Annotated in this window: 48 protein-coding genes and 2 pseudogenes (1 of these 50 running past the window's edge); 28 read left to right on the forward strand and 22 right to left on the reverse strand. The window is 56.8% G+C overall.

Features of this window, described 5'->3' with window-relative positions:
* From DK871_RS08645 to DK871_RS08655, 3 genes and pseudogenes are all read left to right on the forward strand, one after another.
* A pseudogene (locus DK871_RS08645) lies at nucleotides 1-210 on the forward strand (hypothetical protein); the annotation flags it as partial.
* A 140-nt stretch (nucleotides 211-350) separates the two neighbouring features.
* Nucleotides 351-962, forward strand: coding sequence for an FMN-dependent NADH-azoreductase (locus DK871_RS08650; protein ID WP_034127345.1), 612 nt, complete (start codon nucleotides 351-353; stop codon nucleotides 960-962).
* A gap of 191 nt (nucleotides 963-1,153) precedes the next feature.
* On the forward strand, nucleotides 1,154-2,191 hold the full coding sequence (locus DK871_RS08655; protein ID WP_161904698.1) for a dienelactone hydrolase: 1,038 nt from the start codon (nucleotides 1,154-1,156) through the stop codon (nucleotides 2,189-2,191).
* Here the strand turns inward: DK871_RS08655 and DK871_RS08660 are convergent.
* The 3 genes and pseudogenes from DK871_RS08660 to DK871_RS08670 form a co-directional block, all read right to left on the reverse strand.
* Complete coding sequence (locus tag DK871_RS08660) at nucleotides 2,185-3,357, reverse strand: MFS transporter (protein ID WP_161904699.1); 1,173 nt, start codon at nucleotides 3,355-3,357, stop codon at nucleotides 2,185-2,187. The two genes, DK871_RS08655 and DK871_RS08660, sit on opposite strands and share 7 nt — an antisense overlap.
* A gap of 273 nt (nucleotides 3,358-3,630) precedes the next feature.
* A complete protein-coding gene (locus tag DK871_RS08665; protein WP_003191057.1) occupies nucleotides 3,631-5,217 on the reverse strand; it encodes an ABC-F family ATPase in 1,587 nt (528 codons plus the stop codon).
* A gap of 20 nt (nucleotides 5,218-5,237) precedes the next feature.
* Nucleotides 5,238-5,480: pseudogene (locus DK871_RS08670) on the reverse strand (hypothetical protein); the annotation flags it as partial.
* Between the two features lie 235 nt (nucleotides 5,481-5,715).
* Here DK871_RS08670 and DK871_RS08675 point away from each other — a divergent pair.
* From DK871_RS08675 to DK871_RS08760, 18 genes are all read left to right on the forward strand, one after another.
* The gene (locus DK871_RS08675; protein WP_161904700.1) at nucleotides 5,716-6,369 is read left to right on the forward strand and encodes an HAD family hydrolase; all 654 of its coding nucleotides are present in this window, start codon (nucleotides 5,716-5,718) and stop codon (nucleotides 6,367-6,369) included.
* A 469-nt stretch (nucleotides 6,370-6,838) separates the two neighbouring features.
* A complete protein-coding gene (locus DK871_RS08680) occupies nucleotides 6,839-7,642 on the forward strand; it encodes a hypothetical protein (RefSeq protein WP_161904701.1) in 804 nt (267 codons plus the stop codon).
* On the forward strand, nucleotides 7,642-8,517 hold the full coding sequence (locus DK871_RS08685; protein ID WP_161904702.1) for a hypothetical protein: 876 nt from the start codon (nucleotides 7,642-7,644) through the stop codon (nucleotides 8,515-8,517). Before DK871_RS08680 ends, DK871_RS08685 begins: the two co-directional genes overlap by 1 nt.
* Before the next feature lie 3 nt (nucleotides 8,518-8,520).
* Nucleotides 8,521-9,360, forward strand: coding sequence for a sugar phosphate isomerase/epimerase (locus DK871_RS08690; protein ID WP_161904703.1), 840 nt, complete (start codon nucleotides 8,521-8,523; stop codon nucleotides 9,358-9,360).
* Nucleotides 9,357-10,451 carry a hypothetical protein gene (locus DK871_RS08695; protein ID WP_161904704.1) on the forward strand — a complete coding sequence of 365 codons (1,095 nt, stop codon included), beginning with the start codon at nucleotides 9,357-9,359 and terminating at the stop codon, nucleotides 10,449-10,451. The genes DK871_RS08690 and DK871_RS08695 overlap by 4 nt, the downstream gene beginning before the upstream one ends.
* 21 nt (nucleotides 10,452-10,472) lie before the next feature.
* Nucleotides 10,473-11,513, forward strand: a complete 1,041-nt coding sequence (locus tag DK871_RS08700; protein WP_161904705.1) for a glycosyltransferase family 4 protein — start codon at nucleotides 10,473-10,475, stop codon at nucleotides 11,511-11,513.
* Nucleotides 11,510-12,565 (forward strand): phosphotransferase enzyme family protein, encoded by a 1,056-nt coding sequence (locus DK871_RS08705; protein WP_161904706.1) that lies wholly within the window; start codon nucleotides 11,510-11,512, stop codon nucleotides 12,563-12,565. The genes DK871_RS08700 and DK871_RS08705 overlap by 4 nt, the downstream gene beginning before the upstream one ends.
* A complete protein-coding gene (locus tag DK871_RS08710) occupies nucleotides 12,562-13,446 on the forward strand; it encodes a hypothetical protein (protein WP_161904707.1) in 885 nt (294 codons plus the stop codon). The genes DK871_RS08705 and DK871_RS08710 overlap by 4 nt, the downstream gene beginning before the upstream one ends.
* Nucleotides 13,418-14,455 carry a hypothetical protein gene (locus DK871_RS08715; RefSeq protein WP_161904708.1) on the forward strand — a complete coding sequence of 346 codons (1,038 nt, stop codon included), beginning with the start codon at nucleotides 13,418-13,420 and terminating at the stop codon, nucleotides 14,453-14,455. The genes DK871_RS08710 and DK871_RS08715 overlap by 29 nt, the downstream gene beginning before the upstream one ends.
* A gap of 23 nt (nucleotides 14,456-14,478) precedes the next feature.
* On the forward strand, nucleotides 14,479-15,633 hold the full coding sequence (locus tag DK871_RS08720; RefSeq protein ID WP_161904709.1) for a Gfo/Idh/MocA family protein: 1,155 nt from the start codon (nucleotides 14,479-14,481) through the stop codon (nucleotides 15,631-15,633).
* A 258-nt stretch (nucleotides 15,634-15,891) separates the two neighbouring features.
* Complete coding sequence (locus DK871_RS08725; RefSeq protein WP_161904710.1) at nucleotides 15,892-16,095, forward strand: hypothetical protein; 204 nt, start codon at nucleotides 15,892-15,894, stop codon at nucleotides 16,093-16,095.
* A 242-nt stretch (nucleotides 16,096-16,337) separates the two neighbouring features.
* Nucleotides 16,338-17,486, forward strand: a complete 1,149-nt coding sequence (locus DK871_RS08730) for a JmjC domain-containing protein (RefSeq protein WP_161904711.1) — start codon at nucleotides 16,338-16,340, stop codon at nucleotides 17,484-17,486.
* Between the two features lie 78 nt (nucleotides 17,487-17,564).
* Entirely contained in the window at nucleotides 17,565-18,704 is a 1,140-nt protein-coding gene (locus tag DK871_RS08735) for a hypothetical protein (RefSeq protein WP_161904712.1), read from the forward strand.
* 5 nt (nucleotides 18,705-18,709) lie between these two features.
* Nucleotides 18,710-19,975: an HlyD family secretion protein gene (locus tag DK871_RS08740; RefSeq protein WP_161904713.1), complete on the forward strand. Its 1,266-nt coding sequence runs from the start codon at nucleotides 18,710-18,712 to the stop codon at nucleotides 19,973-19,975.
* 8 nt (nucleotides 19,976-19,983) lie between these two features.
* Complete coding sequence (locus DK871_RS08745; RefSeq protein ID WP_161904714.1) at nucleotides 19,984-22,131, forward strand: peptidase domain-containing ABC transporter; 2,148 nt, start codon at nucleotides 19,984-19,986, stop codon at nucleotides 22,129-22,131.
* 27 nt (nucleotides 22,132-22,158) lie between these two features.
* On the forward strand, nucleotides 22,159-23,736 hold the full coding sequence (locus DK871_RS08750) for a hypothetical protein (protein WP_161904715.1): 1,578 nt from the start codon (nucleotides 22,159-22,161) through the stop codon (nucleotides 23,734-23,736).
* The gene (locus DK871_RS08755) at nucleotides 23,733-24,473 is read left to right on the forward strand and encodes an HAD family hydrolase (RefSeq protein ID WP_161904716.1); all 741 of its coding nucleotides are present in this window, start codon (nucleotides 23,733-23,735) and stop codon (nucleotides 24,471-24,473) included. Before DK871_RS08750 ends, DK871_RS08755 begins: the two co-directional genes overlap by 4 nt.
* 122 nt (nucleotides 24,474-24,595) lie before the next feature.
* Entirely contained in the window at nucleotides 24,596-25,954 is a 1,359-nt protein-coding gene (locus DK871_RS08760) for an efflux transporter outer membrane subunit (protein ID WP_218581367.1), read from the forward strand.
* A gap of 260 nt (nucleotides 25,955-26,214) precedes the next feature.
* On the opposite strand, the gene DK871_RS08765 is transcribed toward DK871_RS08760, so the two are convergent.
* A complete protein-coding gene (locus DK871_RS08765; protein ID WP_161904717.1) occupies nucleotides 26,215-27,453 on the reverse strand; it encodes an MFS transporter in 1,239 nt (412 codons plus the stop codon).
* Between the two features lie 154 nt (nucleotides 27,454-27,607).
* Between DK871_RS08765 and DK871_RS08770 the strand changes: the two genes are divergently transcribed.
* Nucleotides 27,608-28,420, forward strand: a complete 813-nt coding sequence (locus DK871_RS08770) for a bifunctional 2-polyprenyl-6-hydroxyphenol methylase/3-demethylubiquinol 3-O-methyltransferase UbiG (RefSeq protein WP_161904718.1) — start codon at nucleotides 27,608-27,610, stop codon at nucleotides 28,418-28,420.
* Nucleotides 28,421-28,662: 242 nt separating this feature from the next.
* On the opposite strand, the gene DK871_RS08775 is transcribed toward DK871_RS08770, so the two are convergent.
* Nucleotides 28,663-29,049: a TIGR03067 domain-containing protein gene (locus DK871_RS08775; protein ID WP_161904719.1), complete on the reverse strand. Its 387-nt coding sequence runs from the start codon at nucleotides 29,047-29,049 to the stop codon at nucleotides 28,663-28,665.
* A 340-nt stretch (nucleotides 29,050-29,389) separates the two neighbouring features.
* On the opposite strand from DK871_RS08775, the gene DK871_RS08780 reads away from it, so the two are divergent.
* The gene (locus DK871_RS08780; RefSeq protein WP_054895931.1) at nucleotides 29,390-30,715 is read left to right on the forward strand and encodes a Wzz/FepE/Etk N-terminal domain-containing protein; all 1,326 of its coding nucleotides are present in this window, start codon (nucleotides 29,390-29,392) and stop codon (nucleotides 30,713-30,715) included.
* Between the two features lie 264 nt (nucleotides 30,716-30,979).
* A complete protein-coding gene (gene lpxO / locus DK871_RS08785) occupies nucleotides 30,980-31,879 on the forward strand; it encodes a lipid A hydroxylase LpxO (RefSeq protein WP_161904720.1) in 900 nt (299 codons plus the stop codon).
* Between the two features lie 18 nt (nucleotides 31,880-31,897).
* On the opposite strand, the gene ligD is transcribed toward lpxO, so the two are convergent.
* Nucleotides 31,898-34,408, reverse strand: a complete 2,511-nt coding sequence (gene ligD / locus DK871_RS08790; RefSeq protein WP_161904721.1) for a DNA ligase D — start codon at nucleotides 34,406-34,408, stop codon at nucleotides 31,898-31,900.
* Between the two features lie 24 nt (nucleotides 34,409-34,432).
* Complete coding sequence (locus tag DK871_RS08795; protein ID WP_161904722.1) at nucleotides 34,433-35,272, reverse strand: Ku protein; 840 nt, start codon at nucleotides 35,270-35,272, stop codon at nucleotides 34,433-34,435.
* Nucleotides 35,273-35,457: 185 nt separating this feature from the next.
* Between DK871_RS08795 and DK871_RS08800 the strand changes: the two genes are divergently transcribed.
* Complete coding sequence (locus DK871_RS08800) at nucleotides 35,458-35,769, forward strand: hypothetical protein (protein ID WP_161904723.1); 312 nt, start codon at nucleotides 35,458-35,460, stop codon at nucleotides 35,767-35,769.
* Between the two features lie 12 nt (nucleotides 35,770-35,781).
* A complete protein-coding gene (locus DK871_RS08805; protein WP_161904724.1) occupies nucleotides 35,782-36,939 on the forward strand; it encodes a PQQ-dependent sugar dehydrogenase in 1,158 nt (385 codons plus the stop codon).
* A gap of 89 nt (nucleotides 36,940-37,028) precedes the next feature.
* On the opposite strand, the gene DK871_RS08810 is transcribed toward DK871_RS08805, so the two are convergent.
* Both DK871_RS08810 and DK871_RS08815 read right to left on the reverse strand, forming a co-directional pair.
* Entirely contained in the window at nucleotides 37,029-37,508 is a 480-nt protein-coding gene (locus DK871_RS08810) for a nuclear transport factor 2 family protein (protein WP_161904725.1), read from the reverse strand.
* 56 nt (nucleotides 37,509-37,564) lie between these two features.
* A complete protein-coding gene (locus tag DK871_RS08815) occupies nucleotides 37,565-38,128 on the reverse strand; it encodes a TetR/AcrR family transcriptional regulator (protein WP_161904726.1) in 564 nt (187 codons plus the stop codon).
* Nucleotides 38,129-38,253: 125 nt separating this feature from the next.
* Here DK871_RS08815 and pssA point away from each other — a divergent pair, with 125 nt between their 5' ends.
* Nucleotides 38,254-39,597: a CDP-diacylglycerol--serine O-phosphatidyltransferase gene (pssA, locus tag DK871_RS08820; RefSeq protein ID WP_161904727.1), complete on the forward strand. Its 1,344-nt coding sequence runs from the start codon at nucleotides 38,254-38,256 to the stop codon at nucleotides 39,595-39,597.
* A 71-nt stretch (nucleotides 39,598-39,668) separates the two neighbouring features.
* On the opposite strand, the gene efeO (DK871_RS08825) is transcribed toward pssA, so the two are convergent.
* From efeO (DK871_RS08825) to efeU, 4 genes are read right to left on the reverse strand one after another with little or no spacing between them, the layout of a single operon-like run.
* Nucleotides 39,669-40,484: an iron uptake system protein EfeO gene (efeO, locus tag DK871_RS08825; protein ID WP_161904728.1), complete on the reverse strand. Its 816-nt coding sequence runs from the start codon at nucleotides 40,482-40,484 to the stop codon at nucleotides 39,669-39,671.
* A 25-nt stretch (nucleotides 40,485-40,509) separates the two neighbouring features.
* A complete protein-coding gene (gene efeB, locus DK871_RS08830; RefSeq protein WP_161904729.1) occupies nucleotides 40,510-41,814 on the reverse strand; it encodes an iron uptake transporter deferrochelatase/peroxidase subunit in 1,305 nt (434 codons plus the stop codon).
* 14 nt (nucleotides 41,815-41,828) lie between these two features.
* A complete protein-coding gene (gene efeO / locus DK871_RS08835) occupies nucleotides 41,829-43,031 on the reverse strand; it encodes an iron uptake system protein EfeO (protein WP_161904730.1) in 1,203 nt (400 codons plus the stop codon).
* Nucleotides 43,032-43,041: 10 nt separating this feature from the next.
* Nucleotides 43,042-43,887 (reverse strand): iron uptake transporter permease EfeU, encoded by an 846-nt coding sequence (gene efeU / locus DK871_RS08840; protein WP_161904731.1) that lies wholly within the window; start codon nucleotides 43,885-43,887, stop codon nucleotides 43,042-43,044.
* 168 nt (nucleotides 43,888-44,055) lie between these two features.
* Here efeU and DK871_RS08845 point away from each other — a divergent pair, with 168 nt between their 5' ends.
* Nucleotides 44,056-45,078 (forward strand): AraC family transcriptional regulator, encoded by a 1,023-nt coding sequence (locus tag DK871_RS08845; RefSeq protein WP_161904732.1) that lies wholly within the window; start codon nucleotides 44,056-44,058, stop codon nucleotides 45,076-45,078.
* Nucleotides 45,079-45,799: 721 nt separating this feature from the next.
* Here DK871_RS08845 and DK871_RS08850 read toward each other — a convergent pair.
* From DK871_RS08850 to DK871_RS08890, 9 genes are all read right to left on the reverse strand, one after another.
* Entirely contained in the window at nucleotides 45,800-46,324 is a 525-nt protein-coding gene (locus DK871_RS08850) for a hypothetical protein (RefSeq protein ID WP_161904733.1), read from the reverse strand.
* A 211-nt stretch (nucleotides 46,325-46,535) separates the two neighbouring features.
* Entirely contained in the window at nucleotides 46,536-47,951 is a 1,416-nt protein-coding gene (locus DK871_RS08855) for an efflux transporter outer membrane subunit (protein ID WP_161904734.1), read from the reverse strand.
* The gene (locus DK871_RS08860) at nucleotides 47,948-51,127 is read right to left on the reverse strand and encodes an efflux RND transporter permease subunit (RefSeq protein WP_161904735.1); all 3,180 of its coding nucleotides are present in this window, start codon (nucleotides 51,125-51,127) and stop codon (nucleotides 47,948-47,950) included. The genes DK871_RS08855 and DK871_RS08860 overlap by 4 nt, the downstream gene beginning before the upstream one ends.
* A 12-nt stretch (nucleotides 51,128-51,139) precedes the next feature.
* Nucleotides 51,140-52,381, reverse strand: a complete 1,242-nt coding sequence (mexE, locus tag DK871_RS08865) for a multidrug efflux RND transporter periplasmic adaptor subunit MexE (RefSeq protein ID WP_161904736.1) — start codon at nucleotides 52,379-52,381, stop codon at nucleotides 51,140-51,142.
* A 178-nt stretch (nucleotides 52,382-52,559) separates the two neighbouring features.
* Nucleotides 52,560-53,456 (reverse strand): LysR substrate-binding domain-containing protein, encoded by an 897-nt coding sequence (locus DK871_RS08870; RefSeq protein WP_161904737.1) that lies wholly within the window; start codon nucleotides 53,454-53,456, stop codon nucleotides 52,560-52,562.
* An 84-nt stretch (nucleotides 53,457-53,540) separates the two neighbouring features.
* Nucleotides 53,541-54,884, reverse strand: a complete 1,344-nt coding sequence (locus DK871_RS08875) for a TolC family outer membrane protein (RefSeq protein ID WP_161904738.1) — start codon at nucleotides 54,882-54,884, stop codon at nucleotides 53,541-53,543.
* 22 nt (nucleotides 54,885-54,906) lie between these two features.
* Complete coding sequence (locus DK871_RS08880) at nucleotides 54,907-56,424, reverse strand: DHA2 family efflux MFS transporter permease subunit (protein WP_014718379.1); 1,518 nt, start codon at nucleotides 56,422-56,424, stop codon at nucleotides 54,907-54,909.
* Nucleotides 56,421-57,488 carry an HlyD family secretion protein gene (locus DK871_RS08885; protein WP_161904739.1) on the reverse strand — a complete coding sequence of 356 codons (1,068 nt, stop codon included), beginning with the start codon at nucleotides 57,486-57,488 and terminating at the stop codon, nucleotides 56,421-56,423. The genes DK871_RS08880 and DK871_RS08885 overlap by 4 nt, the downstream gene beginning before the upstream one ends.
* 29 nt (nucleotides 57,489-57,517) lie before the next feature.
* Nucleotides 57,518-57,671 carry the 3' end of a DUF3050 domain-containing protein gene (locus DK871_RS08890; protein WP_161904740.1) on the reverse strand. It continues 662 nt past the right edge of the window, so the window shows 154 of its 816 coding nt (coding positions 663-816); the start codon falls outside the window, past its right edge; it ends in the stop codon at nucleotides 57,518-57,520.

The following is a 57,671-nucleotide window of genomic DNA, read 5'->3' on the forward strand; positions in this document are numbered from 1 at the left end:
AAGGCCACGCTCACACCGCTGGACGACGGCGACAGCCGCTTTCGCATGGTGCTCAAGGCCCCGGATGGCCTGGACCTGACCTGGAACTTGCGCACCGAAATGAGCACCGGGCCGCTGGCGTTGCTGGCGCTGCGCAACTTCACCTTGCCGCAGCAGATTTTTCTCGCTGAGGGCACCACGGCTACTGCGCAAAACGGTGGCCTTGAATGAACGATGAGAACCACGCGACTGTGTTCGTCCCATAGGTAGGACGAATAATCATATTCTAACCGTCTAATCGAGCATTGGTTCTGTCTGTAGGATCAACCCCACTTGATCGCCCGGTGGCGATCCTCACTTGGAGATCCCCCATGAAACTCTTGCACATCGATTCCAGCATCCTCGGCGACAACTCGGCCTCCCGTCAGCTCAGCGCGGGTGTGGTCAAGGCATGGCAAGCCGCTCAGCCGGGCGTGGAAGTGACTTACCGTGACCTCGCCAGCGAAGGCATCAACCATTTCTCCGGCGCGACCCTGGGCGCCTTGGGCACTGCCGCTGAACTGCGCGATGCGGCGCAAAAGCACGAGGCTGAACTGAGTGCATCGTCACTGGCTGAATTCCTCGCCGCCGATGCCGTGGTAGTCGGTGCGCCGATGTACAACTTCACCATCCCCACCCAGTTGAAAGCCTGGATCGATCGTATCGCGGTGGCCGGCCAGACCTTCCGTTACTCCGAAGCCGGCCCTGAAGGCCTGTGCGGCAACAAGAAAGTCATTATTGTCTCCACCGCCGGCGGCCTGCATGCCGACCAGGCCTCGGGCGCTGCCCACGAAGGCTATTTGAAGCTGCTGTTCGGTTTCCTCGGCATCACTGACATCGAGATCGTCCGCGCCGAAGGCCTGGCCTACGGTGATGAAGTGCGCAGCAAAGCCATGAGCGACGCCAACGTGCGCATCAACGAGCAACTGTTCGCCGCTGCGTAAGGCTTATGTAAATTTGGCCTGTCCTCGGTTTCATTCTGAAACCGAGCGCCTAAACTCTGTATTCTGGTCGCTTGAACGCGAGTGGAGTACGGAGTTTTTTCGTTGTGGCCCAGGTTATGCAGACATTCATTCGATACCCTGGACTTTTTATTCGACAGGCCGGTTCTTGTGCAGCAAAGGTGGACATCCCCATGATGCGTCTTTGTGCTGTTTTGGTTCTTTCCCTGATTGGCGGCCTGGTTTCAGTGCACGCCGCGCCGGCACCGCACCCCCATTGGAGTGTGGGGTTTCATCGCATGAGTTTTCTCGACCCGCTGGATGCGCAGCCGATGAAAGCCATCGCGTTCTACCCCTCTACCGATGCCGAGCGCACCACCGCGCTGGGCGCCTACCATGTGGCGGCCGGCGAAGATGCCAAGGTGGCGATCGGGCGATTCCCGATGCTGATGCTGTCTCACGGTAATACCGGCACGCCGCTGGCCCTGCATGACCTGGCCACCGCTTTGGCGCGCAAGGGCTTTGTGGTGGTGGCGGTGCTGCATCCCGGGGACAACTACAAGGACCACAGCCGCCTGGGCACGGTAAGTAATTTGTATGGGCGGCCGATCCAGATTTCCCAGGCGATCACCGCCGCCTTGGCCGAGCCGATGCTGTCGCCCTTTGTTGATATCGATCAGATCGGCGTCATCGGTTATTCCGCCGGTGGCGAGACGGCATTGATCCTGGCGGGCGCCAAGCCTGATTTCGAACGTCTGCGTCGCTACTGCCTGGAACGCCCCGAAGACCGCGACGCGTGCACCACCAAGGGCGAGTTGGTGGTCGATCGCGACGATTTGCAACCCCAGGCCGACCCGCGCATCCATGCCTTGATGCTGATGGCGCCGCTGAGCTTGATGTTCGGCCGCCACACCCTGGCGGACGTGCATGTGCCGGTGCTGCTCTACAGTGGCGATGGCGACCAGCTGGTGGCCGTGGACAAAAACGCCGCCGCCCTGGCGCGCAAGTTGCCGCAGCCACCGGATTTCAAACTGTTGGCCGGGGCCGGGCACTTCGTGTTCATGGCGCCGTGTGACAGCGATCAACTGGCGAGCATGCCAGCCATTTGCACGGATGCCGATGGCGTTGATCGCGAAGGCATCCACCGCGATCTGGTCTCCGAAGCCGGGCGCTTTTTCAGCCATACCCTGGGCGAGGCCACCCGTGCCGGCTTGCAGACCGCTGATCAGTAGGCGCGGCGCCTGAGCAGTACGGTCAGGCCGAGCGCGCTGACCGACAGCAACGCCGCGCAGAAGAATATCCAGCCGTAGCCGAGGTTCAACGCCACGGCGCCCATCAACGGCCCGGCAATCGCCAGGGCCAGGTCGAAAAACACCGCATAGGCACTCAGCCCCGCGCCGCGGCTGCTGTCCGGCACTTGCTTGATGGCTTCCACGCCAAGCGCCGGGTAAACCAGCGACAAACCAAAACCGGTCAACCCTGCGCCGATCAAGGCCACGCCGGTAGACGGCGCCAGCCACAACAGCGTCAGGCCGAGGGTTTCGATCAGCATGCAGGCGATGGCGGCGGTGAACCCGCCAAACCGGCTGATCGCAGAAATAAACACCAGGCGCGAGAGAATAAAACACACACCAAATACCGTCAGGCAATACGCTGCGCCGGCCCAGCCACGATTGAGGTAATACAGGGTGATGAAGGTCGTCAGCGTGCCGTAGCCAATCGACGCCAGGCACAGGCTGGCGCCGAATGGCGCGATACGCCCGAACACCGCCCAGAACGGCAGCCGCTCGCCACGCACCACTGGCACCGAGGGTTTATTGCGGATCAGCACCAGGCCCAACGCCGCCAGCACCGCCAGGGCAATACCCAGGCTGGTGTAGCCGTAGTCAGCCACCATCACCACACCCAGTGGCGCACCAATGGCAATGGCGCCATAGGAGGCGATGCCATTCCAGGAAATCGAACGTGCGGTGTGCTCAGCGCCCACGGCGCCCATGCACCAACTGATGGTCCCCACGCCAATCAGGCCCTGGGCCACGCCGAGCAGCAGGCGACCGGCGATCAGAATGCCCAGGCTCAAGCTCGGCAGGCTTTCCAGCAGCGTGGCGATAAAGGTCAGTACACCGCTGATCAGAATACCGGCCAGGCCCAGCACGATCGCGCGTTTGGTACCGACGTTATCCGACATTCGCCCAGCCATCGGGCGGCTGAGCAGCGTGGCGAGGTACTGCGAACCGATGGTCACCCCGGCAATCACGGCGCTGAAGCCCAATTGCTCGTGCACATAGCCTGGAATCACCGCGATCGGCAGGCCGATGCAGATAAAGGCAATGAAGGTGTAGAAGACGATGGAAACGATCTGCAGGGTGATCGACAGGGAGGAGGGGGCGGCAGGCATGACTACTCAATCGCTGGCGGGCGGTGAAGCATCATGGCATATCCCGCATCCCTGTAGGAGCGAGGGACGCCTACAGTAGATCCCTGTGGGAGCGGGCTTGCCCGCGAAGGCGGTGTATCAGTCGGTGAATCTATAGCTGAACCACCGCTATCGCAGGCAAGCCAGCTCCCACATTGGTTATGCATGGTCCACAGAATCAGCGCCCGGCACAGTGCGGATGCAAAAAAGCCCCGTCACAGGGACAGGGCTTTTGCTTGCAGCTAAGTGCTGTTCTTAGAACACCACGCCCTGGCTGCGCAGGTAGTCGTCATAGGTGCCGCTGAAGTCGATCACGCCGCTAGGGCTCAACTCGATAATGCGGGTGGCCAGGGACGATACGAACTCACGGTCGTGGCTGACGAAAATCAGCGTGCCCGGGTAGTTTTCCAGCGCCAGGTTCAGCGCTTCGATGGATTCCATGTCCAAGTGGTTGGTCGGTTCGTCCATGATCAGCACGTTGGGCTTTTGCAGGATCAGCTTGCCGAACAGCATGCGCCCTTGTTCACCACCGGAGATTACTTTGACCGACTTCTGGATCTCGTCGTTGGAGAACAACATACGGCCCAGGGTGCCGCGAATCATTTGTTCGCCTTGGGTCCATTGGCCCATCCAGTCGAACAGGCTCACGTCGTCTTCGAAGTCGTGGGCGTGGTCCTGGGCGTAGTAGCCCAGCTCGGCGGCGTCGGTCCACTTGATGCTACCGGCGTCCGGGGTCAGTTCGTTGACCAGGGTGCGCAGCAGGGTGGTCTTGCCGATACCGTTCGGGCCGATGATCGCCACGCGCTCGCCAGCTTCAACCTGGAAGCTGAAGTCCTTGAACAGCGGCTTGCCGTCGAAGCCCTTGGCCATCTTCTCGACCATGACCGCCTGGCGGTGCAGCTTTTTGTTCTGCTCGAAACGGATGAACGGGCTCACACGGCTCGACGGCTTGACTTCGGCCAGCTGGATCTTGTCGATCGCCTTGGCACGGGAGGTGGCCTGCTTGGCTTTCGAGGCGTTGGCCGAGAAGCGGCTGACGAAGGATTGCAGTTCGGAGATCTGCGCTTTCTTCTTGGCGTTGTCCGACAGCAGTTGCTCGCGGGACTGGGTCGCCACGGTCATGTACTCGTCGTAGTTGCCCGGGAACAGGCGCAGCTCGCCGTAGTCCAGGTCAGCCATGTGGGTGCACACGCTGTTCAGGAAGTGACGGTCGTGAGAGATGATGATCATCAGGCTGGAGCGCTGGGTCAGGATGTTTTCCAGCCAGCGGATGGTATTGATGTCCAAGTGGTTGGTCGGTTCGTCGAGCAACAGCACTTCCGGGTCGGAGAACAGCGCCTGGGCCAGCAATACGCGCAGTTTCCAGCCTGGGGACACTTCGCTCATCGGGCCGAAATGCTGTTCCAGGGGAATGCCCAGGCCCAGCAGCAGCTCACCGGCGCGGGATTCGGCGGTGTAGCCGTCCATCTCGGCGAACTCGGTTTCCAGCTCGGCCACGGCCATGCCGTCTTCTTCGCTCATTTCCGGCAGCGAGTAGATGCGGTCGCGCTCGGCCTTGACCTTCCACAGCTCCTCGTGGCCCATGATCACGGTGTCGAGCACGGTGAATTCTTCGTAGGCGAACTGGTCCTGGCGCAGTTTACCCAGGCGTACATTCGGCTCGAGCATGACCTGGCCGCCGGACGGGTCGAGGTCGCCACCGAGGATTTTCATGAAGGTCGACTTGCCGCAACCGTTGGCACCGATCAAACCATAGCGGTTGCCGGCGCCGAACTTGACCGAGACGTTCTCGAAGAGCGGCTTGGCGCCGAACTGCATGGTGATGTTAGCTGTGGAGATCAATTACTTTACCTATCAATAGCTTAGGGTGCGCTTGTTTGAGCTGGGACCAATTTGGGACCAATCTGGAGCTTTTGCATTTCGCTCCAATCCGAGCTTGAGTTGATCCGACGCGCATAAGTCGAGAGCAGCATCTGCACACTATGGCCGAGCTGCTGGGAGATGAAGGCGGGGTTCATGCCAGACATAACGCATATTGTCGCACAGGTGTGACGACAGTTGTACGGTGGACGACGACGGATGTTCAGCGCCTCCAGAGTCACGACTTTTGGAGAGCCGGTGACCAGCGCGGCAACCATTGCACTGTAAGTAAAGGTGCCACCCTCAGCCACCGTTTCGGAAACGGTCAGCTTCATGATGATTGTGTCGAGGGTATCGGTAACGTTGGTCACTGCCGGAACAGTGCTGGCATCAGGGCTTTTTTTGCGCAGCTGTTGCGTAACGCGGTAGCCAGACAGCACACTATGTCGAGGAAGTGTGTGAGATTTCAGGGAGAGATAGGTGCCACGGTTCAGTTTTTCGACGGTCGTTGTTTTTGATTGGGATGGGACTATTTTCGATACGGATTTTCTCATCGATCTGGCGATAGAAACCGTGCTTGCACGACACGATCCGGAAGAGCTTCAGCGGCTGATGCCTGTTTTCTACACAAGTCATCGTCATACCTCCCCACTGAAGTCACTACGCTTGCAGCCTCACGGGCGGGAAGCCATCATCAAGGAAATAGCCGCGCAATTACATGCTCTAGAGCGCCGTGCTTGTGCTTTTGAAGGGGGGCGTGAACTAGTTCAGCATCTAAAAGAGCTTGGTGTACCTCTTGCTATTCTGACTCGACGAGATCGAGTCTCGCTTTGCGCTCAGTTGAAGCGTGCCGGATTGCACGATGTTTTTGATGTATTGCTCTGTCGTGGTGAAGTGGCTTCCAAGCCTGACCCGGCAGGCCTTCTGCTGATTCGGCGAACGCTGGCTGTAGCTCACGTCGTGATGGTAGGCAACTCTATGGATGACCTCCTGTGTGCGCAAAGATCAGGAGCAGAGTTTGTTGCGGTCAATCTGTGTAAGCGAGTGAGGGAACCTCAGATCGACGAACAATCCAGCTGTGTTCTGTCGGACTATGATGCAGTAAGACGCGCGGTACTGGAACGACTGCATTAATATGGGCTACAACCGTTTTGCCAGGACTGTTGCTCATTTTTTAGGCGATTTTAGATAAAAAGAACTCGTTGGTTTAGAAAAATTGAGCTTTTACACTCTTTTCTGACATAGCAATTAAATCTTACACACCTTATACTGCGCCGCCCGAATACGCATCCCCCGGGGTGTAGAAAACCGCCAATGAATATTTTCGAAAACTTCTGAGTAGGCTCGACAAGCGCCGATATTCGGGAGTGGCTGGGCGCGGCATGTTTCGTGTTTGCAGCAAATTTTTCAGCAACTCATTTAGACCCAGAGTTTACCTTTCCCGAAAGGCAGTGCTTGCGGGGAAGATGTGCGTTGATTGCATCAACGTTACCCATCTAGTGCTAATGCATGTGCTGGCGCAAGGAAGCGTTAAGGGAGAGTCAGCGGCTCAACGGCAGGCTGTTTCTCTCTCGTAAATGTTCGGTTTACAGGGAGTTCGGCCATGGAAGTGAAGTGTGCATACAGCGTAGTCAGTCGCGGAACCGAGCGACGCCGTACACGCCTGCACGGTGGTGCCGACGGGCGCTTCGGTTACATCAATATCGCTCATTCTGCGGATCAATACTGGATACGCCCCCTGGCTCACGGGGTAGCCGGCTCCCTTGAAGGCGCGTTGTGTTGCAAGTTTTCGGCGCTGGCAACAGTGGCCATCGCTCGCATTCAACTGGTAGCTGCCTCCGCTCTCCATTCCAGCCTGGGCGCCCTTGGCCTGCACGAACCAGTTCTTGTGATAGGGACAGGTGCGATAGCGTTAGGTGCGGTACTTGAGCTCAAGCGGCTTGGCTGCCCCAATGTTGTTATCCACGCTCCTCTATTAAAGACTGAAATGCCGACGCTAGGCATTGAAGGTGTATCGGTCATTCAAAGTCTTGCGCAAGATTTGAAGTTTGGCTTGGTCATCGATGCCGTATCCACCTCCGAAAGCATTGCGCTTGCGCTGGCCCACAGCAAGACAAAAGGAGTCATCGGTCTTTTAGGCAGTCCGGACGGTTTTGCCTCGATAGACCTCTACAAAGTACATCGGAACAACCTGAACTTGATTGGCCTTCATGAACTCAATGAAAGTGACGAACAACGGCAGGTGCTACTTGAAGAAGTGCATTGTTGGCTTGAGAGCAAACATGCGTCTTTCGCCGAGTCGGTTTGCCGGATACACCCGGCGAAAGACTTCAATTCAATATATCCAGCCCTATTGGCGCAGACGCAACCCTTCTTGATTCACTGCTTTGACTGGAGCGAAGCATAATGATCGGCAGGGACGCCGGGATTACACAAAACCTGACGCTTGTGATTCGCGACGATGATATCTGTCACGCCACTCCCATCTGGGCGATGGCGTTTCTCCGCGAGCAGGTCTGGGCGGCACGCCCAATCAACTTTTCAGTGATTCCCTATACTCGACCTGACTACTTTCTGAAATCAGCCTCAGCGTTCTGTACAGATGAAGCTGACTTTGTTTGGAATAATCAACCGCTCAGCGCCTATCTCGAAAGCGTGCATCGCGATGGTCTGCTTGGACTGGCCATGCATGGCTGGACGCATCAGTCTCAAGTCGGAAGGCTCGATACCCGAGAGTTCAGCACGCTGAATGTGCCGTTGCTGGAAACCGTGGTGTCCGGTTTTGACTGGTTCGACTCTGTGGTTGGTTACAGAATGTTCGTGCCTCCGCACAATGACATTCATTGCGCTGCGGAGGCGTACCTGCACGCACACAATATAAGTATTTGCAGGTCCATTCGCGATGACGAGGTAACGCGTCTTGCTGATAAAAGAGGTGCAACCGTAAATCGCTCCGAGGCAAAACGTATATTAGGTATCCAGCCGCACGGCTGGCCATTCACGCTGTTTCAGTCGTTGATTTTTAACAAGCAAAAACTTCGCTCGGACCAAGCTGACCCCGTTGAGCTCAGCCGTTGCGTGCTGGCAGTTTCCGGGCTGCACGGGCTGGGTGTACTGACTTTTCATTGGTGGGATTTTTTCTTCGCCGATGGAAAGCCGGACTTCGAATTCATTCAATTTGTACAGCGTTTTTTCTGCGCTATCGAAGATTGCGTAGCGGTTACCTATGCCCATTATGGCGATCTTATTGATCAACTCCCCGCGCATCCGTCCACGGAATAGTCTATGAATCTAGATCAGATCCCATTTAACTTTTCGCTCATTGCAGACGAGTTTTCGCCGAGCATCGAGGGGCAGGTTGCAGCCGCGAAACGCATTGGAGCGCGGGCTATTGATTTGAGAAGTATTGGTGTAAGGAATGTAGCAGAGCTATCCGTTCAGGAACTGGATGATGCGGTAGGCCAGATTCATGATGCCGGTCTGGTGGTTGCCGGTCTGGCAAGTTCGCTCGGAAAACACTTCGGCGAATCACAAGCGATGACCAGTGACCTTTTGCGTCTGCATGAAGTCGCTGAACGTCATCGTATTCCAACCATACGGATATTTGGGCGGCTTTGCGCGCCGTCCGGTTCGCCAGGCAATCGGCAGGCCCTGGATTGGCTTGAGCCCCTTCGTACATCCATTGATCGTTCGTCCGTGGGCCTGGTGATCGAGCCGGAAATCGGCACTGGAATTCCTTATGCCATGGAGGGGCTTGCACGGGTGCGGGAGTTTGAGAGCGAGCATTTAAAGTTGGTATGGGATTCGGGGAACTTCGTAAAACAAGGCTGTTGCGCGCCGGTATCGGAGTTCTATGACGCACTCAAAGTTGCGATTGGGCATGTTCACATTAAAGACTTCGACACCGAACGGCAGCGTCCTTGTCCGGCGGGAGAGGGGGCGGGGCAGATTGCGCAACTTCTGCATCGACTGTGGGTGGATCGCTATAGCGGGTGGGTTGCGCTTGAGCCGCAGCTGGTTCGAGATACTCGTCGTTTCCCGAGCAGCGATTGCGCGCTTGAGGCGGCAGCAATGGGTGTTGTGCATTGCTGGACAACAGCACAGATGTTACAGGAGGCCTCATGATTCGACTTGAGTCCTGTGATCGTTCCTTGTACCTCATTTCCGAACTGCCCACGCTATTCGATATGCTCGAGCGAATCCTCAGCCCTGGTATTGCAGTAACCCGGTGCTATGAGCATCCAATGGACGCCCGGACAATCACCGTTGGCAGCGACCCACAATTGAAGGATTGGACTGCATGCGGCGATATGCCGGCTTATGTGATCGATAAGGGCAAGATCGAGTTTTCGCTGGAAGACATACAGCAGAACAGTGCGGTGTTTATCAAGCACGCCGACGAAGGTGCAGATCCAGTCAGGTTAAGCGCTTCAGACGACAAACACTGGCGGGTCGATATTGCAAGTGCCGAGATCGGGAATCTCAGGGGGCTCACCCGACTTGTTCGTTATGTTTTCGGCTGCTTCCTTTTCCGTAGCGGCGTTCGTTTTCTTCATGCGGCTTCCGTAGCGGTTGACGGGCGCGCGTACGTTTTTGCCGGTGATTCTGGAAGCGGCAAGTCATCCCTTATGTTCAAGTGTTGCGCCGAGCTGGGTGGCGAATTCATCTCCGATGACCTCATTGGCCTATGGGTGAGTCCAGACGGCAAGGTAATGGTTTCCGGTTGGCCTAAACGCGTCGCCGTTGGTACCAATCTGATTGAACCGGGATCGCTACTTGAAAAACGCATGATTCAAAGTCGTGCAGTTGAATCGCGTCACTATCAGGACGACGCTCCTACATCGTCCTGGTCGGCGTCCGAACGTAGTCGACTTCGGTTCGATTCGGCTCAGTTTCTGAACGCTTTCGGGTTCTGTGGTGTTCGTTCCGCCCCACTTGGGGCGGTTTTACTGCCGCATGCAGACTCGTCGATGTTGGGGTGGCATGCCCGCAGGTTGCCAGCCTTTGCTTCACGGCAATCCTTGAGAAATAGCGATAGTGCACAGATTCGCTATGTCACTGATGCGCTAGGGCTGTTCAAGGGAGCCAAGCTTGAGTTGATGAACCTTCCAGATGGGATCGACGTGCCCGCTGTTGAAGCCCATTACGGGCCACAAATCAACAGTCGGTTCATTGAGTTCTGGAGCGACGTGAACACCCGGATAGCCAGCACCTGACCGACTTGCGAGTAATGAAACATGTGGAACGTCATTTCCAATTATCCGCATCACCGAAGCCCATATTTTTCGGCGCTGGATCGTGCGTTTGCAGTTGAAAATATCGAGAGCCGACATTTCCCTGAACTGAAGTCGGCCCTGGACTCAAATGGCGTTATCAGTTTGCATCGGCTGCAGCGTCTCTACCGTGATGAAAATGGTCCGAATCCCGCGCTGCTGAATAACAGCCTGCAGTTGCTGTCCCTTGCCAGGCAGCGGGGACTCAAACTTGCCTGGACTGTCCATAATCTTCTGCCTATTTATGGCGAAGAACCGACGAGTCTGGATCGTCAATGCATGCAACATGTCCTTGATCTGTCCGACATGGTGATCTGTCATACGCACGCCGACGCTGACAGCATCCGGCAACTTGCACCGCGGGCCAACGTGTCAGTAAGCGGCTCTGCTGGCCTCTGGATGGAAGAAACCGAGCACGACACCAGTCTGGAACCGTTGCTTTGTGCCATGGACGATTGCGAGCAGGCGTTTCTCGCGTTCGGACACATCACTGCCTATAAAGACCTCCTGCGGGTAGGGCGAGCCTTTCTGCAATGTACTAATAACGCGACTCTTTTTATCGTAGGAGAAGCTCGCGACAGCAGTCTTTTGGGTAGCCTGCGAGACCTCCAGGCCGCGAGCGGTGGAAGACTCATGCTATGGCCATTGCGCGTCGATCCTTCAGAGGCCCATCGGCTATATCGACGTGCAGCTGTTGCAGTTTGCAGTTACCTGACCACGGGTCGCTATGCCTATTTTCGTGATGTTCTTCATCCCTCATCGATTTCGACGGCGAGGGGCTTCAATGTCCCGGTAATAACACCAGATCTTCCCGCCACTCGAGAGTTGGCTGTCGGCGTCGCAGCCGTTTTCTATGCAAGTGATGTTGAGAGTTCTGTCGATCTCGGCGCTGCCCTTCGTCTAGCGGAAACACGCTTCAGAGAACCATCTTATTCATCAGGAACGGCACGCGATGAATGGATTCAAATCGCACGGTTTTATAAAGAAATTGAGCCACTATTATGACAATTGACAAGACAGCAGATGTTCAAGATTCGAACCCGGAACTGATCAAAGAAGGCCAGCGGGTCCTTGGCCTGATTCGTCAGCACTATGCTATTGAAGCGCTGTGTATCAAGCGGATTTATGCCGGTCTTGGATCAAGAAATTGGGCGATTGAAACGGCTGGTGAATCTTTTTTTGTAAAGGAATTCTTGTCTGTCGAAGACACCGAACGAGGAAAAATTTCAATCGAAGTGACGACTCATTGCATCGAAAATGGGATTATTTCACCCGCGATTAAAACCAATATTGACGATGAGAAAGTGACGGAGCTGGAAGAGGGCGGGCTCGCGGTCTTTAGCTTCATTCGCGCAAATGAACAAGTCGACAAGTTCTCTGAAGACCTTATGGGCGCAGAGGGCCTCAATCTCGCCGACACACATTTGGCTTTATCGAGCTTTCCGCGCCCCGGCGAAGATGAAACCGGCGAGTGGCTTGAGACAAGCGTCGCTGAAATTATAGAGACCGTTGAAGACCTCCTGGGTGAAATTCGCCAGCTCGAGAAAAGATCCGAGTTTGATGACATCAGTTACGACCTGCTCGAGGATCGCAAAGCCCAACTGCAACAGTATTCGGTTCTGATTGAGCCAATCAAAAGCCTCTCGAAAGGTGTTATTCACGGGGATTACGGGCAAAAGAACATCATTGTCGACGAGGCGGGTCAATTGTGGGTCATCGACTTTGGCGATGCCGGCGTATTTTTCCCCTCTTACGAATTGGGGCGTGCCGCTTTTCCACCCGAAAACTTTGATCATGACGACTGGCTGGCGCGCGGCCTGGCAATGATTAAAAGCTACGCTTCCCGTGGTTTTCTGCAGCGTAACGATTTGATTTTCTGCGCGAGAGCGTGGTTGGTTCAACTTCTGCAAAGTGTATATGGCGTCAAGCAACACTATCTAAAACCACATGAGTTGCAGCACGACCTTGACCTGTTCTGGTTAAGGAGAGGGAAAGCAACTGCGGCGTTATTCAAGTCGCTTGAGGAAGTCGAAGCGTCCATTGCGCGAATCGTATGATTTTGAGTTTCTCCGGCGGCCGCATCGAAGTTACGGGCATTAGATCAGCCGCAGAACAGCGTCATGCGTTGGCGGCAGCCGAACGCGTATTGCCATTTCAACAAAAAGAATCAGGCAGTCATGCCATTTGGCGAATTGAGTTATGCGTCAGCAATCGTTCGCACATTGAGGATTTTCCAGGTCAGCGCAGGACTGTAATCCAAAGCTGTTTTGAACTGACCGAGCATGAGTGGCGACGCTTGTTGCGAGCTACCTGTCAACGAGTCCTGATCGTGTGCGGGTTGTTTGGTTTACACGCGGTAGTCGCCAGTCTTGACGACAAGCTGGTTGCCATCACTGGAACATACGGTACGGGAAAAACGTCGGTTGGCGAGGTGCTTTTTGCTCAAGGTGCGAGACTTCTGTCCAGTGATTACACGGTGATCGGATGGCAAGGAGCAGAAGCGAAGGCGATGGTTATAGGGGGCACACGCCCAACGTTATCGAGAGCTCAGGCTGAGGGAGCTGATACCAGCGCTTCAGGTCGCTACCTGACTGGCATGACTTCATTGATCGATGCTTCTGAAGTGCTGACGGCGATTGTCTATCTGGAATCCAATCAGCGAGGCAAGCACTTTGCGCACGAGGAGCATCCAGAGGTCAGCCGACGAACCCTCACCGATCTGTATTTGAACGCCTCGACCGGCTTTGACCAAGTGTTGGAAAGATTTCATTTTCCTCTTTCCATTCTGAATTCGTCGGCGGACCAAATGGCCAGGTTCACATTGGTTGAGAGGCTGGTCGCTCAAGTGCAAGTAACGAGAGCGCGCGGTAACAGTCAATTTTTAGCAGATCTGATATCAGGAGTCGCAAATGCTTCCAAGCTCTGTCCGCAAGCGTGATATCGAGACCATCGAGCACACTGTAAAAGATGCCCTCACTTTAGTCCCGGCCAGCCACAGCCTTTGTGTGCTGCTCATTGGTTCTTGGAGTCAGGGGCTTGGCACGCCGACATCCGACATCGATCTGGTGGTGATATCCGAGGTGCGTCTGTCTGGCGATTGGTGGCAGAATTTTCAACGCCAAATCGCGCTATCCCTCGGCTGGACGCAAGTCGAAAACATTACACGTGATGAGTTCAAGCGCCTCATTGGGAAAACGCAGATTCCTGTCTACAGTCCGCTATCATCACGCACCCTCGAACTGGCTTACAAATACGCAAATTGCCTCGTCTTGCATGGGCATGACGACTTCGTCGAACTCAAGTCAGATTTCTCGCTAAGCGAATTCTCTGTGAAAATGGCGGACTACTACATTTCCAAATCCATGAATATCTATCAGGACATTCTTGGTGCGCGCTTGACGGAAGACTACCGGAGCGCGGTGATTGCTGTTCGCGAGTTAGTCGGGTTAGGTGTCGATGCTGTTTTAGCTCTTGAAGGGGATGCCTATCCGAAAGCGAAATGGCGCGTGAAAAGAGCCAGACGCCTGCCACTGGAGCAAGCATTACTTGATTCAATCGACCGTTTCTTGATTGGCGGCCCGTCGGGCGATTACTTGGCGCAATGGCAGTGGGTAGAGGCTGCTCTGATGTTTTTCCGCCAACTGCACTTTTATGTAGCTTTCCCCGGCGCGGCCAAGGCTATTGCATTTCCGACGTTGAGCGCGCCCTGCCAGGGAAATCCATGGGCATTTGCGTTGAGGGCGAATGAGAAGTGGCGGATAACTCGCGATGACCGAATTTATGAGGCGTCGCAGCAAAGTGTGCTCGTGTGGTTTGTGCTGGCAATGGGCGTGTCCTGCGAACAATTGAGCCTCTTGTTTGAGGTCGGAAGTGGACCCTTCAGCGAAGAGTGCGGTTCGACGCTGGAACAGCATCAGCAATTTCTCAAGGCGCTGGGCGCACTATAAAACCTAAAAATAAGGAGCTGAATGTGGAAGGACGCGGACTCAATTTCGCCTTGGTCGGCTGTGGACGGATATCCAGAAAATATGCGGAGGCATTCACTTCCAATAAACTGCCTGGAAGCCGATTGATTGCGGTATGTGACGTAAAGTACGAACGAGCGAAAGCGCTCGGTTTGCGCCTGGAGATTCCTTACTATCGCTGCCAGCACGAAATGCTGCAGTCGCATCCCGAAATCGATGTAGTTAACATCCTTTCTGAAAGTGGGTTGCATGCCGAGCACTGTCTGGACTTGGTCAAGTATAAGAAGCACATGGTGGTAGAAAAGCCCATGGCGCTGACCATGCAGGATGCCGATGCCATGATTCAAGCCTGCGCGAACGCGAACATCAGACTCTTTGTTGTCAAGCAAAACCGATACAACAGGCCGGTAAAATTGCTGATGCGCGCTCTGGAAGAGGGACGATTCGGCCGGGTTTTCATGGTCACTGCTCGCGTAAGGTGGGCACGGCATAATGAATATTACGAACAGGATCAATGGCGTGGCACCTACAAATACGATGGTGGTGTATTCGCTAACCAGGCATGCCATTACATCGACCTGATCCAATCGATCATGGGCGTTCCCGATTATGTCTTTGCGAGAGGTACTCGAGTAGGCGCGCCGATCGAAGCAGAAGACCTTGGTGTGGCCGTATTTACGAACGGACCTGTGATTGGAGTGCTGGAAGCTACAACCGCTACAAGGCCAGGCGACCTTGAAGGTTCGCTTTCCGTCCTGGGAGAATTTGGCTCTGTGGAACTGTCCGGTGTCGCACTTAACGAAGTGAGGACCTGGAAGTTTCAATCAGCGACTCCCTACGATCAACAGGTTCTGACAAGTTCCTGTGAACTCACTGACTCGGTATACGGTTTTGGTCACACGGCTTATTTGGCCGATGTGGTGCGTGCTCTTAGAACCGGTGAGAAGGGGGCTGTTGACGGCGTGGAAGGACGCAAGACGGTAGACATTCTTTCTGCTATCTATGAATCCATGGCCACCGGGAAAGAGGTTTCCGTAGATGGAAATTACAAAAATAGCCTGCTTGGCCGCGAATCGGACTTCGGCGTGCCGCGTTTTTCTCCGGGCGGCGGGGAGTTGCAGAAGCCCCTTTTCGTTACACCGCACTCCTTGGTGGGCTAAAACAACAAAATATTGAATAGATGTACACTATATGTGTAATGCACTGTTGCAGTTACAGCGAAAATTCAATAGCATTCCACGTGGCGGTAAAACAATAAATCTGACAACCATTTCGACAGCGCGGCGCGGGCTACAGCGGTCTCTCTGTCGTAAAAAAGTGCCCGTCGCACTAGCGAAAAGGATGGCTAGGTTTCCGCTGGTAAAACTATAAGATATCGAGTTTTACCTATCGAAAATAAAGGAAAGGAGAACCTGTTTATGTCTAACACCCAACACCTGGCCTCTAAGCTCATGATCGAGCCCGCCGGCAACCAACTCAATCTAGAACGTCTGAACAGCAACCATGCTACCTATGGTGATGTTGTTGACGCTTTTGCGCGAGAACTGACTTCGGAGGAGATCCTGCTTATTTCGGGGGCCGCCAAAGCCGGTGGTTCCTACTGCGGCACTGCTTATAGCTGACGGTTAGTTTAAGGCTGGCTGCCAGTAATTCTGGCAGTCGGTTTTTAGTCGGAATACCCATAAAAGCGATGTTCGCAGTATTTTCATGCGGCCTATTTTCGCTTGGGCTGAGTTTGTAATAAAACTATCATTGACTCGCCGACATCAGGGGGTTGGGGAAGACTAATTTCGGATTCGCCGAAATGGGAATAGGCTTCTTGCGGCTCAATAAAATTAGAAAAATACTCAGTTAGCCGTGAAAAATGACAATCGATTTCAAGATTAGCGCTGAAAGCTTCAAGAAAGAATATCAGGAGCGTTTGCCGTTTGTTATAAAGAAAGCGGTAGATACCTACAATGTGCAGTGGTCTGATATCAATGACATCATTTCCAGGTGTGATCCACAGTCGGAAAATTTTCGTGTTTCTTTCCCTCATGGAAATATGGCGAAGGATAAGTATGTCCACACCTATTTTCATGTCGGTGATGTACGAAGAAAGCTGAACAAGCCTGCGCTCTATGATTTTCTTCGTCAAGGCGGCACGGTTGTAGCTAATAATATCTACGATGAGCCGGCTTTTAACGATTATGCCAAAGACATTGCTCAATTTACGGGTAGACAGACAGTCACCTCTGCTTACATCGCGTTTGGTGAAACTGACGCCTACCGCGAGCACTGGGACTCACGAGATGTTTTTGCGGTACAGTTGAAGGGGCGAAAGCGCTGGGTTATTTACGAGCCCACGTTTGACGCGCCACTCTATATGCATCAGAGCAAATATCTGGAGCATAAGCACCCGTGCCCAGAAAAGCCTTATCTTGATTTCATTCTTGAAGAGGGCGATATTCTTTATATCCCTCGTGGCTGGTGGCATAACGTCACCCCCTTGGGCGAGCCAACGGTTCATCTGGCGATAGGTACCTTTCCTGCCTTCGGTGTCGATTATGTGCGATGGGTATTTCGTCAACTCCCAGATTGCGTTCATGCTCGAATCGCCTTGGAAAGTCATGAGCAGGATCATCAAACGATCCGTGCATTGAGCGAACACATCGGGCAACTCATGAACGATCCGGCTTGCTACCAGCGGTTCATGGAAGAACATGTCGGCGAACAGGTTCTCGAAACACGCTTAAGTCTGGAGACGCTAGGCGATTTGAGTATCAAGACCCTTGCTGGTCATACAGGCATCCGCTATAACATATTGCGCTCTGATCTTGCTCAGGACTATGTCATCAATCACAATGGAAAGTTTTCTTTCAAAGATGAGCTCCAGAGCTTAAAGATCTTCCTCACTAAGCATCCGACGACAACCGTTGCTGAAATTGAAATAGGCTTTCCAGATTTTCCCAAAGCACAACTTTCAGAATTGCTTTACCTCTTGGCAACGCATGGCGTTATAGAGCTTCTTTAATACGCCCGATTTATTTACGGACGGGTGTTTTTATCCGTCCTTTCCTGCCATGCGTCCAAGGTTCTGCGGATTCCACGAATGACTTTTTCATTGCCGTACCCTTTTGACGTCGATTACATGAGGCGTAATAAGGTATTTCTGCTTTTCTGCCCCACTGACAGGTTGGATGATGAACAGCGTCCTGTTCTTGAGGGCCGATCTTTGTTGTACAAACTTGATAGTACCGCGTATCAAGTGTGTCCTTACTCAGATTCACGGGGCAAGGTAGACAAGCCCATCAATGTGGAGTCGTTAAAGTCGCTTTCGCGTCATCAAGATACCGTTACGGATTTGATAAGGGGGATGGGGAAGTACCTGGTTGATCAGCATGACGGTGGAGGATCTGGGCCAGATATGGCTCAGTTGTACGCACTTTCCTACATGGGTTACAAATCTCCCAGTTTGTTTTTCTGCAGAATGCTGCTCAATGAGAGTGCGTCCATTCCGGCGGTATGCTCGGTTGCCTCACGATTCTTTCATGGTTTGATGAATCTGTTGTCATTGGTAGCCCTGGAATACAATGGCACGTTGGCGGGAGTCAGAATGACGCCTGGAGAACTCTACGAGTACGCGGATACTCGCGGACATCTGGTGGGTGCAAAGGAGTCTTGTGCAGCCTCGAAGACAACGATAATCAGGTATCTTTCATTAATTACTGAGTCGTGTGACGGGGCTGCGCAGGCTGATGAGTACTTGATGAGTTCGGTAGACGAGCTTGAAATCATATGTGACTCGGCACAAATGATCGAAGAGCTTGAATTCGCCTGTCTCATATACGAAACCATGCGCTGCTGGCTCTGGCGTCAAACACCCGGGTATGAAGCAAAAGCGGATATACAAAAATTCGCAACACCGCATTGCTTGGTGGCTAAAAAAATTTCTCGTATGAAGAACCCATTTGAGCACCTATTATTTAAGCGTGCCAGAAACCTGTCACGCGCTTTAGGCGGTGAGCGTGTAGCCACTACCCGCTTCATAGAATTAGCGAGTTGGTCCGTTACTGCGGCTCAGGAAAACAGCGTGAGTTTCGTGGAAATCCATCAAGGGTTGAAGTCCGAACTGCTCTGCTTCATTTATCAATATGCTGAATTTATAGAACAACATGTGGTCGAAGGTGAGTTTCTCTCTGCCGACCTGGATGTCTTCTTCGGCACGTGGCCAGATCAAAGGCCTGAGTAGCCAATATGGAAAAGAAAGAACTATTCAGACAGAAAGCTTTGGACGCGAGGAAGGACTCGAAAACGCTCTATGGCGAAGTATTGCTGTTTTTACCCGACTCTTATCGTGCCATTCTGATTATTGTCACTTTGACGCTGGCGTTATTGATTGCTTTCTTCGTTTTTGGTTCGTATACAAAAAGAGTTAATGTCAAGGGTGAGTTGTTCTCTACTCAGGGCGCTTTTCCTGTATATCTGCCTAAATCAGGTGTTATAAAAAGATACTATGTGTCCGAAGACCAAGTCGTCAAACAGGACGACCCTCTGTTCGTAGTCTCCACTGAGGTGTTTGGCGCGGAGAGCCGTGGAACATCGACTGAAACCATTGGCCTGCTGATCGAACGCAAGGAACTGTTGCAGCGTCAGTTGGAAAGTGAAGAAATAGCCAATGCCGAGTATCTACGTAGCCTGACAAGTCAGATTGAGTCGAAACAAAGTGAGAAGTTGCTGATTGCTGCACAGCTCAACGACGTTAAAAAGAAGAATGTGCTTTTATCCACCAGTCTTAAAAAGTACGAAGAAGCGCGCCTGCAGGAGGCGATTTCCGATGACTCAATGACTGAGAAGACTATTACTGCCTTGAACAGTCAAATCGATTATCGCGAGCGGCAAAGGCAACTTGAAGCCGTAGTTCGAGATATCGCGAGTTTCTCGTTCGATAGAAAAAAGGCCACTTCTGAATTTGGTAATCGACAGTTGCAGATCAAAGGTGACCTGTTGGCACTTGAGGAGCAGATCCTCGCTGCGGAGTATCAAAAAGGTATCGTCGTGAAGTCCCCCGTCGCTGGTGTAGTTACCGCCATTCAGGGATCAAATGGCTCCTACTATGAAAACACCAAGCCCGTGTCGTTCATTTTACCTTCTGGGTCTGAACTGGAGGCTCGTCTCCTTGTGCCGGCGGCTGCCATTGGATTTATCAAGAAAGGAGATGCGGTCTATCTCCGCTATTCGGCTTATCCCTACCAACAATTTGGCCAAGGTAAGGGCATTGTCTATTCGATCTCTGGTACTTCATTGCTACCGGACGAAATAGCCTTGGGCTCAAAGCTTTCCATTACCGAGCCCATGTATCTGGTCAAGGCAAGAATCGAGTCACAGACCATCAACGGGAGTGGATCGACGTATAACCTCAAACCAGGGCTTATCATTGACGCAGACATCATGTTGGAGCAGCACAAAATCTACCAATGGCTCCTTCGTCCTTTTTTTTCACTCTCTGAAAAACTTAAATAGTCACCATTATGAAAAACAGGTCGTACTTTTCTCGGTTGTTTGAGTCGCGATTTCAAACTGTCTTGCAAACCGAATCTACTGAATGCGGTCTGGCGTGCGTGGCGATGCTGGCTAACTATTACGGCCACCATGTAACCTTGCGCGACTTGCGTCTCAGGTTTGCGGTTTCGCTGAAAGGAATTTCTCTTGGTTCGCTGTTAAGGGTGTGCAAACACAACGGCCTTTCCAGCCGCCCCATTCGTACCGGCCTTACTGGGCTGCGGCAAATGAAACTGCCATGCATTCTGCATTGGAATTTCAATCATTTCGTGGTGCTAAAAAGTATCGGTACAGACCACGCCATTGTTGTTGATCCGGCGCATGGTGAACGGCGGCTTCCGCTTGAGCAACTATCCCAATCATTCACGGGTGTCGCCGTTGAAATCTGGCCAAACCCGGACTTCGTGCCTGAGAAGCCTAAAAGGAATGTTCCGCTTGCACAATTGATGGGCAAGCTACGCAGACGAAAACGGGCGATTGCTTCTGTACTTTTGCTCGCATTTGCCTTGGAGTTTTTTACTGCCCTTGCGCCGTTTTACATCCAAATGGTAGTTGATAACGCGATCGGTGCGAATGATCGATATATTTTTGCAGTGTTAGCTGCTGGCTTTGCCGTGGTTTATTTGCTTAGGAATCTCATTGGCTCGGTCCGAAGTTGGTTTCTTATGTATTTGGGAACCAGCCTTAATGTGCAATGGAAAGACAATATCCTTGAACACATGTTGTCGTTGCCGCTTGAGTATTTTGAGAAAAGACACGTGGGAGACGTAACGTCGAGGTTCGGAGGTATAGATGCTATTCAACGGATGCTGACAACCTCTTTTATCGAATCCGTTCTGGATGGGATTTTTTCAGTAGTTGTCATTGTGATCATGTTGTTCTACCAGCCATTGTTGGGAGGGATCGTCCTGCTGAGTACACTGCTTTATTTTATGGTTCGTTGGTTAATGAACGCTGCGCTACTGGACTCATCCAGAAATGAAATCATTCACAGTGCCAAACAGAATTCGTATTTGCTCGAAACCATTCGCGGTATCCGTCAGATTAAACTCTACGGTCAGCAGCGTGATCGTAGACTCGCCTGGATGTCCCTATTCGTCAAACAAACCAACGCCAAACTCAATACTCAAAAGATGGAGATCTGGTTTAAGTTTGCCCGCGCGTTGATCTTTGATGTTCAGAATATTGTAGTGATCTGGTGTGGGGCGCTGTTGGTGATTGACAAAGAGTATACGGTTGGCGCACTGATCGCGTTTCTGGGATATAAAATGCTATTTGAAACCAGAGTGGCGGCGTTGATCGATAATTTGTTTATAATTCAGAATATCCAACTGCAGGCAGATCGTTTGAGTGACATCGTATTGTCAACACCTGAAAGTGTCGGTGATACGGTTGACGTTGAACCGAATCGGTTACCTGCGACGTTGGAGTGCCGGAATGTTTTCTTTCAATACTCGCTCTTCGAGAAGAACGTAATTGATGACCTGGATTTCAAAGTAGAGGCCGGCGAGTCGGTTGCCATTATCGGTCCGTCGGGTTGTGGTAAATCGACAATATTCAATGTCATTCTCGGTATTTATCAGGGCGCAAAGGGACGAATTCTCATCGGTGGAGAAGATATCGCCAGCATGGGTGTCGAGAACGTCAGAAAGATGCTGGGTACCGTCTTGCAAGATGACATGCTCTTCGGCGGTTCAATTGTTGAAAATATCGCTGGTTTTGATAGCGAAATCGACTTCGAATGGGTTACGAAGTGCGCGGAACTGGCGAACATTTCCGCAGAGATCGAAGCGATGCCCATGCAGTACTACACATTGGTAGGGGACATGGGGGCGGTACTCTCCGGCGGTCAAAAGCAACGAATCCTTCTGGCGAGGGCGCTATATAAACGCCCTCGCATTTTGCTGCTTGATGAGGCCACCAGTCACCTTGATGTCACCAATGAAAGAGCGGTCAGTCGGGCGATCAAATCACTGAAGATCACCCGCATCATTATCGCGCATCGACCAGAAACCGTACTGTCGGTCGATCGAATCCTATTGATGAGCGAAGGACGCATCGCGTCAGTCCTTTCGCCTGCGGAAGCCGCAGTGCTTCTGAAAACGATGAATAATTAATAAGTCTGTCGCAGGTCAAAGGGAATTATGGAAAGTATCGTTCAGTTGGACCAACACATCGCTTCGGATATTGAACGCGGGACCTTTGAGGCCTTTCAGTGTCAGGGTGAGCCCGAGCAATTGATTGAAGCAATCGTTCAAACCCTGGATATATTTTTTACGGCGTCCGACTGGGAGGTCAGTCGAGGTCTGTCGCATGTCGTTTTTTCACATAAATCCTGCGAGATAACAATTGCAGCCAAGTCTGCCGATGCGAAAAGAACGGCAGTGTCATCGCCCTTTGCAGCCCGTCATCAGATGACGGATATCATGATTATTTCTCGGAATTCGGATGCGATATCGAATCAAGCCTATCTGCTTGCCGTTGATTTTTTGCGCGTTTACTGTTCATCGTACTCCAGTGACGAAGTGGATCTTATCCGCGGTGGGTTTCCACTTTTAGCGAGCGTGAGTGCGCAGCATAATTTTGAGAGCGATAACGTTGCGCTGATATTTCGCGATCACTTTCTGGAAGATAACCTGGGATTTCTTCTGTCATGCAAAGACTCCGGTATCAATCCTCGCTGGATATTTGCCTTGTCCAAGGGGGACCGTACGCTGAAGCGCGACAGGATTGCATCTTACCTCAAGAGCCTGCATTTCAATGTTGGCTTGTTTGACAACGCCGCGTTTGACTCAAAAGCCTTCGATGAAAACACTTCATCGGTTTATGGATTGATTGAGCAGTTTGTGCTCCAGGCCAAGGCTGCGGGACGCCGAGTTATCCTGATCGACGACGGCGCGTTGATGCCAATGGTGTTCGGGCAGCGACAGCATCTGATCGATTTCACGATCGAACTGACAATCATCGGTATCAAGCGCTTGAGCAAGCTGGCTTCGCTCTCCATGCCGATATTGGACCTGGCGCGATCGAAACTCAAAACAGCGTTGGTTTATCCCGAAATATCCGATGCCTGTTTCAGAAGAGTCAGGCACATGCTAGGTGACGAAAAATTTTCCGGTAGAACGGTGATTATTGCCGGTTACGGGAATGCCGGACGGCCATTGGCTCAGAAGTTTCGATCTATTGGCTGTCAGGTTGTAGTCGTCGATGTACATAAAATTCCGCTTATCTGTGCAGCTGAAGAAGGTTTCCGTACATTCTCCTCGTTGAGAGCCGCTCTTGAACAGCATAAGCCAATGTTGGTGGTGGGTTGTTCCGGCGAAGTTTCTATAGGCGCAGAGGATCTAGACCTGATTCCAAACGGTTGCTATTTGACCGGTATTGCGACTCGGGATCTGTCCGAAATAAATAAGAATCTTGGTAAACAGCAGATTGTCAATATTCCCGGATTCGGTAACGAATATCGATTGGCCGGTGGACGAGTATTTTATCAATTGGGGGATGGTCGATCGGTCAACTTGTTTGAGTCTGATTCGATTCCCAATAAAGCCGGTGATATTTTCCGCTCCGCAGTGCTGATTCTGTTGGCGAGTGGCATTAGAACGCCGGAGAAGTTCTGCACCGGTATTAACTTGAATCAAGTGGATGACGTGCTGCTGGAGTCGGGCATTTATGACGCTTATTACGAAACCTATCTTGAACAGGCTGGAAGTCCAAAATGAGCATCGAAGAAAAATGGGTGATATTTGATTACGGCGGAACGCTCGCTTTACCCAGTCCACGGGTAACCTGCAACAACCTGGGTGCGTATTTTTCACGTGTGCTGCCCCCACAACAGCGCGAGCAATTTCTTCACATATTGCAGCGAAGTTGGGAAGGGGCCGATGAGCGTGGTAGAGCGTTGGGGCTGGACGTCAGTCTGTGCACGATCCTTCACGATGTGTTACGTGAACTCAATATCCCGTTTGTGGGTACACAGCATGTTGTTGACTCTTTTCTCCGACAGCTCGGCGACGGTGAAGTAACTCCCGCTGCAGCGGCGGCAGTGCGTGAAATCAAGAGCCAAGGTTACAAGATCGGCCTGGCTTCCAATACTTTACGTTCCTCTAAAGTCAGAATCGAGTCTCTCCAGCGAGCAGCCATTGCCGATGAGTTCTCTGCCGTTATCATCTCCAGCGAGATTGGTTTCAGGAAGCCTCACCCTGTATTTTTCGAAATACTGCTCAGGCGCATAGGCGCGGTCCCGGAGCAGGTCGTGTTTGTCGGCGACACGTGGCATAAAGACGTATTGGCGCCTATCGAGTCAGGTATGCGTGCAGTTTGGATAGCGGAAGGAAACAAGGCTGCCCCTGTTTCTGTTCGACACTCGGTGCCGCTTATCAACGATATATCGCAATTGCCGTCGCTGCTTGCGCAAATGTCGATGGCAGTTTCTGCCTCCAGAGACGTTCAATACTGATCATGCATATTTTGGCGAAATGCATCAGTGCGCACGTGTCTTCCCGACAGGATACTGAGGCTGGAGTGGCTGCTGTCGGCGTGCATGGCGTGAGGTTGTGCCTGATAACTGGCGCAACGCTCATGTTGATCGCGTGCTCGGGTGGACCTTCCGAAAAGAAGACACCGGGAGTGCCCGACCAGTGGGCTTATGCCGGCGGGAAACAAGCAGGAGCACTTGGGGGCGCGAGTGGCTCGCCCTGGTGGCAACGTTTTTATGACCCGAAGCTCAATCGGCTTATTGACTCGGCTTTGGCACGCAATAACGATTTGGCCAAAGCCGCGTTAAATGTGCGAGAGGCTCAATTAGTGGCTGCGCTGGCCGGTGATCCACTGCAGTTTGGTCCTCAAGGAAACGTAAACGCCGCAAATGGGCGTCGACTCGACGGTGACCGGTATCCAAATACCCGCTCCAGCTCGATGAGAGTTGGGGTGAGTTACACGGTCGACCTCTGGGGGCGCCTCTCTCGCGAGCGAGATATCGCTCGTTGGGCATTGGAAGCATCCCAGTCGGATCGCGAAACTGTACGCCTCAACGTCGTGGGTACGACGGCCGATCTCTATTGGAGGCTGGCGTATTTCAACCAGCGCGTCGCCTCGGCCGAAAAAAGTTTATCGACCGCACAGCGGACGCAACAACTCGTACAGGCTCAATCAGTTGCGGGCGCAGTTTCGGCGCTGGAAAGACGTGAGGCGGAGCAAACGGTGCTGACCCAGCGAAGCAGCCTTTCTCAACTGCGACAAGCGCAAGTCGAGACGCGCAACGCGCTGGCGATACTGTTCAACACGGCACCTGCGACCAATATTCTGGAGGAAGTGCTGGGCCAGGAGCCTCAGGCGTTACCCATGGGGGCACTACCTGCCGTAGAGGAGGGATTACCTGCGGCGCTCTTGAGCCGTCGCCCGGACCTGCGCTCAGCAGAGCTCAATTTGCGGCAGAGTCTGACAAACGTAGATGTTGTGCGCACCAGTTATTATCCGACTTTGACGCTGACAGGTGCCATGGGCTCCACCAGTGACACGCTGAGTAGCGTGTTGGCCAATCCAGTGGCTACGCTGGGCGCGGGTCTGGCGCTACCATTTCTCGACCTCAAGGCCTTGCGTTTCAATACTGAAATTGCGCAGGTCCAATATGAAAGTGCGGTCATAGAGTTTCGCCAGACGCTTTATCAGGCCTTTGCAGATGTCGAGAATTCGTTGTCTGCACGTAGCCATCTGGCTGAGCAGGCTGAGCTTCAGGCGCTGAACGTAGTCGCTGCGGGTGAGGCGGAACGCTTGTATGAGATCCGCTATCGCGCCGGCGCAGTTGCTTTGCGATTTTGGCTTGATGCTCAGGAGTCGCACCGAAATGCTGAGCTGCAACTTGCGCAAGCGAGGTTGAGCCAGTTGCAGAATCTGAACACCTTGTATCAGTCACTGGGCGGAGATGCGTCTTTGCCCTAAAAGTCCGGCTATGGCAGAAGAGACGAGCGATTTCCTCCTCTGTACTCAGCCAGGCGACCACTCGAAGATGATCAGGAGGATCTTGCGGCCACCGAATCCGGGCTGAAGGCAGCCAACGGTCGAACTCGCTTCAGTTGCTGGACGAACTGTTTTCAATATCCGCGCCGGGATCGTTACTGACTAACCAGTATTGAGGACGCCCGGTCGCCGAACACAAAATTGGGGGGTTGTGTTGGAGTTTGACGCGCATTGCGCATATGTCAGGCGACAGTTGTATGGCGAGCGAAGGATGGTTTTGCCAAGGTCTCCGGCATGGCCAGCCACAACAGCATCAAGGCAACGGCGGCAACCGCCGCCAACGTCAGGAAGGCCGCGTTGTAGCCAGCCTGCTGCACCACGAAACCGGCCAGGCTGCTACTGAGTGCCGCGCCCAGGCCAAATACCGTGGAGAGGGCGCCCAGGCTGACGTTGAAGCGCCCGGTGCCTTGGGTCAGGTCCTTGACGATCACCGGGAACAGGGCACCGAAAATGCCGGCGCCGATACCGTCGAGCATCTGCACGGCCACCAGCCAGTAGGGGTCGCTGGACAAGGTATAGAGCACGCCACGCAGCGGCAGTATCAGGAAACCGGCAAGCAGCAAAGGCTTTCTCCCCCAGATATCGGCCTTGAGCCCGACCAGCCAGGCCATCGGCACCATCACCAACTGTGCGGCGACAATGCAGGCTGAAGTCAGCGGGGTGGCCATCTGCAGATTGATTTGCGCCAGTTTCTGGCTGACCAGCGGCAGCATTGCGGCATTGGCCAGGTGAAACAGTGCGCAGCAGATGGCGAACAGTAGCAGCGGTTGGTTGGCCAGCAACGCGTTCAGGCCCAAGGGTTGTTCATGGTCGGTGTGATGGGCCGGATCGAAACCACGGGCGACCTCATGGTCAATCGCCTTGGCCGGCACGCAACTGACCGCAATAACACTGGCGACCGCCATAAAGGCCATCAGGTAGAACACCGCCACCGGCCCGAACAGGTAGGCCAGACCGCCGGCCAGTAAAGCGGCCACGGCATTGCCGGCGTGGTTGAAGGTTTCGTTGCGCCCGGTACGCCGGGTGAAGGCGCGCGGCCCGGTGATCCCCAGCGAGATGGCGGAAATTGCCGGGGCAAAGACAGAGGCAGCTACGGCGCTGGCGGCCTGGGTCAACGCCACCCAGCCAAATGAACTGACGAAGGGCAGCATCAGGCAACTGCCCGTCACCAGCAGCGCGGCGATGGCAACCACCGCGCGTTTGCTGCGGGTGCGGTCGATCAGCGCACCCGCAGGGCCTTGGGTCAGCAAGGCAGCGATGCCTGCCAGGGTCATGACCACACCAATACTGGCCGGCTCCCATTGATGCACGGCCAACAGGTAGATCGCCAGGTACGGTCCGAGACCGTCGCGCACATCGGCGAGAAAGAAGTTCAGGCTGTCCAGGGATAAAGCGATGCGCAGGTCTGAATGACGGGCCACGGTGCGACCTTCAAGAGCGGCGTTCAGGGGCTGAACGCGCGTTGGGTTAGTGACCTGTGGGCTGGGTGATAAGTTTCGCGGTCGGGGAGGCTTTCCTCCTGCGCGCATTTAACTTACTTTCCAAAGCCCACAGTAATGAATTTCTGGAGAAGCAATGGACATGCCCTCAGCGCAAGAGGCGATCGCCAGCAATAGAAATGCCTGGGACGAATCCGCCGGGTTGCACAAAAATACCGCGACCTGGGCGGCACTGCTGGCCTCGGTAGCCAAGCCTGATTTTTCCTGCCTTGACCCGACCCTCACCACCTTGCTGCAAGAAGCGGGCGTGGTGGGCAAGGACGTGGTGCAGTTGTGCTGCAACAACGGGCGCGAAAGCCTTTCGTTGTATGGCTTGGGGGCGCGTTCGGTGGTGGGGGTTGATCAGTCCGGGGCGTTTCTTGAACAGGCGCGGGAATTGGCCGAGGTCTCGCCACACAGCCCTGAGTTCATTGAGACCGATATCCACCATTTGCCCGAGCGTTTGCAGGCACGGTTCGATATTGCCCTGGTGACCATTGGCGTGCTGGGTTGGATGCCGGATGTGGCGCTGTTCATGCGCCAGGTTGCCAGTGTGCTGAAGCCCGGCGGCACGTTGGTCATGTACGAAACCCATCCCTTTCTTGAGGTGTTTGACCCCTGTGGGGCCAACCCGATGTTGCCTGCCAGTTCTTACTTCCAGCGTGAACCCTGTGTGCTGCAGGAGGCAATTGTCTATGAAGGGAAGGAGGAGCGGCCCGGGCCGACGTCCTATTGGTATGTGCATACCCTGGGCAGTGTGGTCAGCGGAGCTATCGCAGCGCAGTTGCAGATCGCTCATTTGCAGGAATATCCGCATTGCAACCGGGAAGAACTCTACGATCAATATGAGCATCAGGCCGCGCAACTGCCCCTGTGCTTTACCCTGACAGCAACCAGGCGTGATGGCTGATCACGGTTTGCGCACGCAAAAAAAGGCCCGCGAGGAGAAGGCGGGCCAAGGGATTCACTGGAGTAGGTAGGCCTGACCTTATAGATCGAAAAGTGAAGGCCTTGTGAAAATGCCGTGATCAAATCGGATGACGTGTAGGAGCGAGCTTGCTCGCGAAAAACGTTAACGGTAACGCGTGTTGCCTGAATGAACGCGGCGTCTGTGGGTTTTTCGCGAGCAAGCTCGCTCCTACAGAGGGGCATTCATGAGCGCCGCACGAAAGTGCGCATGGTTTGCCCCGGGCCGGTGCTGAACACGGTGGGCCTGGGCATGCCTTCATCCGCTGCGATAAATACGAAATCATCGCCGTCGAGCCGGTAACTGGCGGGGAGCTGCTTGCCTGCGTCATCACCTATGTCGTCTGTCCAGGTAATGCTTTTGGGCGTGGTACTGGCGTCCAGTACGAACCGACCCGCCAATAATATTTCGCCACTGACCGTCGTCACTTCGAAGCGATCCCCTGCAATTGTCGTGATCGCTCCTGGCGCGCTGTGGGCATCCACGGGGTTGAGCACGCCACTGTCTTCAAGGGCTGTTTGTTCCCAAGTGCCTTGCAGTGCGTGAAAGTCGGAGGCTGAAAGCGGTGACATGCAAACTCCTTATTGCTGTTCAAAAAAATGTTCAATTGTATTGAGGCTGACACTGTTCCACCTGTAGGCGAAATTTTTTTCTTTATAAGACAGGTATTTGACAGCTTTTTCATGTTGTATTGACTACGCTTGCAACCAGATCAGTCTGACATGGCTGTGTCATTTGGCTTACTCACCGAAATGAAACCGAAATAATCCCTAAGTTTGTGGGATATTTCAGGGGACTGAGTGGTCACATCGCCATTGGTCTGCCGTATCCAGGGCGTTGTCCCTGATTTTTGAAGTCATTCAGACTTCTGAGAATGATGGCCTTTTAGTATTATTTTAAGGTGTTCTTATTTTGAATCGTACTTCCCCGCTTCCGCCTTCCGCAGCGTCTGATGAAATTGATTTATTTGAATTGTTTCACGCCATCTGGCGACAAAAAAAGCTGGTGGTCGGGTGTACGCTTCTGGCCGGGGTATTAGGCGCAGGTTATGCCTTCCTGGCACCCAAGACCTATGAAGTCAGCAGTGTGTTGCGGCCTGCTGCAATCAACGAGCTAGACGCCTTGAACCGTTCGGAAGTGTATAAGTTGCCGCCTGCCGATGCGTTGCTCAAAGTGGGTGCACAGCTGGACTCTTATGATGCGCGCCTGGGGTTCTTCAAGGACCATGAGGAGTTGTTCAAGGCATTCAAGAAACCGGGGCAAACCCTTGAGCAGAGCTTTGAGGCGTTCAACCGCAATTCGGTCAATCTGATTTTGCCCGATCCCAAGAAGTCCGATTCGTTGAGTAGCTATATCCGTCTGGAGTTGCAATACCCGACCGACGTCGATGGTGTCGCGATCCTCAACGGTTTTGTGGACTACGCCATTGCCGCCGAGCGTCAGCAGGTGGGTGCTGACCTTAAGGTTATCGTCAATAACCGTTTGAGCGAGCTCAAGGGCAAGATCGACGCCGCCCGCGCCAACTACGATACCGATAAAGAATCCAAGATCGCCAAGCTGCTGGAAGCCGACCGGCTCAAGCGTGCTCAACTGCAGGATGAGCTCAGCGCTTTGCGCCTGCAGATGAAGATGGAACGCACCAACCGCCTGGCCGAGTTGGCCGAAGCCATCAGCATTGCCAAGTCCATGGGCATCCGTACACCGACAACGCCGTCCTCCATGGCCGACTCCACCCGCACGGGTTCGAGCCAGGTCATGCGTACCGAGGTGAACAACCAGAAGATCCCGCTGTATTTCATGGGGACCGAGGCGTTGGAAGCTGAGCGCGCCGCACTGCAACAGCGTACCAGCGATGACTTTACCAACCCGCGCATTGCCGAGATCGGCAAAGACCTGCAACTGCTGGAAAGCAACCGTGAGGTTGAAGTGTTGCGCAAGCGTGGCAATGAAGACATCTTCTTGCAGGACGTCGAGCCGCTTCGCGCTGAAGTCGCCAGGTTGCGGGGTTTGAACATCGACATGAGCAACCTCAAACTGGTGACGATTGACCGTCGAGCCCAGGAGCCTCTGTCGCCGATCAAGCCGAAAAAGCCGCTGGTCATCGCGTTGAGTCTCGTGGGTGGCCTGCTGCTGGGCCTGATGATTGCGCTGATCCGCTACTTCGTTCGCAGCCGCACTCAGGCCGTCCCCTATACGGCATTAGGTGATCGCCGCGAGGGTAAAGATTCGCCGCTGTAACCCTGCAAACGCCCTCAAACAGGCAGGCTCAAGGGCCTGCCTGCCCATACCCCCAGCACACTCAGTAGACAGCTTTTCACAATTCTTAGTTAACCTTTGGTTACAAAGTGTGGCTAAATAACCGCCAATGGTTACACGCAGGCGGTTAGCCCGCCGGCCGTGTTGCCTGTATGTGAATTGTGATTTCAGGTGCTGCTTATCCATCCTCGGCCGTTGTGAGCCCGCAGGAGCAGCCTGTTCTCTCCCTGACGTGTGACGAATCCCTTGAAACTCATCATTGTTGCTCTCTACGTTGCTTCCATCGCGTATGTACACCTGCGCGGTCGGGTGCGACACAAGCTGGGTCGCCAGCTTAGCGATCACTCGACGTTCCTGGCGCCGATCAACTGTTTCCTGTACCTGTTCTCCAAGCAGCCTAGCCGTCCCTATCTCTCGCCCAGCGACTTCCCAGACCTGAGCCCATTGCAGGAACACTGGGAAGAGATCCGCGAAGAAGGCCAGAATCTGATGCGGGCAGGGGAGATCAAGCGCTCGGAGCAATACAACGACGTAGGTTTCAACTCGTTCTTCAAGACTGGCTGGAAGCGCTTCTATCTCAAGTGGTACGGCGACAGCCACCCTTCGGCGATGAAGCTGTGCCCCCGCACCACCGAACTGGTGCAGAGCATCGGCTCGATCAAGGCGGCGATGTTCGCCGAGCTGCCTCCGGGCTCCAAGCTGGTGCGTCACCGTGACCCGTATGCAGGTTCCTACCGCTATCACTTGGGGCTGGATACGCCTAACGATCCAGGCTGCTATATCAACGTGGATGGTGAAAACTATTACTGGCGCGACGGCGAGCCGGTGATGTTTGACGAGACTTACATTCACTACGCGGAAAACACCACGCAACAGAACCGCCTTATTCTGTTCTGCGACATCGAACGGCCGATGAAGTACCGCTGGGCGGCAGCGTTCAACCGTTGGTTCAGCCGCAACGTGATGGCGGCCGCGGGCTCGCCCAACGACGAGGGCGACAAGACCGGCGGCCTCAACCGTGCCTTCACTCGCTTGTACAAGATTCGCCTACGTGGCAAAGAGCTTAAAAAGCGCAATCGCACGCGCTACTACCTGGAAAAGTGGGCAATCTTTGCCGGTCTGGCACTGATCTTCATTCTTATCTGACTTGGCTCAGGGCGCGGATCACCCGGGTGGCTCCGCGCCCAGCTTGTCCCACATCTTTTTGCTGATCTTCTGCCGATTGGCATACCCCGCCCAGGGGTCGTCCTTCAATGCCTGCAACCGCTGGTGCAGGTTCGCCACTGTCCACTGCTGGGCGCCACGCAACCCTTTCAACTCCTCTCGACTCACCGGCACCGACACTGGCAGGCCCGGGCGTGCCCGCACTGAATACGCCGCCACGGTACTGGCGCCACGGGCGTTGCGCAGGTAATCGATAAAGATCTTGCCCACGCGGTTCTTCGGGCCGCTGGTGGCGGTAAAGCGTTCGGGCAGTTGGCGGGTCATGAATTGGGCAATGGCTTTGGCGAACGCCTTCACGGTGTCCCAGCCATCGCGCCGGGCCAACGGCACGATCAAATGCAGGCCCTTGCCGCCGCTGGTTTTAACGAACGCCTGCAAGCCCAGTTCATCCAGTACCGACAGGGTCAGTTGGGCCGCTTCCAGCATGGCTTTCCAGGGCAAGGCTGGGTCCGGGTCGAGATCGAGCACGAACAGGTCGGGCGTTTCGATCTTGTCTGCGGTGGCACCCCAGGTGTGAAACTCGACCGCGCCCATTTGCACGGCGCCGACCAGAGCATCCACGCCGTCTATTTCCATCAGGCGCGCATGGCCTGGATCCAGCGCCTGGTCCAATTGCTTGATGTGAGGGATGGCCATGCGCTCAGAGTGTTTTTGGAAGAACTGCTCACCTTCGATCCCTTCCGGCGCCCGCAGCAGTGACACCGCACGTGCGCGCAGAAACGGCAGGATCCATTCACTGATATCGGTGTAGAACTGCGCCAGTTGCTGTTTTTGCGTGCCGCTGTGCTTGTCGATAACGCGCTCGGGGTGAGTAATTTTCACGTTCTTCACCGTTGCCTGGGCTTTACCGGCTTTCGATGCCTCGGGTGCCTTGACGGACTTGGCCGCTCGCGGCTGTTCATGAACGATTTGCGAGGCTGGCTTGTCGGTACGCAGGCCCACAAACGCGGCCTGGCGCACCACGCCCTCACGGGTCCATTCGGCAAATTGCACTTCTCCGACCAGGCTCGGCTCAACCCAATGCACGCCACGGGCCTGGGCACTGGTCAATGGCTTTTGCAGTGGCGAGTCCTTGCGCTCAAGTGGGGTGAGCTTGGCATAGATGCTTTTCAGCGCCGCCTGATCAAAACCTGTGCCCACGCGCCCGGCATACACCAGGCCGGCCTCATCGTTGACCGCCAGCAGCAGCGCACCAAAGCCGCTGCGCGAACCCTGAGGGCGGGTGTAGCCGACAATCACGAATTCCTGGCGCAGGCGGCATTTGAGCTTGATCCAGTTGTCACTGCGTCGCGACACGTAGGGGCTGCCGGCACGCTTGCCGATAACGCCTTCGAGAGCCAGGTCACAGGCGCTTTCGAAAATATCGCGCTGGCTGGCGGCAAAGGCTTCGGAGAAGCGCAGCAGTTTGCTTCGGCTGCCAGAAAGCGCGGATTTAAGCGCAGCGCGACGCTCTTCGACAGGGTCTTCACGTTGGTCGCGGCCGTTCAGAAACGGGGCGTCGAACAGGTAATAGACGATGTCCAGGCTGCGGCCGATATCGAATGCGTTTTGCAGCGCCTGGAAATCCGGCAACCCGTCGCCATTGAGGCTCACCACTTCGCCATCCAGCCAACTGTCCTTGAGCTTGAGGGCTTGCAAGGCTTTGCACTGACGCGGCAGGCGCTCGGTCCAGTCGTGGCCGTTGCGGGTGAACAGCCGCACTTCGCCGTCGCGAATGCGCGCCATGATGCGGTAGCCGTCGAACTTGATCTCGTAGCGCCAGTCACCTTCGGGCGCCCGGTCCACCAGGGTTGCCAGTTGAGGGGCGAACTCATCCGGCAGGGCAGCGGTACGCTTGGGTGCTTTGGCTTTTGGCGCGGCCTTGGGTTTGGCCTTGGCTTTTGGCTTACCCACCACCGCATCGCTGAGCACGCTGGCGGGTTCAGCCTCGACAATATCGAATTCAGAGGCCGGGCGCGCTTGTTGATCGTTTTCCTTGATCAACAGCCATTGTTCCTTGTCGCCGCTGCCCTTGAGCCGGGTTCGTACCAGGGCCCAGTCACCGGAGAGCTTCTCACCCACCAGGGTGAATTTGAGCTTGCCCGCCGCGTAGGCCTTGCGCGGGTCATCGTGGGGTTGCCAGATGCCTCGGTCCCACACGATCACATCCCCCGCGCCGTATTGGCCGGCGGGAATGCTGCCCTCGAAACTGCCATAGCTCAGTGGGTGGTCTTCAACATGCACCGCCAGGCGCTTCTGGCTCGGGTCCAGGCTTGGGCCCTTGGGCACCGCCCAGCTCAACAGCACGCCATCGAGTTCCAGGCGAAAGTCGTAATGCAGGTTGCGCGCATCATGCTTTTGGATCACAAAGCTTAAGGCCGAGGCTTTACGTTTGCTGGGTGAGCTGCCGGCGGGTTCGGCGGTGATCTTGAAATCACGCTTGCGGTTGTACTCGCTCAGGGGCTTTGCCATGTTGTTCTCCCGTCAATGGCAGGCTCAAGAGGCCTTGTTATTGGATTTTTTTGCGGCGGTTTTTTTCGCCGCAGGTTTACCCGCCAGGCTGCGTTTGAGCAGTTCGGTCAGGTCGATGACATCGGCGGACTTGCGCTCTTCGCCGCCTTCGGCCGTTTCCACGTCTTCGATCTTGCCGGCCTTGGCCTTCTTCGCCACCAGCGCCCGGATCTTGTCCTGGAAGCTGTCACGGTATTCATCGGGCTGCCAGTCGGCGCTCATGTCTTCCACCAGGCGCTTGGCCATGTCCAATTCACCTTTGGCCAAGGTCGGCTTTGTCACATCGCTGCCCAGTTCCAATTCATCTAGGCTGCGCACTTCGGCGGGCCAGCGCAGCATAACCAGCACCAGGGCCGACTCCAGCGGCATCAACGCAGCCAGGTGTTGCTTGGTGTGCAGCACCACATTGGCCAGGGCAACCTTGCCGGTTTTTTTCAGCGCTTCGCGCAGCAGTGCGTAGACCTTGCCGCCGCGTTTATCCGGGGCTAGGAAGTAGGGCGTGTCGATGTTTTGCAGGGGGATCTGGTCGCTGGCGACGAAGGCGATGATTTCGATGGTCTGGGTGGACTTGGGGTGGGCCGAGCGAATTTCGTCTTCGCTGAGCACCACATAGCGCCCTTTTTCAAAGGCCACGCCCTTGACGATATTTTCCTTGGTGACTTCCTTGCCGGTGGTTTTGTTGATGCGCTTGTAGCCCACCGGGTCCATGCTGCGCTTGTCCAGCCAGTCAAAGTCGACGCCTTGTGATGAGGTCGCCGAGACCAGCGATACCGGGATATGAACCAAGCCAAAACTGATGGCGCCTTTCCAGATTGCCCGTGGCATAGGTGTGATTCCTCAACGAATAGCCTGTGTGCTGGTGACTCGCAGCGCAGGGCAAAAGTTTCGGCGGATAGATGCTCGGACAGATCGTGTTACACCTGATGAGAAACTATTTAGTGTCACAACCCGAACCCACGGCGTAGCGTGTTATCGAAAGCACGTAGTACCTGGCATAGAGAGGTTTGGCCATGAACCCTTGTGTACGTCATCTTGCAGCACTGGCGCTGGGCCTGGCCCTTGCGCCGTTGGCCCAGGCGCAAAACCTGCCGGGCCGCAGCAGCGACCACGGCCCGATTCACCGGGCCAACCCCAATAGCATGCAGGGCACCCAGCCCAATGCACCGGCGGTTCCCAGTATTCAGCCTGTCCCGGCCAACCCGCGGCCGACGCTGGAAAACGGCGGCATCGGCAACCGCTACCCCAAGCAGGAGGCGGCCCCCAGCCGCCCGGCCACTGCACCCAAAGCGCCCACCTATGATGCCAACGGCAATCGCCGCTGAGGATTTCGCCTTATGTTTGTACGTAAAACTCTGCTAGCCGCCTTGTGCGCCACCGCGTTACTGCCGTTGAGCGCGGTGTATGCCGCCGATAGCCAACAGTTCCCCAGCGAGCAAGGCAGCATCACCGCAACACCGATCGCCAAGGGCCTGGACCATCCGTGGGCGCTGGCGTTTTTGCCCGACCAGCAAGGTTTCCTGGTGACTGAACGGCCTGGAAACCTGCGGTTTGTCAGCCCGGACGGCAAGCTGTCTGCGCCCTTGAAGGGCGTGCCACAGGTGTGGGCCAAAGGGCAGGGCGGGTTGCTGGATGTGGTGCTGTCGCCAGACTTCAAGCAGGACCGCCTGGTGTACCTGTCGTACGCCGAAGGCGGTGGCGAGGGCGGCAAGGCCGGCACTGCCGTAGGGCGTGGGCGCCTGGCGGCTGACTTGAGCGGCTTGGAGGACTTCAAGGTGATTCTGCGCCAGGAGCCCAAGCTGTCTACCGGCAACCACTTCGGATCGCGCCTGGCTTTCGACCGTGATGGCTACCTGTTCGTGACCCTGGGTGAAAACAACGACCGCCCCACGGCCCAGGACCTGGACAAGCTGCAAGGTAAAGTGGTGCGCATCTACCCGGATGGGCGGGTGCCGGATGACAACCCCTTTGTCGGTCAGCCAGGCGTGCGTCCGGAAATATGGTCCTACGGGCAGCGTAACCCCCAGGGGCTGGCCCTGAACCCCTGGAGCGGCACGATCTGGGAACATGAACACGGGCCCCGTGGCGGTGATGAAGTCAATATCATCGAGCGCGGCAAGAACTACGGTTGGCCGCTGGCGACCCATGGCATCAACTATTCTTTGCTGCCAATTCCTGAAGCGAAGGGCAAAACGGTAGAGGGCACAGTGGCACCCCATCATGTGTGGGAGAAGTCGCCGGGCATCAGTGGCATGGCGTTCTATGACGGCGACCGGTTCAAGGCCTGGCAGCACAACCTGTTTATCGGTGCGCTGGTCAGCCAGGAGCTGATTCGCTTGCAGTTCGAGGGTGACAAGGTGGTCCACGAGGAACGCTTGTTGGGCGAATTGAAAGCGCGTATCCGCGATGTGCGGCAGGGGCCGGATGGCTTTCTGTATGTGCTGACAGATGAAGATGACGGCGTGTTGTATCGAGTGGGGCTGAATCAGGACTAAACGTGTGGGAGGGGGCTGGCAGCAGACGCAGATCCAATTGATGCCCCGCGATCCAAGTGTGGGAGCTCATTCGGTCTGCAGAGTCGGGGTTATAGCCCCAGCTCTGACAGGCCGGGATGCTCATCCGGGCGCCGGCCCAGCGGCCAATGGAATTTGCGCTCGCTCTCCTTGATCGGCATATCGTTGATGCAAGCAAAGCGGTAGGCCATCAAGCCGTTCTCATCGAACTCCCAGTTCTCATTGCCGTACGAGCGGTACCAGTTACCCGAATCATCGTGCCATTCATAGGCGTAACGCACGGCGATGCGGTTATCGGTGAAGGCCCACAGTTCCTTGATCAGTCGATAATCCAGCTCCTTGGCCCATTTGCGGGTCAGGAACTGCTTGGCTTCTTCGCGGTTATGGACGAATTCGGCGCGGTTACGCCAATTCGTGTCCAGGGTGTAGGCCAGGGACACGCGCTGCGGGTCGCGGGAGTTCCAGCCATCTTCGGCCAGGCGGACTTTTTCGATGGCAGACGTGCGGGTAAACGGCGGCAGGGGCGGGCGGACTTCTTCTTGGGCTGACATGGGCGTCTCCTCAAAGCAATTAAAGGTTGGGTCGAAAAGTTGCCTGGGCTGTGGGTTCACAGTTGCAGTAAGGTTCGCGCCATGCATTGCGCATTATCGGCAGCTGTTGAATCACCCATGACCAGGGCAACGGTAATGGCGCCATCGATCAGGATCAGCAGTTGCGCGGCCTGCTGCTCCGGGGCGGGGGTGCCATGTGCTTGGCACAGTTCAAGTACGTACTCGAACAGTTTGCGTTTATGGGCCTTGGCCAACAGGCGCACCGGGTCTTGGGCGTCGCCAGTTTCGCCACTGGTATTGATAAAGGCGCAGCCGCGAAAATCTGCCGAGCCGAACCAGCGCTTTAGCGCGCTGAACAGCCCCAGCAGGCGCTCGCCGCTGTCGTCGCTGCGTTCCACTTCGCTGCGCAGCCACTGCATCCAGCGCTCGTCGCGGCGTTGCAGGGCGGCCACCACCAACTCATCCTTGTTGGCGAAGTAGCGGTAGATACTTTTTCTCGACACCCCGGCGGTTTTCACCAGTAAGTCCATGCCGGTGGCAGCGATGCCGTGGCGATAGATCAACTTTTCGGTGACGTCGAGGATGATGTCGCGGGTTTCGTTTTGGGTTATATCGTTCATTTCGAGTACAGTAGAACGATCGTTCTTCATGGTCAACGGGCTTTTTTAAATTACCCACCGCGAGACCTGAGCAGCCTCATGGTGTAAGCTTTGGGGCTCTTCGGATTCGACCCATTGCGAGCCCTATGCCGTCGTTCTTCAAACGCTCCCTGTTGCCCAAGCTGCGCGGTTTTCCGTTGTCCAACGAGGCCATTGAGGTGCTGCCCAGCGCCGACGCCTATCGTCGCTGCCTGCTGGAGAAAATCGCCCAGGCCACCCGGCGTATCTACATCGTTGCCTTGTACTTGCAGCAGGATGAGGCGGGGCAGGAAATCTACGACGCGCTACACGCCGCCAAGGCCGCACGGCCTGAACTGGAGATCGTGGTGATGGTGGATTGGCTGCGCGCCCAGCGCGGGTTGATCGGCGCGGGCAAGCAACCGGGCAACAGCGCCTGGTACCAGGCGATGACCCAGCGTCACGCCACCGAAGTGCCGGTGTACGGCGTGCCGGTGCAAACCCGTGAGCTGTTTGGCGTGTTGCACCTCAAGGGTTTCGTGATCGATGACAGCGTGCTGTACAGCGGCGCCAGCCTGAACAATGTATACCTGCACAAGTTCGACAAATACCGCTTCGACCGCTACCACCTGATCCATAGCCAACCCTTGGCCGATTCGATGCAACACCTGGTGGAGCACGGCCTGGTCGCGTCCAAGGCTGTGCATCGCCTGGACCTGCCGAACCCGCCCACCACCCGCAGCCTGCGCAACGACATCGGCGACCTGCGCAGCCGCCTCAAGCATGCAACCTACGACACCACGGCCGGGCAATTGCCCAACGGCCATCTGTCGGTCAGCCCCTTGCTGGGCGTCGGCAAGAACAACCCGTTGAGCAGGGTGATTCTCGAACTGATCGCCAGTGCCCAGCAGCAACTGACTATTTGCACGCCGTATTTCAACTTGCCATTGCCGGTGACCCGTGAGATCAACCGCGCCCTGGCACGCGGCGTGAAGATCGACATCGTGGTGGGCGACAAGACTGCCAACGACTTCTACATTCCGCCCACCGAGCCTTTCAAGGTGATTGCGGCGTTGCCGTACCTGTACGAGATCAGCTTGCGGCGCTTTGCCAAGCGGCACCAACCGATGATCAACAGCGGCCAGTTGAACCTGCACTTATGGCGCGACGGCGATAACACCTATCACCTAAAGGGCATGTGGGTGGACGAGCGCTACACCTTGCTCACCGGCAACAACCTCAACCCACGGGCGTTTCGCCTCGACCTGGAAAACGGCTTGCTGATCGACGACCCTCAAAGCCAATGGCTGCAGCCGCGAAGCGCCGAGCTTGCGAATATCTTCCAGCACACCACGCGCATCCAGGGTTACCAGCAATTGCAGACGCTGGTGGATTACCCGCCCGCCGTCGGCAAATTCCTGCGGCGTGTCAGCCGGGTGCGGATCGAGCGCTTGCTGTACCGCATCCTCTAGCCGAGCAACTGGCTGGCAAAAAAACACCCAGGCCCCTCGACAGGGACTGGGTGTTTTTTTGTGTGTGGCAGTTAGTTCAAACCCAGCTTGCCGCGCAGGGTCGAGAGGTCTTCGGCCAGGGTGTTGACCGGGCCGACCAGGGCCTTGCGGTCGTTGTCCTTGACCTTGTCATAGGTCTCGAAGCCGCCATCCCTGGTTTTGTACTTGGCCAGGATCTTGTCGACGCTGGCAAAGTTCTTGTCGACCTTGGCCAGGAAGGCCTGGTCTTGTTGCCCGATCTGGCCACGGAACAGGTCGACAATTTTTTTCGCGCCGTCGATGTTGCCCTGGAAGTCGTACAAGTCGGTATGGCTGTAACGATCTTCTTCACCGGAGATCTTGGTGGCCGCGACTTCTTCCAGCAACGCAGCGGCACCCCCAACGACTTTCTCCGGCGGGAACGTCAGGCCGTCGACGCGGGTCTTGAGGTCATTCACATCGGCGTTGAGCTTGGCGGTCAGCGCTTGCAGGCCCTGGGTCGAGTTCTGCGCGAACAGCGCGTATTCAATGCGATGAAAGCCTGTGAAGTCTTCGGCCGTCACGCCTTTTTCATGGTCGTCCACACGCGAATCGATGGACGCGTCGAGGTCGCTGAACAACTCGGCGATCGGCTCGATGGATTCATAATGCACGCGGGTTGGCGCATAGAGCTTCTTGGCCGTGGCCAGGTCGCCTTTATTGATAGCGTCGGTGAACGCCTGGGTCTGGGTGACCAGTTCACCGATTTCTTCGGTGACGTAGATCTTGTAATCCGACACCGGGCCCACCAGGTCCAACGGCGCAGTAGCGGCGAAGCTTGCCAGGGGCGAAAGGCTGAGTAACAACAACGCGATAGACGACTTCTTCATGGGAGACATTCCGCTCTGGTGTGTTTTAGGTCTTGGCAGGATTTTGAGAGTGCGTTGCCGCGAGCAGCGTGCGCCCGATGAAATCCTGGGGCCCGGTGACCCCTGGCAACGTGAAGAAATACCCGCCACCCACGGGCTTGAGGTACTCCTCCAGCGGCTCGCCGTTGAGCCGGGTTTGCACGCTGATAAAGCCTTTCTCCAGGTCAGCCTGGTAGCAGATGAACAACAAGCCCATGTCCAGTTGACCGTTTTTGTTGACGCCGTTGGAGTAGTTGAACGGCCGCCGCAGGATCAGGTTGGCCTGGGTCTGCGGGGTACGCGGGTTGGCCAGGCGGATGTGGGCATCGAGCTTGGTCAACTTGCCTTCAGGGTCCTTGCTGTAGTCCGGGACCTGGGTTTCATGCTGGCCGTCCATGGGCGCGCCCGTGGGTTTGACACGGCCGATGATGCTTTCCTGTTCTTGCAGCGGGGTGCGATCCCAGCGCTCGACAAAGTTACGGATGATGCGCACGGCCTGGTAACTGCCATGGGCGGCCCAGGCCGGCTCGTCGCCGCTGGGCTGTACCCAGACGATCTGGTCCATGGCCTTGTCATCGTTGGAATTGGGGTTGGCCGAGCCATCGCGAAAGCCCAGGAAATTGCGCGCACTCTGCGCCGGCTCGCCGGGTTTGGTCGGTGCCTGGGGCGGCACGCTGCCTTCTTGCTTCCAGCGCACCAGCAGCAGGTCGGGCAGGTTTTTGACGATGTCGCGCAGGGCGTGGATATTGGTGTCCGGCGTGTTGGAACTGAACTGCAGGCTCAGGTCGCCGTGGCACTGCGCCGGTTCCAGCGCGTCGTTGGGGAAACCGACCATGCGGCTCAGGCGCTTGGGTTTGGCCGCCGCGAGGCCGAAACGCTCATCGAACAATGACGCGCCGACCGACACGGTGATGGTCAGGTTATCGGGTGTGACCACCGGGCCAAGGATGCCGGAATCGGTAGGCGGTAATTTCGGGTCGACCTGGGGCACGGTGCCGCCCGTCATCAGGAACGCGATGCGCTCGTTGAGGGTGCGGAACAGGCGTTCCAGGTCTTCGCGGTCGCTGGCCAGTACATCGAACGCCACGACCATGCCGCAGGCCGGGCGCGGGGTGACGATGCCGCTTTGGTGCGTGCCGAAAAACGCCTGGTGGTCCTGGGTCTTGTCACTGCGCGGCGCGGTGGTGACTTGCTCGGCCGCTGCCGCCATCGCCGGGCAGCTCAGGCTGCTGCCGGCAATCGCAACGCCGGTGGCCGCCATGCCCAGCAGGACGCGGCGACGTTGGAGGTCAAACTGTTCTGTATCACTCATGTATGCGGTCGTCTTCACTGCAGGCCGGAAAGGCCAAGGGCGGGGTCGATTCCATCGAGTGCAACGGCCAGTGCCTTGGCCTTGTCGGCGATCTGCTTGCGCTGATCGGCTGTAACCTTGTCGTAGGTTGGGTAGTGGTCATTCACCTTGAGCCCGTCGAGTTCGGTGTCGAAGGCGCTGAGCGCGCTGTCGATAGTGGGCAACAGGTCGGCGGCGGACTTGCCCAGCAACGGGTGCATCAGGTCGACCACTTTGTGCGCGACCTCCAGGTTGGCGGCAAAGCCGTTCAGGTCGATGTGGCTGTAGCGTTCCTCTTCACCGCTCGCCGCCCGCACGTCCGCCAGGCTGTTGAGGTTGCGCACCACAATGCTCACCAGTTGCTCCGGTGGCAGGGACTGGGCCAGTAGCTGTTGCTTGAGCGTGGTGACGTCAGTAACCAAGCGCTGGGCGACCGGCGCCAGGCCATCGAGGCTGTGTTGTTGGAACAGGCTGTATTCGAGGCGATGGAAGCCGCTGAAGGCGGGGTCTTGCTCGCGCTTTTCAAAGTAATCGGCGCGGGCGTTGATCGCGTTATCCAATTCGGCCAGGCGCTGGGACGCCGGCGCCAGGCGCTGATACGCCTCGCGGGCCGGTACATACAGCGCTTGGGCCTGGGCCAGGTCACCGGCGGCGATGGCCTGTTGCAGGGCCGTCACGGCCTTGACCAGCGCACTGCCTTGGCCGCTCAGGTACACGCGAAACTCCGACAACGGGCCGATAAAGGCCACCATCGACGGCTTGGCCTTGGCCTGGGCGTCAGACTCTGCCGTGGGCGTGACATGCAAGGTGCCGCGCGGGTTGCTCAGCAGGCCACAGGTAATGGCGTAGTCGCCGGGCAGCAGGTTGGCGTTGATCACCTGGCTTAGGCCGGGGGCGATGTTTTCCCGCTCTTCGACCACCAGCACGCCGTCGAGGATTTCCCACTCCACCGCACGGTCGGAGCGGTTGATGATGCGAAAGCTGGCATGCCCGGCAGGTACCGTCAGAGCGTTGGGTTCGCAGGCGTGGCCGTGGATGGTCACCGCGATTTCATTGTGGTTGGCCTGGCGCTTGCCGGCGGCCAATTGCGAGGCGTAGTAGAACAGGCCACCGGCGGCGATCATCACCACCACCGAGCCGGCCACGCCCCAGCGCAGGGCGCGGGACGACGGGGTCGATTGAGGGGTTGGGTTGGGCAAGAGACGGTCCTTACTGGCTGGAAACGGAAGAGGTATTGGCAGCGGGCTGGGTAGGGGCCGAGGGCAGGAAGAACATCACCAGGGCCACCACCAGGTAAATCAGATAGGCGCCCAGGGTGCTGATGGTCGGCGCCTCCTGGTAACCGAACATGCCGGCCAGTACCGAACCGAGTGGGCTGTCCATGGGCAACGCGGCGCTGAAATCGAACAGCACGGTCTGCCAGTGATTCCACACGCCGGCTTCATGCAGGGCTTGCACCGAGTTGGCGAGAATGCCGGCCGCGACCACCAGGATGAACAGGCCGGTCCAGCGGAAAAATGCACCGAGGTTCAGGCGCATGCTGCCGGAATAAATCAGCAAGCCGACGACAATGGCCAGGACCAGGCCGAGCAGGGCGCCTATTGGAGCGCCTGGGCCTTCACTCTGCTGAAACACGGCCAACAGGAAGAACACCGTCTCCAGCCCTTCGCGGGCCACGGCGAAAAACACCATGGCAATCAGCGCGAACACCTGATGCCTGGAGCCGGCCAGCGCATGGTCGAGGGATTCATGCAGCGAGTGTTTAATCGAGCGCGCCACTTTGCGCATCCAGAACACCATGGAACTGAGGATGCCCACCGCGACCAGCCCGACGACACCTTCAAATAATTCCTGCTGCTTTTGCGGGAATTCCGCACTGACCAACTCCAGGCCGCCGCCCACCAGCAGCGCCAGCGCCGCCGCAAGGAACACGCCGATCCACACCGCGGGCATCCACTGACCACGCCCGGTCTGTTGCAGGTAACTGGCGATAATGCCAACGATCAATGCCGCTTCAATGCCTTCGCGCAGCATGATTAAAAAAGGAACGAGCATCGGGCACCCGGGCGCAACTAGTTAGGGAGCTAAGTTGTAACATAATGATACTCATTGCTAAACAAGAAATATTGACCTTTGCTGAACGTGGGCTGAACAGTGGTGGCGAAGCGCAACCGCCCTTATGATGCAGGCCAACCAGACCGCAGCCGGACAGCTCAACGCCCCATGTCGGAAAAAGACACCATCTCGATCCACCTCGTGCGCGAAGCGCTGTTGCAGAGTTGCGCGCCGGGAGCGGCCACCGTTGAGGCATTGAGCAAAGTCGGGATTGCCCCGGCGTTGCTTGAGCAGCCTGACGCTCGCGTGGCGGCCACCGCCTATGCACGCCTGTGGCGCTTGCTGGCGCGGCGCAGGGACGATGAGTTTTTTGGCATGGACCCGCGCAAGCTCAAGTCCGGCAGCCTGGCGTTCCTGTGTCGCGCTGCCATGGCGCAACCCAGCCTGGCGGCGGGCCTGGAAACCGGCTTGGGGTTTCTCTCGCTGATGCTCGAGCACCTGCCAGCCCAGTTGGTGCGCCAACAGAGCCTGGCGGAAATCGTCCTGCTCGAACCTGATGAGCCCAAGCGCGCGTTTACCTACTTCACCTATTGGATGATCGTCCACGGCGTCGCCTGCTGGCTGGCGGGGCGGCGCATTCCGATTCTCGCCATTGAGCTGCGTTGCGCGCAGCCGGACTTCTGTGACGATTATCAGGTGATGTTCTCTGACAACCTACGCTTTGATCGACCGCGCACCCGCATGATCTTTTCCGCCGATTGCCTGGACCTGCCGATCAAGCGCAGCCCGCAGGAGCTCCAACGGTTCCTGGCCCATGCACCGGCTAACATCCTGGTCAAATATCGCGACCCCGAAAGCCTCGCCACGCGCATCAAGCACGACCTTCGGCAAATGCCCCCCGACACCTGGCCGGAAACCGAGGGGCTTGCCGCCAGGTTGTGTATTTCTGCGTCCACACTACGCCGCCGCCTGGCGGAAGAAGGGCAGACCTATCAGGGCCTCAAGGACAGCGTGCGTAAGGAACTGGCGATTGTGTGGCTGGCTGAACCGCAGATCAGCTTTGCCGAGATAGCCACACGGTTGGGGTTTGCCGATGCGAGTTCGTTTTACAAGGCGTTTCGTAAGTGGGCGGGATCGAATCCGGGGCATTATCGGAGTTTGATTTTGAATGAAATAACGCCTGGGACGTAGCGCTGTCGCGGGATTAGGACGTGACTTACAGCATCGTTCTCCGAAGTATGACAGAGCCTTCCTAATTGTTTTTAGGAAGCGGCTGGCATATGCAGAATAAAAAATCGTGCACAGTTTTAACTGTGGTCCTACTCGGTAGCTGGATGAATTAAGCCAGAAGCCTCACGCCGACGGGTCGCTTGCTTAACTGTGAGGGTTTGCTACAGATGAGTGGAAGCGTGGTGTAATGACCTTCATGCGTTAAGTTTCCAATCCATACTACGATGGTGAACTTATGAAGCATTTAATTGCGTTACCCTTTGCTGCATTGATGTTGGTGTCTGTTCAGGTGTCTGCGCTTTGCTTGAATATCTCAGAGAGCTTTAATGGGATAATTGAGTCTGGAGGTGATGACGTTGCTCATGGCCCGTTCACGATAACTGGTGCGAACGGTTGCTCCGGCGCAAATATAAATGCCATGGTTTCCGCTGGCGGTGCTGGGAGAGGTCCTCAGATTTACATTGATCAAGAGATCGGTAGTTCCTGGAAAACCGTCGCCGGTAACGCACTGTCAGCCAATACTTCCTGGGTAGGAACCCTAGGTACCTATCGAGTGAGGCTTCACAACCCGGATGGGGGATCAAAGTCTTATTCGGGTACCGTTAGATACGGCCGCTGACCCGTAGATAAATCAGGTGTGCCAGAGGTTCTGGCACACCTGATTTGGGTTTCTGAGTTGGGATCAAGCACGTTCTTCGACCGAAAGATCATTTTTCGAAGAGTTCGAGAAGTAGGCCAACGCATTAATTGCGCGATTAGCATCCACCATCCCTTTTATGTACTCAGGAATGCCTTGCGAGCGGCCCACGCTTGGGTTGCTTTTAACAAAATCAAGGTAGTCATCCAGCTTTTCGTTGAATAGCGCGATTGCGTTGAATTTAACCTGTGTATTTGTTTGTTTTCCGTTGGCATCAAATGCACCATCTCCAAATGTGAATACGCCGAAAGCGTTTGCATCAATAATTTTGCTTTCGTACAACCGCCTTCCGACCACTTTTAGCTCGTCAGTGCTAATAGACGTCATGTCATAGCTCTTCAAAAACTGCTTCAGGTCAGTGAGCTCTCCCTGCTGCCACATTCGCAGCTCACCAACGGCTTTGGACTCTTCAGTAAAAGTAAATGTATTCGTCGTTTTCTCCGGATTTTTGATAACGAAAGCATCTGTCTGTTTAGAAAGCGTATTGGGCATTACCACTCTCATGTCCATGCTCGTCTCCTTAATGGATGAAAGGTTCACCCTGCTATCGACGTGCTGCACGGGATATTTAGCTCATCTGAATATTTGGGAAGTTTCTTTCAGATTAGGATTACAAATATAAAAAATTGACCTCAACGGCTGCAAAAAAAAAGCCCCACGACCGAATGGACCGCAGGGCTAAAAATTGGCTGGATGCGACCAACCAAAGGAGCTCTTTACCTCACTTGCTGCTAGCCACCACCGTATCCGGCTGCCAGCCACCCCCCAACGCCTTGTAGATCGCCACAATGCCGCGATACAGGTCGACTTCGGCCTGGGCCTGGGAATCTTCGGCGGCCAGGCGTTCGCGTTGCGCGTCGAGCAGGACCAGGAAGTCCACGGTGCCTTCGCGGTAGCGGATCGCGGCGAGGTCGGCGGCGGCGCGGCTGGATTCGCTTTGGCGGATCAGCGAGACCAAACGTTGCTGGCGCTTGCCGTAGTCGCTGAAGGCGTTCTCGGACTCTTCCAGCGCCAGCAACACTTGCTGTTCATAGGTTGCCAAGGCGCCATCGGCTTCGGCATTCGCACCGCGCAAACGCGCACGCACGCTGCCCAGGTCAAATGCGGCCCAGGTGATGCTCGGGCCCAGGGACCAAGCATTCGCCGCGGCCGAGCCGATCTGCGAACCGCGCCCGGCGGTGAAGCCGAGGAAACCGCTGAGGCTCACCCGTGGGAACAGGTCGGCCTTGGCCACGCCGATACGTGCGGTGGCGGCGGCCAGTTTGCGTTCGGCGCTGAGGATGTCCGGGCGCCGTTGCAGCAGTTGCCCCGGGTCGCCAATTGGCAACGCCTTGGCAATCGCTGGCAGGTCTTTCGGGCTCAGGTCCACGTTCAGCTTGTCGGGGCGCTGGCCGAGGAGGGTGGCGATGCGGTTGCGCTCGCGCACTTGTTCGGCCTGCAGTTGCGGCACGCTGGCTTCAACCGCTGCCAGGCGGGCGTCGGCGCGTTCGACGTCGAGCTGATCACCCACGCCGGCATCGCGCAGGCTGACGGTGATGGTGCGCGATTCCTGCTGGTTCTTCAGGTTGTCCAGGGCTATGCGTTCACGCAGTTGCGCGCCGCGCAGTTGGCCATAGGCATCTACCAGTTCGGCGATCATGGTGACTTGCAGCTGGTACAGGTCGGCTTCGGCCACTTGTTGGTCGGCGTCGCTGGCTTCCAGGTTGCGACGGATACGCCCGAACAAATCCACTTCCCAGGCCATGTCCAGGCCCAGGTCGTAGCGCTCGCTGTTGACGCGTTTGGTGGTCTGGCCGGGAATCTGGCCCTTGCCCACATCGCTGCTGGCGCGGGAGGTGACCACCGGCATGATGTCGTTGGCCGCATCATCACGGATGGCCCGTGCCGCCCGCAGACGGGCGAAGGCCACGCGCAGGTCGCGGTTGCCGCTCAGGGACTGGGTCACCAACTGGTTGAGGGTCGGGTCGTCGAACTGCTGCCACCAGATACCTTCGTATTTGGCGTGGTCGTAGCTCTTGGTGTCGGCGGCGGCCGTGATGTTGGCCGCCTCCAGTGGCTGGGTCTTGTAGTCCGGGCCTACGGCACAGGCGGCGAGCGCCAGCACCAACAGGCTCGGCAGGAATATTTTCACACTCATTGCTGTGTCTCCAGCTTCAAGGCCTTGGCCGCTTTGCGCGCGTCTTGGCGCTCGACATAGCGACGGATCAGTACGTAGAACACTGGCGTCAGCAACAGACCGAAGAAGGTCACACCGATCATCCCGGAGAACACCGCCACGCCCATGGCATGGCGCATCTCGGCGCCGGCACCGCTGGAAAGCACCAATGGCACCACACCCATGATGAACGCGAACGAGGTCATCAGGATCGGCCGCAGACGCAGGCGGCAGGCTTCGAGTACTGCGGCGAGCGGGTCGAGGCCTTCCTGCTGTTTATCCTTGGCGAACTCGACGATCAGGATCGCGTTCTTGCACGCCAGGCCTACCAGTACGATCAGGCCGATCTGGGTGAAGATATTGTTGTCACCGCCCGAGATGATCACCCCGGTGATGGCTGACAGCAGCGTCATCGGTACGATCAGGATCACCGCCAGTGGCAGGCTCCAGCTTTCGTATTGGGCCGCGAGCACCAGGAACGCCAGCAGTACGCAGAGCGGGAACACGAACAGCGCGGTATTGCCCGAGAGGATTTGCTGATAGGTCAGGTCGGTCCACTCGTAGGTCATGCCGTTGGGCAGTTCATCTTTGAGCAGTTTTTCAATCGCGGCCTGGGCCTGGCCAGAGCTGTAGCCCGGCGCGGCGTTGCCGTTGATTTCTGCGGTGATGAAACCGTTGTAGTGCATCACGCGGTCCGGGCCCGAGGTGTCGCTGACCTTGATAAAGGTCGCCAACGGGATCATCTCGCCTTTGTTGTTGCGCACTTTCAGTTGGCCGATCTGGTCTTCGTCGAGGCGGAACTGTTGCTCAGCCTGCACGTTGACCTGGTAGGTACGCCCGAAGCGGTTGAAGTCGTTGGCATACAACGAACCCAGGTAGATCTGCAGGGTGTCGAAGATGTCACTGATCGCCACGCCGTGGGTCTTGGCCTTTTCGCGGTCGATTGCCGCGTCCACTTGCGGCACGTTGACCGTGTAGCTGGTGAACAGACCGAACAGCTCTGGCACGCCGTGGCTCTTGGTGATGATGTTCTGCACTTCCTTGTACAGCTCTTCATAACCCAGGTTGCCCCGGTCTTCGACCTGCAGGCGGAAGCCGCCAATCGTGCCCAGGCCCTGTACCGGCGGCGGTGGGAAGATCGCCATGTAGGCTTCCTGGATGTCGCTGTACTTGCCGTTCAGCGCACCGGCAATCGCGCCGGCAGACATGCTCGCGTCTTTACGTTCCTCAAAGGGCTTCAAGGTCACGAACACGATGCCGCTGTTCGGGCTGTTGGTGAAACCGTTGATCGATAGGCCGGGGAAGGCTACCGCGCTTTCCACGCCGGGTTGTTTCAGGGCGATATCGGACATGCGCTTGATCACATCTTCGGTGCGGTCCAGGCTGGCGGCGTCCGGCAACTGGGCGAAGGCGACCAGGTATTGCTTGTCCTGGGCCGGTACGAAACCGGTGGGCGTATGAGCAAAGCCCAACCAGGTCAGCACCATCAGGCCTGCATACAGGAACAGCGCGATGCCACTGCCACGGATGACCCGGCGCACGGTGCCGACGTAGCCATGGCTGGCCTTTTCGAAGAAGCGGTTGAACGGTCGGAACAACCAGCCACCCAGCAGTTTGTCGAGGAACTTGGAGAAGCGGTCTTTCGGTGCGTCGTGACCTTTGAGCAATACGGCAGCCAAAGCCGGCGACAAGGTCAGCGAGTTGAACGCCGAGATCACCGTGGAAATCGCAATGGTCAAGGCGAACTGCTTATAGAACTGGCCGGTCAAGCCGCTGATGAAGGCCGCCGGCACAAACACCGCACACAGCACCAACGCGGTGGCGATGATCGGGCCGGTCACTTCGCTCATGGCCTTTTCCGTGGCGGGGAAGGGTTCCAGGCCCAGCTCGATGTTCCGCTCGACGTTCTCCACCACCACGATGGCGTCGTCCACCACGATACCGATGGCCAATACCAGGCCAAACAACGACAGCGCGTTGAGCGAGAAGCCAAACAGGTGCATCACCGCAAACGTACCAATCAGCGAAACCGGCACCGCCACCAATGGAATGATCGAGGCACGCCAGGTTTGCAGGAACAGGATCACCACCAGCACCACCAGGATCAGTGCTTCGAACAGCGTGTGCACCACCGCTTCAATGGAGCCGCGCACGAATACCGTCGGGTCATACACGATGCTGAAGTCCATGCCCTCGGGGAAGCTCTTCTTCAGCTCGGCCATCTTGTCGCGAACTTCATTGGAGATCTGGATCGCGTTGGAGCCTGGGCGCTGGAAGATCGGCAGGGCTACCGCCGGCTGGTTGTTGAGCAACGAGCGCAGGGCGTACTGGTTGGAGCCCAACTCGACCCGGGCGATGTCTTTGAGGCGCGTGATTTCACCATTTTCGCCGGAGCGAATGATGATGTTCTCGAACTCTTCCTCAGTGACCAGGCGGCCCTGGGTGTTCACCGACAACTGGAACGCGGTGGCATTCGGCGCAGGCGGCGCGCCCAGGGCACCGGCGGCGACCTGACGGTTCTGTTCGCGAATCGCCGTCACCACGTCGGTGGCGGTCAGGTTGCGTGACGCAGTTTTGTTCGGGTCCAGCCAGACGCGCAGGGAGTAGTCGCCCATGCCGAACAACTGCACATCACCGACGCCGCCCAGGCGCGCCAGCTCATCCTTGATGTTGAGCAAGGCGTAGTTGGACAGGTACAACATGTCATAACGCTGATCCGGGGAGGTCAAGTGCACCACCATGGTCAGGTCAGGGGAGGCCTTGTCCACGGTAATACCGATGCGCGTCACTTCCTCCGGCAGCTTGGGCTGGGTGCGTGTCACACGGTTTTGCACCTGCACCTGCGCGTTGTCCAGGTCGGTGCCCAGTGCGAAGGTGATGGTCAGGGTCAGCTTGCCGTCGGCGGTGGATTGCGAGGACATGTACAGCATGTTCTCAACGCCAGTGATGGCCTGCTCCAACGGCGCGGCCACGGTTTCACCGATGACTTTGGGGTTGGCGCCCGGGAAGTTGGCGCGCACCACCACGGTCGGCGGCACCACTTCCGGGTATTCGCTGATCGGCAGTTGGAACAGCGAAATGGCACCGGCGATCAGGATCAACAGCGACAGCACCGCTGCGAAGATCGGCCGTGAAATGAAGAACTTGGAAAAATTCATCTTGAGTATCCCTTAACCGCGTGGAGTCGCGACGCTTGCGAGCTTGGGCGCTGCGGTTTGCGGCGCTACTTGCTCCAGGTTGCTGGCTTCAAGCGCTTGTCGTTGTTGGGCCAAGGCGGCGAGGGTTTCCTTGCTGGCCATCGGGATGGTTTCCGGCGCGACCGGCGAGCCTGGGCGCACACGTTGCAGGCCCTTGACGATCACAGTGTCGTCCTTGGTCAGGCCACTGCGCACGATGCGTAAACCTTCGATTTTCGGCCCCAGTTCCACCGCGCGATAAGCCGGCTTGTCGCCGTCCATCACCAGCACGAACTTCTTGCCCAGGTCGGTGCCGACCGCTTCGTCATTGATCAACACGGCCGAATAGGTGCCGCTGCCGACCAGCTTCAAGCGCGCATACAGGCCAGGGGTGTATTCGCCCTTACTGTTATCGAACACCGCACGGCCACGGATGGTGCCAGTGGCCGGGTTGACCTGGTTGTCGACGAAGTTCATCTGGCCCAGGTGCGGGTTGCCGGTTTCGTTGGACAGGCCCAGGTACACGGGGGTGGTTGCGCCACGCCGGCCTTCACGGGCCAGTTCGGTGTACTTGAGGAACACGCGCTCATCGGCGTCGAAGTAGGCGTAGACCTTGTCGGTGGAAACCACGCTGGTGAGCGCCGTGGTATCGGCGGTCACCAGGTTGCCTGCGGTGATTTCGGCACGGCTGACGCGGCCACTGATGGGCGAGGTCACGCGGGTGAAGCTCAGGTTCAATTTGGCCAGGTCCAACTGCGCCTGGATCCCGGCCATGGCGGCGCGGGCTTCCTGGGCGGCGGTGGTACGCGAGTCGGCCAGTTCGGCGGAGATCGCATTGCTCTGGCGCAGGCGCTCGCCGCGCTGTGCTTCATTTTCACTGCGAGTGGCAGCCGCTTTGGTTTGCGCCAGCTGGGCTTCAAGGCGGCGCACTTCGGCCTGGAACGGGCGAGGGTCGATCTGGAACAGCAGGTCGCCTTTTTTCACCAGCGCGCCTTCAGTAAACGCCACCTGGTCGATCTGGCCGGAGACGCGCGGCCGAATCTGCACGGTTTCCGGCGCTTCAAGACGCCCGGTGAACTCGTCCCACTCGTTGACCGGTTGTTCCAGCACCTTGGCCACGCTGACCTTGGCAGCAGGCATGGCGGCCGCTTGTTCCGGGGTCTTGCCGCACGCGCTCATCACCACCACGGCCAATATCGCCAGGGGGAAGCGCAAATGTTTGAGTGACTGTTCCATGAGGTGCATCCGCCAATGTATTTGAGATGGGCGGATCATGCGCGGGGAGGTGCTATGTCACGAATCGAATGAAGCAAAGGTAACTATCATTCGGAATGATATAAGCGGGGAATCAGCCCTCTAGCATGGGGGTTTTGTTAGGGAGCTATCAATGGCCTTGATGACAAAAGATTATTGCCTAAGGTGCATCAAAGGCTTCACCTAGAAAGTCGATCAAGGTGCGCACCGACGGCATCAGCCCGCGCCTGGAGGGGAACACCGCAGTGATGACGCCTTCTGTGGGGTGCCATTCAGGCAGCAGGACAACCAGGCGCCCCTCGCTGACCTCTTTCTTCACCACGACCCACGGCAGGTTGGCGATGCCTACGCCCGCCAGTGCCGCGTTTTTCAGCGTCGGAATGTCATCGCTGGCCAGACGCGGCGTGTGCTGGATCTGCACCGTGGCGCCTTGCGGGCCGGTCAGTTCCCACAGGTACTGGAGCAACGGGTTGCCCCAATGGATAGTCGGCAACCCGGCAAGGCCTGCAGGTAGCAAGGGCAGGGGATAGTCCTGCAAAAAAGCTGCGCTCGCCACCAGCACCTGGGTGCTTTTGCCAAGCACTTTCATCACCAGCTCACTGCTTTCCAGGGGTGGGAAACACAAGTTCAACGCGATGTCATAGCCCTCGGCGATCACGTCGACTTTACGGTTGAAGCTTTTCACATTCAGTTCGACGTTGCCGCACTGCGCCATGAACTGAGCCAGCATCGGCGCCACCCAATAGTTGAGCAGTGCGGTGGTGCAACTCAAGCGAATCAAGCCGCGCGGCTCAGACCGGTTGAAAGCGATCACATCTTCTGCCGATTCGGCTTCGGCAATCATCGCCACGCAATGGCGGTAGTAAGCCAAGCCGATATCGGTGACCTGGAACTGGCGCGTCGAGCGCTGTATCAGCCGTGCCCCCAGCCTGGCTTCAAGCTGGCTGACCCTGCGACTCAAGGTCGATTTGGGCAGGTTCAGCGCGCGACCCGCCGCCGCAAAACCGCCGTGCTCGACCACCTTGGCGTAGAGGAAGAGTTCGTTGAGGTCGAACATGGGCAGTGTTCCATTTTTGAGATGCCCAAGCTTAATCCAACTTAGCCCCGACGTTGAGCGAATGTCAGCGCTTTCATGCGCGCGTCAGTTCAGCGTACGGCTGACATCACGCAGGCGCGCGTCGCTCAGGTTGCCGGTGGAGGCCAGCAGGTGCAACTGCGCCATCAGGATCGCATAGCGCTGTTGGGCCAGGCGTTGCTGGGTATCGGTGACTTTCTGTTGGGCATCCAGTACATCGGTGTTGATACGCGAGCCGGCTTCGAAACCGTGGGTCACGGCGGTAAGGTTGATCTGGCTGGAATTCAAGGCCTGCTTGAGTGCCTGGTATTGGCTCATGCCGTTGGTGACTTGCAGGTAGGCCTGACGCGCCTTCAGCCCGGCGTTGCGGCGTGCATCTTCGACTTCGTCCGCCGCCTTGCCTTGCAGTGCATGGGCTTCGCGCACGCGGCTGCTGGTACGGCCACCGCTGTACAGTGGAACGCTCAGTTTGACCCCGACCACGGTTTGGTTATAGCGATTTTCCGGCAACGTCACATCGTAGACATCCCCGCCCACAGAGGCGAAGCGGCCATGAGCCGCGATCAGATCCAGAGTCGGCAAATGCCCGGCCCGTTCCTTGTCGATATCCATTTCCGCCAGGCGCTGGGAAATCTGCGCCGCCTGTACGGCGAGGTTACCCTGTTGCGCGGTCGTGGCCCAATCATCGATGGCAGCGGGCACCGGGGCACTGAACTGCGGCTCTTTACCGGACCACGGGCCGGCCTGTGCGGCAGTCAATTGAGTGAGTGTTTCGTTGGCAATGTCCAGTGCGCCACGGGCAGCAATCTGCTCGGCGAATGCCTGGTCGTACTTGGCCTGCACTTGGGCGAGCGCGTTAGCGGTGGTGGCGCCGTCGGCCAGCAGTCGCTGGCTGCGCGCTTGGCTCTCGCGCAGGGTTTGTAGCTGTTGTGTGCGGGTGTTCAACAGCTCCTGATTGAGCAGTACGTCGAAATAAGCACGGGCGACGCGCAGCATCAGCGCCTGGCGCGCCTGTTCGGTGTGCAGTTCACTGGCGCTGATCAACAGTTTGCTTTGGTCGTGGGCGATCACATTCTGCCAACGCAGCAGCGGCTGTGTGAGGACCACGGCGTAGGCGTTGGTGTTATTGCGATTGCGGTGATAGTCGGAAGAGTCCTCGGCATCGACCCAGGCCGCGCCGCCGGTGACAGACAGGTCCGGCAGCAGGTTGGCACGGCTTTGCGGTTCCTTTTCCGCCGTGGCCAATTGCTGGGCCTGTGCGGCGGCGAACTGCATGTCGTGGGTCAGCGCCTTCTGGTACAGGTGGTACAAGTCATCTGCCGATACCTGGGTGGGCGAGCAGGCGAGTGCCAGCCAATACAGAGGCATGAGCAGGGGGGCGGTTTTAAGATGCAGGCCTGGAATACGCAAGGGGTGTGCTCCACTGAAAAGTTTATCGACTGATGTGGCTTCTGCGCATCATCAGCACCATGGGAATGCCGATGGCCATCACCGCTCCCAAGGTGCCGAACAGCATGCTGAACGCCAGCATTTGCCCTTGTTCGCGCGCTTGCAGGTAAGGCATCAGCGCCAGGGCTTGTTGATGGCTGGCCAGGCCCAGGGAAAGAAACAACGGGTCGGTTTCCACGCCTCCCCAGCCGCTGGCCACCAGGCTCGACTCGGTGACATGTTCGGAAAGCAGGCGATAGCGTTCCCACGAGAAGCGTGTGAGCAGGGTGGCAGCGATGGCGATGCCAACGCTGCCGCCCAACTGGCGCATCAGGTTGAGGACGCCGGAGGCGCCGGAGATCAATGTCAGCGGCAGGCGACGCATCGCCAGGTTGGTCAGTGGCACGAAGATCATGCCCAGGCCCAGGCCGCGGATAACCAAGGGCCAGTACAGCGAGTCGGGGTTGCTGTCGAGGGTGAACTGGGTGTGCAGAAACATCGCATAGCAGTACATGACAATGCCCAGGGTGACGAACACACGTTCATCGATCTTGTTTTCCTGGGACAGCTTGCCGATCACCAAGGTGCTGATGGCGCTGGCCACCGCCCCGGGGAAAATCACCAAACCGCTCTGGTAAGCGCTCTGCGCCAGTAAGGTCTGCAAGAACAGCGGCACCATGAACAACGTGCTGTACAGCCCGAACCCCACGCAAAACGCACAGATGCACCCCATCAGGAACTCGCGGTTCTGGAACAGCGCGACGTTGACGATCGGGTTGGCCACACGCCGCTCCCACCAGAAGAAGCCCACCAGGCTGAAGCTGCTGAGCAACAGGCAGGCCACGGTCCAGTTGGACGCCATCCAGTCCCAGTGCTCGCCGCGCTCCAGCAGAATCTGCAGGCTGCCCACGCCCAGGGCCAGCAAACAGAAGCCGCTGTAGTCGACGCTGGAAGGTTTTTGTTCGTTGGGCGAGTCGTTGATGCACAGCCAGCACAGCAACAAGGCCACGGCACCGATCGGCAAGTTGATCAAAAAGATCCAATGCCACGACAAGGTGTCGATCAGGTAGCCGCCGACCGTCGGACCCAAGGTGGGTCCCATCATCACGCCCACGCCATACAGCGCCATGCCGCTGCTGACTTTTTCCTTGGGGAACACGTCGTAGATGATCGCCTGGGAAATCCCCAGCAACCCGCCGCCCGCCAGGCCTTGCAGCACCCGGAACGCGACCAGTTGCCAGAGTTCGGCAGACATCGCGCAGCCCAACGATGCCAGCACGAACAGCGCCGTAGAGACCAGGTAATAAGTCCGCCGGCCGAACCACGCCGACAGCCAGCCACTGACCGGCAGAATCACCACGTTGGCCACCACATAACCGGTGGAGACCCAGGAGATTTCATCCACCGACGCCCCGTAGGTGCCCATCAGGCTGGGAATCGCGACGTTGACGATGGTGACATCGAGCAACTCCATCATCGAGACCAATGTGACGGTCAGCGCAATCAGGTAGGGCGACTTCATAGCGTCTGGCCGGCGTCGTCAGGTGCGGCCACTTCGACAAACGCGCTCATGCCCGGGCTCAACAGCGGCTTGTAGTCATCCGGCACATCGTTGAGCGCGATGCGCACCTGCACGCGCTGTACCACCTTGGTAAAGTTGCCCGTGGCATTCTCCTGGGGCAGCAACGAGAACTTGGCTCCGGTGGCCGGTGCCAGGCTTTCGACGACGCCGTCGAAGGCATGCCCGGGGAAGGCGTCCACGGTGACGCGGGCACTCTGGCCCACGCGCACGCGGCCCACCTGGGTCTCCTTGAAGTTGGCGGTAATCCACAGTGCGTCGGTGGCGATCAGGCTCATGAGCTTTTGGCCTGCGACCACAAACTGGCCAGGCTCCACCTCTTTTTTCGAGACAATGCTGCGCATTGGTGCGGTCTGGCGGGTGTCGTTGAGCTGGATCCTGGATTGTTCCAGCTCAGCTTGCGCGGCCGCGATCCGATAGTCCTGCACCTTGAGTTCGGCCTTGTTGGCCAAGGTACTTTGGGCGGCGGCCTGGGCGTTGCTGCGTGCTACCTGCTGGGCATGGCTGAGGGCGTCGAAACGCGCCTTGGCCACTTCCAGGTCCTGGGTGCTCAGCACGCCTTGGGCGCCGAGGCGACGGGCACGCTGGTAGTCGTTGCGCGCCTGCTCAAGGTTGGCACTCGATTGAGCCAGGGCCGCTTTTGCGGCCTCGCGCATGGCCACCGCGCCGAGCACCTGGCTGTCCAGCGCCCCCGGAACGCCTGCGCGCCCGGCGGCGGCGAGCAGCGCTTGCCACTGTGCTTCGCGCTGCTGCAACTGGTAGCGGTATTCACTGTCGCGGATCTGAAACAGCAGGTCGCCGCTCTGTACCCTGACGTTGTCCACCACCGGCACACTGATCACCACGCCCGAGAGCTTGGCCCGTACCGGGATGATCACCCCGTCAAGTTCGGCGTTGTCGGTGCTCACATACGTGCTGGAATACTGCCAGCGCTGCCAGCCTAATATCAGCAACCCGCCGACCACGACGCCGCACAGCGTCAGTTTTATCAACTTGCCTTTGGTCATGTGGTACTCCCTGTCGATGCGCGTTGGGGTCAAGCAGGCTCAGAAACGCTGTGGACCTCCCGCACAGGGCGGCCCACTGTGGGCTGGGCCTTGTCCAGCAGGAACTGATGCACGCCATTCCACAGGTCAATGCGTGAGTTGATTGCGGTTTTGGCACTCTCGACCATGTGCAGGTGTTGCGCG

Origin of the sequence: Pseudomonas sp. L13 (assembly GCF_009935965.1) — a bacterium.
Taxonomy (GTDB): domain Bacteria; phylum Pseudomonadota; class Gammaproteobacteria; order Pseudomonadales; family Pseudomonadaceae; genus Aquipseudomonas; species Aquipseudomonas lactis.

Excerpts from the sequence above, each read along its gene's own strand:
- DK871_RS08650 (WP_034127345.1), top strand. The coding sequence starts at position 351 with ATGAAACTCTTGCACATCGATTCCAGCATCCTCGGCGACAACTCGGCC.
- DK871_RS08655 (WP_161904698.1), top strand. The coding sequence starts at position 1,154 with ATGATGCGTCTTTGTGCTGTTTTGGTTCTTTCCCTGATTGGCGGCCTG.
- DK871_RS08660 (WP_161904699.1), bottom strand. The coding sequence starts at position 3,357 with ATGCCTGCCGCCCCCTCCTCCCTGTCGATCACCCTGCAGATCGTTTCC.
- DK871_RS08680 (WP_161904701.1), top strand. The coding sequence starts at position 6,839 with ATGGAAGTGAAGTGTGCATACAGCGTAGTCAGTCGCGGAACCGAGCGA.
- DK871_RS08685 (WP_161904702.1), top strand. The coding sequence starts at position 7,642 with ATGATCGGCAGGGACGCCGGGATTACACAAAACCTGACGCTTGTGATT.
- DK871_RS08690 (WP_161904703.1), top strand. The coding sequence starts at position 8,521 with ATGAATCTAGATCAGATCCCATTTAACTTTTCGCTCATTGCAGACGAG.
- DK871_RS08695 (WP_161904704.1), top strand. The coding sequence starts at position 9,357 with ATGATTCGACTTGAGTCCTGTGATCGTTCCTTGTACCTCATTTCCGAA.
- DK871_RS08700 (WP_161904705.1), top strand. The coding sequence starts at position 10,473 with ATGTGGAACGTCATTTCCAATTATCCGCATCACCGAAGCCCATATTTT.
- DK871_RS08705 (WP_161904706.1), top strand. The coding sequence starts at position 11,510 with ATGACAATTGACAAGACAGCAGATGTTCAAGATTCGAACCCGGAACTG.
- DK871_RS08710 (WP_161904707.1), top strand. The coding sequence starts at position 12,562 with ATGATTTTGAGTTTCTCCGGCGGCCGCATCGAAGTTACGGGCATTAGA.
- DK871_RS08715 (WP_161904708.1), top strand. The coding sequence starts at position 13,418 with ATGCTTCCAAGCTCTGTCCGCAAGCGTGATATCGAGACCATCGAGCAC.
- DK871_RS08725 (WP_161904710.1), top strand. The coding sequence starts at position 15,892 with ATGTCTAACACCCAACACCTGGCCTCTAAGCTCATGATCGAGCCCGCC.
- DK871_RS08730 (WP_161904711.1), top strand. The coding sequence starts at position 16,338 with ATGACAATCGATTTCAAGATTAGCGCTGAAAGCTTCAAGAAAGAATAT.
- DK871_RS08735 (WP_161904712.1), top strand. The coding sequence starts at position 17,565 with ATGACTTTTTCATTGCCGTACCCTTTTGACGTCGATTACATGAGGCGT.
- DK871_RS08740 (WP_161904713.1), top strand. The coding sequence starts at position 18,710 with ATGGAAAAGAAAGAACTATTCAGACAGAAAGCTTTGGACGCGAGGAAG.
- DK871_RS08745 (WP_161904714.1), top strand. The coding sequence starts at position 19,984 with ATGAAAAACAGGTCGTACTTTTCTCGGTTGTTTGAGTCGCGATTTCAA.
- DK871_RS08750 (WP_161904715.1), top strand. The coding sequence starts at position 22,159 with ATGGAAAGTATCGTTCAGTTGGACCAACACATCGCTTCGGATATTGAA.
- DK871_RS08755 (WP_161904716.1), top strand. The coding sequence starts at position 23,733 with ATGAGCATCGAAGAAAAATGGGTGATATTTGATTACGGCGGAACGCTC.
- DK871_RS08760 (WP_218581367.1), top strand. The coding sequence starts at position 24,596 with ATGTTGATCGCGTGCTCGGGTGGACCTTCCGAAAAGAAGACACCGGGA.
- DK871_RS08770 (WP_161904718.1), top strand. The coding sequence starts at position 27,608 with ATGGACATGCCCTCAGCGCAAGAGGCGATCGCCAGCAATAGAAATGCC.
- DK871_RS08775 (WP_161904719.1), bottom strand. The coding sequence starts at position 29,049 with ATGTCACCGCTTTCAGCCTCCGACTTTCACGCACTGCAAGGCACTTGG.
- ligD (WP_161904721.1), bottom strand. The coding sequence starts at position 34,408 with ATGGCAAAGCCCCTGAGCGAGTACAACCGCAAGCGTGATTTCAAGATC.
- DK871_RS08795 (WP_161904722.1), bottom strand. The coding sequence starts at position 35,272 with ATGCCACGGGCAATCTGGAAAGGCGCCATCAGTTTTGGCTTGGTTCAT.
- DK871_RS08800 (WP_161904723.1), top strand. The coding sequence starts at position 35,458 with ATGAACCCTTGTGTACGTCATCTTGCAGCACTGGCGCTGGGCCTGGCC.
- DK871_RS08805 (WP_161904724.1), top strand. The coding sequence starts at position 35,782 with ATGTTTGTACGTAAAACTCTGCTAGCCGCCTTGTGCGCCACCGCGTTA.
- DK871_RS08810 (WP_161904725.1), bottom strand. The coding sequence starts at position 37,508 with ATGTCAGCCCAAGAAGAAGTCCGCCCGCCCCTGCCGCCGTTTACCCGC.
- DK871_RS08815 (WP_161904726.1), bottom strand. The coding sequence starts at position 38,128 with ATGAACGATATAACCCAAAACGAAACCCGCGACATCATCCTCGACGTC.
- pssA (WP_161904727.1), top strand. The coding sequence starts at position 38,254 with ATGCCGTCGTTCTTCAAACGCTCCCTGTTGCCCAAGCTGCGCGGTTTT.
- efeO (WP_161904728.1), bottom strand. The coding sequence starts at position 40,484 with ATGAAGAAGTCGTCTATCGCGTTGTTGTTACTCAGCCTTTCGCCCCTG.
- efeB (WP_161904729.1), bottom strand. The coding sequence starts at position 41,814 with ATGAGTGATACAGAACAGTTTGACCTCCAACGTCGCCGCGTCCTGCTG.
- efeU (WP_161904731.1), bottom strand. The coding sequence starts at position 43,887 with ATGCTCGTTCCTTTTTTAATCATGCTGCGCGAAGGCATTGAAGCGGCA.
- DK871_RS08845 (WP_161904732.1), top strand. The coding sequence starts at position 44,056 with ATGTCGGAAAAAGACACCATCTCGATCCACCTCGTGCGCGAAGCGCTG.
- DK871_RS08850 (WP_161904733.1), bottom strand. The coding sequence starts at position 46,324 with ATGGACATGAGAGTGGTAATGCCCAATACGCTTTCTAAACAGACAGAT.
- DK871_RS08855 (WP_161904734.1), bottom strand. The coding sequence starts at position 47,951 with ATGAGTGTGAAAATATTCCTGCCGAGCCTGTTGGTGCTGGCGCTCGCC.
- DK871_RS08860 (WP_161904735.1), bottom strand. The coding sequence starts at position 51,127 with ATGAATTTTTCCAAGTTCTTCATTTCACGGCCGATCTTCGCAGCGGTG.
- mexE (WP_161904736.1), bottom strand. The coding sequence starts at position 52,381 with ATGGAACAGTCACTCAAACATTTGCGCTTCCCCCTGGCGATATTGGCC.
- DK871_RS08870 (WP_161904737.1), bottom strand. The coding sequence starts at position 53,456 with ATGTTCGACCTCAACGAACTCTTCCTCTACGCCAAGGTGGTCGAGCAC.
- DK871_RS08880 (WP_014718379.1), bottom strand. The coding sequence starts at position 56,424 with ATGAAGTCGCCCTACCTGATTGCGCTGACCGTCACATTGGTCTCGATG.
- DK871_RS08885 (WP_161904739.1), bottom strand. The coding sequence starts at position 57,488 with ATGACCAAAGGCAAGTTGATAAAACTGACGCTGTGCGGCGTCGTGGTC.